This window comes from Dyella silvatica (assembly GCF_026283955.1).
Taxonomy (GTDB): Bacteria; Pseudomonadota; Gammaproteobacteria; order Xanthomonadales; family Rhodanobacteraceae; genus Dyella_C; species Dyella_C silvatica.
Map to the genome: position 1 here is coordinate 1 of NZ_JAPDPE010000032.1, position 42,228 is coordinate 42,228.

35 protein-coding genes and 1 pseudogene are annotated in these 42,228 nt (G+C 60.3%); 25 read left to right on the plus strand and 11 right to left on the minus strand.

Features of this window, described 5'->3' with window-relative positions; translation table 11 throughout:
- The first annotated feature begins 455 nt into the window (after positions 1 to 455).
- The 5 genes from OUZ52_RS08495 (at position 456) to glpK (ending at position 6,519) form a co-directional block, all read left to right on the plus strand.
- Positions 456 to 1,022, plus strand: a complete 567-nt coding sequence (locus OUZ52_RS08495) for a TIGR00645 family protein (protein WP_266157958.1) — start codon at positions 456 to 458, stop codon at positions 1,020 to 1,022.
- A 296-nt stretch (positions 1,023 to 1,318) separates the two neighbouring features.
- Complete coding sequence (locus OUZ52_RS08500; protein ID WP_266157959.1) at positions 1,319 to 2,095, plus strand: DeoR/GlpR family DNA-binding transcription regulator; 777 nt, start codon at positions 1,319 to 1,321, stop codon at positions 2,093 to 2,095.
- 214 nt (positions 2,096 to 2,309) lie between these two features.
- Entirely contained in the window at positions 2,310 to 3,827 is a 1,518-nt protein-coding gene (gene glpD / locus OUZ52_RS08505) for a glycerol-3-phosphate dehydrogenase (RefSeq protein ID WP_266157960.1), read from the plus strand.
- Positions 3,828 to 4,091: 264 nt separating this feature from the next.
- Positions 4,092 to 4,934 carry an MIP/aquaporin family protein gene (locus OUZ52_RS08510; protein ID WP_266157961.1) on the plus strand — a complete coding sequence of 281 codons (843 nt, stop codon included), beginning with the start codon at positions 4,092 to 4,094 and terminating at the stop codon, positions 4,932 to 4,934.
- Between the two features lie 85 nt (positions 4,935 to 5,019).
- Complete coding sequence (gene glpK / locus OUZ52_RS08515) at positions 5,020 to 6,519, plus strand: glycerol kinase GlpK (RefSeq protein ID WP_266157962.1); 1,500 nt, start codon at positions 5,020 to 5,022, stop codon at positions 6,517 to 6,519.
- Positions 6,520 to 6,631: 112 nt separating this feature from the next.
- Here the strand turns inward: glpK and OUZ52_RS08520 are convergent, their stop codons facing one another.
- On the minus strand, positions 6,632 to 7,567 hold the full coding sequence (locus tag OUZ52_RS08520; protein WP_266157963.1) for a carbohydrate kinase family protein: 936 nt from the start codon (positions 7,565 to 7,567) through the stop codon (positions 6,632 to 6,634).
- 274 nt (positions 7,568 to 7,841) lie between these two features.
- Here OUZ52_RS08520 and OUZ52_RS08525 point away from each other — a divergent pair, with 274 nt between their 5' ends.
- The 13 genes from OUZ52_RS08525 (at position 7,842) to OUZ52_RS08585 (ending at position 22,407) form a co-directional block, all read left to right on the plus strand.
- The gene (locus OUZ52_RS08525; protein ID WP_114844237.1) at positions 7,842 to 8,894 is read left to right on the plus strand and encodes a rod shape-determining protein; all 1,053 of its coding nucleotides are present in this window, start codon (positions 7,842 to 7,844) and stop codon (positions 8,892 to 8,894) included.
- 149 nt (positions 8,895 to 9,043) lie between these two features.
- Positions 9,044 to 10,027 (plus strand): rod shape-determining protein MreC, encoded by a 984-nt coding sequence (gene mreC / locus OUZ52_RS08530; protein ID WP_266157964.1) that lies wholly within the window; start codon positions 9,044 to 9,046, stop codon positions 10,025 to 10,027.
- A complete protein-coding gene (gene mreD, locus OUZ52_RS08535) occupies positions 10,024 to 10,527 on the plus strand; it encodes a rod shape-determining protein MreD (RefSeq protein ID WP_266157965.1) in 504 nt (167 codons plus the stop codon). The genes mreC and mreD overlap by 4 nt, the downstream gene beginning before the upstream one ends.
- A gap of 23 nt (positions 10,528 to 10,550) precedes the next feature.
- Positions 10,551 to 12,551 carry a penicillin-binding protein 2 gene (gene mrdA, locus OUZ52_RS08540; protein WP_266157966.1) on the plus strand — a complete coding sequence of 667 codons (2,001 nt, stop codon included), beginning with the start codon at positions 10,551 to 10,553 and terminating at the stop codon, positions 12,549 to 12,551.
- Positions 12,548 to 13,663, plus strand: a complete 1,116-nt coding sequence (gene rodA, locus OUZ52_RS08545; protein WP_266157967.1) for a rod shape-determining protein RodA — start codon at positions 12,548 to 12,550, stop codon at positions 13,661 to 13,663. The genes mrdA and rodA overlap by 4 nt, the downstream gene beginning before the upstream one ends.
- Before the next feature lie 169 nt (positions 13,664 to 13,832).
- Complete coding sequence (mltB, locus tag OUZ52_RS08550; RefSeq protein ID WP_266157968.1) at positions 13,833 to 14,843, plus strand: lytic murein transglycosylase B; 1,011 nt, start codon at positions 13,833 to 13,835, stop codon at positions 14,841 to 14,843.
- Positions 14,840 to 15,865, plus strand: coding sequence for a septal ring lytic transglycosylase RlpA family protein (locus tag OUZ52_RS08555; protein WP_266157969.1), 1,026 nt, complete (start codon positions 14,840 to 14,842; stop codon positions 15,863 to 15,865). The genes mltB and OUZ52_RS08555 overlap by 4 nt, the downstream gene beginning before the upstream one ends.
- Before the next feature lie 117 nt (positions 15,866 to 15,982).
- Positions 15,983 to 17,212 carry a D-alanyl-D-alanine carboxypeptidase family protein gene (locus OUZ52_RS08560; RefSeq protein WP_266157970.1) on the plus strand — a complete coding sequence of 410 codons (1,230 nt, stop codon included), beginning with the start codon at positions 15,983 to 15,985 and terminating at the stop codon, positions 17,210 to 17,212.
- Between the two features lie 10 nt (positions 17,213 to 17,222).
- A complete protein-coding gene (locus tag OUZ52_RS08565; RefSeq protein WP_425493821.1) occupies positions 17,223 to 17,519 on the plus strand; it encodes a DUF493 family protein in 297 nt (98 codons plus the stop codon).
- A gap of 121 nt (positions 17,520 to 17,640) precedes the next feature.
- Positions 17,641 to 18,357, plus strand: a complete 717-nt coding sequence (gene lipB, locus OUZ52_RS08570; protein ID WP_266157971.1) for a lipoyl(octanoyl) transferase LipB — start codon at positions 17,641 to 17,643, stop codon at positions 18,355 to 18,357.
- A gap of 8 nt (positions 18,358 to 18,365) precedes the next feature.
- A complete protein-coding gene (gene lipA / locus OUZ52_RS08575; protein WP_266157972.1) occupies positions 18,366 to 19,376 on the plus strand; it encodes a lipoyl synthase in 1,011 nt (336 codons plus the stop codon).
- Between the two features lie 8 nt (positions 19,377 to 19,384).
- Entirely contained in the window at positions 19,385 to 21,643 is a 2,259-nt protein-coding gene (locus OUZ52_RS08580; protein ID WP_266157973.1) for a carboxy terminal-processing peptidase, read from the plus strand.
- 155 nt (positions 21,644 to 21,798) lie between these two features.
- Entirely contained in the window at positions 21,799 to 22,407 is a 609-nt protein-coding gene (locus OUZ52_RS08585; protein ID WP_266157974.1) for a DUF4126 domain-containing protein, read from the plus strand.
- Positions 22,408 to 22,475: 68 nt separating this feature from the next.
- On the opposite strand, the gene OUZ52_RS08590 is transcribed toward OUZ52_RS08585, so the two are convergent.
- The 5 genes from OUZ52_RS08590 to OUZ52_RS08610 all read right to left on the minus strand — a co-directional run bounded on the left by OUZ52_RS08590 (position 22,476) and on the right by OUZ52_RS08610 (position 29,718).
- A complete protein-coding gene (locus tag OUZ52_RS08590; RefSeq protein ID WP_266157975.1) occupies positions 22,476 to 24,254 on the minus strand; it encodes a M1 family metallopeptidase in 1,779 nt (592 codons plus the stop codon).
- A gap of 117 nt (positions 24,255 to 24,371) precedes the next feature.
- Positions 24,372 to 25,751, minus strand: a complete 1,380-nt coding sequence (locus tag OUZ52_RS08595; RefSeq protein WP_266157976.1) for a leucyl aminopeptidase family protein — start codon at positions 25,749 to 25,751, stop codon at positions 24,372 to 24,374.
- A 207-nt stretch (positions 25,752 to 25,958) separates the two neighbouring features.
- Complete coding sequence (locus OUZ52_RS08600; protein WP_266157991.1) at positions 25,959 to 26,651, minus strand: HAD family hydrolase; 693 nt, start codon at positions 26,649 to 26,651, stop codon at positions 25,959 to 25,961.
- A 31-nt stretch (positions 26,652 to 26,682) separates the two neighbouring features.
- Positions 26,683 to 28,137, minus strand: coding sequence for a LysM peptidoglycan-binding domain-containing protein (locus tag OUZ52_RS08605; RefSeq protein WP_266157977.1), 1,455 nt, complete (start codon positions 28,135 to 28,137; stop codon positions 26,683 to 26,685).
- 195 nt (positions 28,138 to 28,332) lie between these two features.
- A complete protein-coding gene (locus OUZ52_RS08610) occupies positions 28,333 to 29,718 on the minus strand; it encodes a DegQ family serine endoprotease (RefSeq protein ID WP_266157978.1) in 1,386 nt (461 codons plus the stop codon).
- 354 nt (positions 29,719 to 30,072) lie between these two features.
- Between OUZ52_RS08610 and OUZ52_RS08615 the strand changes: the two genes are divergently transcribed.
- The 3 genes from OUZ52_RS08615 to OUZ52_RS08625 all read left to right on the plus strand — a co-directional run bounded on the left by OUZ52_RS08615 (position 30,073) and on the right by OUZ52_RS08625 (position 33,960).
- Positions 30,073 to 32,250, plus strand: a complete 2,178-nt coding sequence (locus tag OUZ52_RS08615; RefSeq protein ID WP_266157979.1) for an adenosylcobalamin-dependent ribonucleoside-diphosphate reductase — start codon at positions 30,073 to 30,075, stop codon at positions 32,248 to 32,250.
- 112 nt (positions 32,251 to 32,362) lie between these two features.
- Positions 32,363 to 33,103, plus strand: coding sequence for a hypothetical protein (locus tag OUZ52_RS08620; RefSeq protein ID WP_266157980.1), 741 nt, complete (start codon positions 32,363 to 32,365; stop codon positions 33,101 to 33,103).
- Positions 33,104 to 33,192: 89 nt separating this feature from the next.
- The gene (locus OUZ52_RS08625; RefSeq protein WP_266157981.1) at positions 33,193 to 33,960 is read left to right on the plus strand and encodes a TSCPD domain-containing protein; all 768 of its coding nucleotides are present in this window, start codon (positions 33,193 to 33,195) and stop codon (positions 33,958 to 33,960) included.
- 335 nt (positions 33,961 to 34,295) lie between these two features.
- Here the strand turns inward: OUZ52_RS08625 and OUZ52_RS08630 are convergent, their stop codons facing one another.
- The gene (locus tag OUZ52_RS08630) at positions 34,296 to 34,736 is read right to left on the minus strand and encodes a hypothetical protein (protein ID WP_266157982.1); all 441 of its coding nucleotides are present in this window, start codon (positions 34,734 to 34,736) and stop codon (positions 34,296 to 34,298) included.
- Between the two features lie 219 nt (positions 34,737 to 34,955).
- On the opposite strand from OUZ52_RS08630, the gene OUZ52_RS08635 reads away from it, so the two are divergent.
- The 3 genes from OUZ52_RS08635 (at position 34,956) to OUZ52_RS08645 (ending at position 36,246) form a co-directional block, all read left to right on the plus strand.
- Positions 34,956 to 35,255 (plus strand): hypothetical protein, encoded by a 300-nt coding sequence (locus OUZ52_RS08635; protein WP_266157983.1) that lies wholly within the window; start codon positions 34,956 to 34,958, stop codon positions 35,253 to 35,255.
- A 120-nt stretch (positions 35,256 to 35,375) separates the two neighbouring features.
- Positions 35,376 to 35,864 (plus strand): hypothetical protein, encoded by a 489-nt coding sequence (locus tag OUZ52_RS08640; RefSeq protein WP_266157984.1) that lies wholly within the window; start codon positions 35,376 to 35,378, stop codon positions 35,862 to 35,864.
- Position 35,865: 1 nt separating this feature from the next.
- Positions 35,866 to 36,246, plus strand: a complete 381-nt coding sequence (locus OUZ52_RS08645) for a hypothetical protein (RefSeq protein ID WP_266157985.1) — start codon at positions 35,866 to 35,868, stop codon at positions 36,244 to 36,246.
- 203 nt (positions 36,247 to 36,449) lie between these two features.
- On the opposite strand, the gene OUZ52_RS08650 is transcribed toward OUZ52_RS08645, so the two are convergent.
- The 4 genes from OUZ52_RS08650 to OUZ52_RS08665 all read right to left on the minus strand — a co-directional run bounded on the left by OUZ52_RS08650 (position 36,450) and on the right by OUZ52_RS08665 (position 41,383).
- Positions 36,450 to 38,327: a glycoside hydrolase 5 family protein gene (locus OUZ52_RS08650; RefSeq protein ID WP_266157986.1), complete on the minus strand. Its 1,878-nt coding sequence runs from the start codon at positions 38,325 to 38,327 to the stop codon at positions 36,450 to 36,452.
- A 298-nt stretch (positions 38,328 to 38,625) separates the two neighbouring features.
- Positions 38,626 to 39,273 carry a dihydrofolate reductase family protein gene (locus tag OUZ52_RS08655; protein ID WP_266157987.1) on the minus strand — a complete coding sequence of 216 codons (648 nt, stop codon included), beginning with the start codon at positions 39,271 to 39,273 and terminating at the stop codon, positions 38,626 to 38,628.
- Between the two features lie 120 nt (positions 39,274 to 39,393).
- On the minus strand, positions 39,394 to 40,818 hold the full coding sequence (locus tag OUZ52_RS08660) for a nitrilase-related carbon-nitrogen hydrolase (protein ID WP_266157988.1): 1,425 nt from the start codon (positions 40,816 to 40,818) through the stop codon (positions 39,394 to 39,396).
- A complete protein-coding gene (locus OUZ52_RS08665; RefSeq protein WP_266157989.1) occupies positions 40,802 to 41,383 on the minus strand; it encodes a TetR/AcrR family transcriptional regulator in 582 nt (193 codons plus the stop codon). The genes OUZ52_RS08660 and OUZ52_RS08665 overlap by 17 nt, the downstream gene beginning before the upstream one ends.
- A 239-nt stretch (positions 41,384 to 41,622) precedes the next feature.
- On the opposite strand from OUZ52_RS08665, the pseudogene OUZ52_RS08670 reads away from it, so the two are divergent.
- Positions 41,623 to 42,228, plus strand: a pseudogene (locus OUZ52_RS08670) (serine hydrolase domain-containing protein); the annotation flags it as partial.

The window sequence follows — 42,228 nt, forward strand, 5'->3', positions numbered from 1 at the left end:
GCAAGAGTAGGTCACCGCCAGGGGCTTTATCCCCAACCCCCGTAGCGAATGCTACGGGGGTTGTTCTTTTTACGGGCTCCTACAACTCGTACAACAACTCCCGCCAACGCTCACCTCCGTGGCCTTGCCGCTCGCATGCCCACACGCCGCGGCTTCCGATGATTCGCTGACCGACCGACCATCGTACCTGGCTCATCACACGGCTCAATGAGATGCCCATGTTGCTCATCGACGATTGGCGTCCGTAACACTTCTATTGGTGTTTTCTCGCAAGGGCTTTGCTCAGGCTCGGTCAACTCAGCCGCGCTCCATCCGGAGGGATATCGGCGATCGATATCAGTTCATAGACCATGGATTTAGGCGCCTTCTTGATCGCCTTGGCTTTGATTGATATCGGGTGACGTAATATCTTACGTTCACTGATAAAATTGGCCTCCATTCCAAAACATCTCGATATGACGACTCCAGTGAAGAGCCGCCTAAGTCCGCTTTCTTATCTGATCTTTTCTTCGCGTTGGCTGCAGCTTCCGCTCTATCTGGGATTAATCGTCGCGCAGGGTATTTACGTAGTGCAGTTTGTGCGCGAGTTGTGGCATTTGTTGATCACTACGCTGTTCCATAACGGTATCGACGCCACTGCCGGTGGCGAAAGTGCTGAAACCACCATCATGCTTACGGTACTTGGGCTGATCGATGTGGTGATGATTTCCAATCTGCTGGTGATGGTGATCGTCGGTGGTTACGAGACCTTTGTTTCACGCTTGAAACTGGATGGACATCCAGATCAGCCGGAGTGGTTGTCCCACGTCAATGCGACGGTGCTTAAAGTGAAACTGGCCATGGCCATCATCGGCATCTCGTCGATTCATTTGCTGGCCACGTTTATAAAAGCCGATGGCATGGGCAATCAAACCATCATGTGGCAGATCCTGCTGCACCTGACCTTTGTGGTCTCGGCTGTCGCACTGGCTTATATCGACAGGCTGACCCAGCCGCTGAGCAAGCACGCGGCTGCGCATTGAATGGACGCAAGACTCGACACCAACTGTTTCAACTAAGCCCGATGGATATCGATAAGCCCCAATCGAGCGATAGAGATCGGGGCTTATTTGTCATGAGTCTTCTTTAAGTCCAAGAATGGCCCTTAGATACAAAACCATGCCATTAGCCGGCATCTGGCTGAATATAAAGATCAGCGCGGACTGCCGTGCCTCGCAGCTCTTAGATAGTGGGCGGCCTAACGTCTGAGGCGCTCTTGCATGACAAGAGGGGGGGGGAACCGGCATCATCGCCTCCGTGTTTGCAGGATGGAACAATGATGACGGACACGATGCTCAATCGCCGGCAGGAGGAAATCGTCGCCTTGGTGCGACGAGAGGGCTTTTTGACGGTTGAGATTCTGGCGGAGCGCTTCGACGTTACACCGCAAACCATTCGGCGCGATTTAGGAGTGCTTTGCGACGCTGGTTTGTTGCGCCGTTATCACGGCGGAGTGAGCCTGCCATCCAGCGTGGAGAACCTGGCCTATACCGCGCGACAAGGGCTGCAGCAGGCCGAAAAGCAGCGGATCGCTCATTTGCTTGCCCGGCATGTTCCCGATCAGGCCTCGCTTTTTATCAATCTCGGCACGACCAACGAAGACGTCGCGCGTGCCTTGATGCAGCACACCGGCTTGCGGGTGATTACCAACAACCTCAATGTCGCCATCATGATGAGCGACAACCCGACCTTCGAAGTGATTGTCGCCGGCGGCGTCGTACGTGGCCGTGATCACGGCGTAACGGGTGAGGCCACGATCGAGCTGATCCGTCAGTTCAAGGTGGACTTCGGCATCATCGGCATCTCCGGCATCGACATGGATGGCACCTTGCTGGATTTCGACTACCGGGAGGTTCGTGTTACCCAGGCGATCATCGAGCATTCGAGGCAAGTCTATTTGGCCGCCGATCACAGCAAGCTAGGGCGTAATGCACTCGTCCGGCTTGGGCCGATTTCGCGCGTGAACGCCTGGTTTACTGATCGAGAGCCCCCGGTGGATCTGCAAGAAGCGCTGTCCCAGGCGGGTACCAGCGTTCACGTGGCCCCCGCACCTTAGCCGGAAGATTCGCTGCAGTGCAGCGTTGATGTTCGAAAATGTTCGTATATGATCAAAATCCTGAGGGAAATGGCACAGCAAGGAACTCAATTTTCTTATTCGCGCGCTTTCGCAAGGTGAACCAAATCAAGCCTAGGTAGCCTTTGCCGTCATGAATGGAGCGGCGCCGCCTGCTTTACCGGTTGTTTCCCCCGTCTGCGTGCTGGAGTTGATGATGACGGAGCAGGTCGATTTACTGGTGGTTGGTGGCGGCATCAATGGCGTAGGTATTGCGCGCGATGCGGTGGGCCGTGGTCTTTCGGTGTTGCTGTGCGAACAGCACGATCTGGCTGCACATACCTCAAGCGCTAGCACCAAGTTGATTCATGGCGGCCTGCGCTACCTGGAGCAATTCGAATTTGCCCTGGTGGGCAAGGCACTGGCCGAGCGCGAAGTGTTGTTGCGCGCTGCGCCACATATCATCTGGCCGCTGCGTTTCGTCTTGCCGCACCAGCCGCATTTGCGTCCAGCCTGGATGATTCGCATTGGGCTGTTTCTGTATGACCATCTCGGACGTGGCCGTCGTACATTGCCGGGATCGCGGCGGATCAAGTTCCGCCAGCATGCCGTCGGCAAACCACTGCGCGATGAATTCAGCACAGGCTTCGTTTATTCCGACGCCTGGGTGCAAGATGCGCGACTAGTCGTGCTCAATGCGATGGACGCCGCCGCGCGAGGTGCGCAAATCCTGCCACGCACGCGCTGCCAGAGCGCGCTACGAACGGCAGAAGGCTGGCAAGTCGAGTTGCAAGGCGCCGACGGTGAGTCCAGAACCGTGACGGCACGTGCGCTGGTGAACGCCACTGGGCCATGGGCAGTACGCTTTCTCGATGAAGTGGCTGGCATCGGCCATGATCACGCGCTGCGTCTGGTCAAGGGCAGCCACATCGTCGTCCCACGGATGTTCGAGCATCCATACGCTTACATTTTTCAGCAACCCGATCGGCGCATCGTGTTCGCCATTCCCTACGAACGCGACTTCACCCTGGTCGGCACCACCGACGTCGAATATCTCGATGACCCGGCTGCACCGCATATCGAGCAGGCAGAAACTACCTATCTGTGCGACGCAGCCAACCGTTATTTCAAGCGCAGCATTACGCCTGCGGACGTGGTGTGGAGCTATAGCGGCGTACGTCCCTTGCTGGGCGACGAGCACGGCAACGCTTCCGAGGTGACGCGCGATTACCTGCTAGAGCTCGATCAGAAGGGGGCGCCGCTGCTTAATATATTCGGTGGCAAGCTGACGACCTTTCGCAAGCTGGCCGAAGAGGCCGTGGATCGACTAGCGCCGCTGCTCGATTCGACCGCGCCGGCATGGACAGCCAAAGGCCAGCCGCTGCCTGGCGGCGAGCAAAGCGATACGGCGCACCTGCTGACCGAATTCGAAGCCAGCCATCCCTGGCTGCCGACCGAGCTAGCCTGGCGATTGATTCACAGCTACGGCACGCGCAGCCAGCTATTACTTGGCAATGCCACTCGGCTGGAAGACCTGGGCGAGCACTTTGGCGCCGGTTTGTACCGCGTCGAAGTGGATTATCTGCGTCATCACGAATGGGCGGTGGTGGCGGAAGATGTTCTGTGGCGACGTAGCAAGTTGGGCTTGCGATTGCCTGCTGAAGGTGTTGCGCGATTGGCCGCCTATATGGCCGAATCGAAGGCTGACGAACGTCGCCGTAACGCTACATTTTGAAGGCTTTTGAAAGTAAACCTGAGTGGGGATTATGAGCTCAGGTCTGTGCGGTAGGTTCACTTGGCCCTGGGCCGTCAGGGTGAACGCTGAGGTATCAATGCCAAAGCATCGGCCATAACAATGACAGCGAGGCATGGCCATGCAGTCGTGCCATGAGGTTCCATCAAGGGAGGTAGCGGGCATGTCGGTGTGCACAGATCCACGATGTGAAGCGTTAGCGGCATGGCCGCTGGGAATGGTGCCGTTGCACCGGGAGAAGGTCGCATGAGCCGTCAATTTCTCGGTGAACTGATTTCCGAAGCGATCGCCATCTTCATCATCATCGCGTTCGGCGACTCGGTCGCCTGCATGTATGTGTTGTATGACCCCAGCCCATACCAAAACGCCTACTGGGGCGTGTGCATCGCCTGGGGCTTGAGTGTGACCATCGCGATCTATGTCACCGGTTCGGTGTCAGGAACCCATGCCAATCCGGCAGTGACCTTGGCCTTGGCCATGTTCCGCGGCTTTTCGTGGAAAAAAGTACTGCCTTATTGGGTAGCGCAGGTGATCGGAGCCTTTCTCGGGGCGGCACTGGTCTATGTGTTGTTCGGGCCGGTCATCGATCATTTCAACGAGACCCATCAATTGACTCGTGTGGGCGGCGGCGCGGCAGGCGTGTTCTTTACCCATCCTGGTTTGGCGATTACGCCGATGCATGCCTTGCTGGATCAGATCATTCTTACCGCGTTCTTGGTATTTGGTATTTTCGCGATCACCGAGCAATACAACGAAGCGGCGCCCACGGCTAATTCCGGCGCGCTGATGATCGGTTTCCTGGTCGCCTTGATCGGTGCGTCAATGGGTTATCTGGAGGCCTGGGCGATCAACCCGGCACGTGATTTCGGGCCGCGTCTGTTCGCCTATTTCGCCGGTTGGGGCGCCTCTGCGTTGCCGTCGCCTGGCAACTACTGGTGGATCCCCATCGTCGGCCCACTGATCGGCGGTGTGGTCGGTGCGGCGGCTTATCAATGGCTGATCTATCCGTTTCTGCCAGCGCGGATGCGCGCGTTGGACAAGCTGCGCATGGAAGGTGCTAGCGCGCTTACTTCAGATCCCAATAAATAAACCATCACCGTGTCCGCCATGGCGACCCAGTGACGGCCGCGGCGGTTGAACCTAGTCAGGGCTAACCCTGCGGAAGGAGATTATCTTGGACAAGCAATACATTCTCGCCATTGATCAAGGCACCACCAGTTCGCGTGCCATTTTGTTTGATCGAGCAGGTCGCATTGCCGGTATGGCACAGCGCGAGTTTGGCCAGATATTTCCGCAGCCGGGCTGGGTGGAGCATAACCCGCGGGAGATTCTGACCAGTGTGCTGACCACCGTCACCGAGGTGATGAACAATGCCCAGGTCGACGCCTCGGCGATTGCCGGCATCGGCATTACTAATCAGCGTGAAACCGCGGTGGTCTGGGACAAAAGCACCGGGCAGCCGATCTATAACGCCATCGTGTGGCAGTCACGGCAGACTCGTGAGATCTGCGACCAGCTCAAGGCTGACGGTTACGATCCGATGGTGCGGGAAAAAACCGGCTTACTGATTGACGCCTATTTTTCAGGTACCAAGGTGAAGTGGATACTCGACCATGTCGAAGGCGCGCGTGATCGTGCCAAGCGTGGCGAATTGCTCTTCGGCACCATCGATACCTGGTTAATCTGGAATCTCACAGGCGGCAAGGCTCATATCACCGACTACACCAATGCCTCGCGCACGCTGATGTACGACATCCATGCGCAGCGCTGGGACGATGAGCTGCTGAAGATGCTCGATGTGCCGGCGGCGATGTTGCCGGAAGTGCGCTCCAGTAGTGAGGTCTACGGACACACCTTGCCGCAGTATTTCTTCGGGCTCGAAGTGCCTATTGCCGGCGTGGCCGGCGATCAGCAAGCGGCCTTGTTCGGACAGGCCTGTTTCGAACCTGGGATGGCCAAGAACACCTACGGTACCGGCTGCTTCATGCTGATGAATACCGGCGATAAAGCCGTCCATTCTAAAAATGGATTGCTCACCACGATCGCCTGGGGCCTGGATGGCAAGGTCGAGTACGCGCTGGAAGGCAGCATCTTTGTCGCCGGCTCGGTGATTCAATGGCTGCGCGATGGCTTGCGTATGCTGGGTAAGGCCAGCGATTCGCAATCGTATGCTGAGCGCGCGGGCTCCAACGAAGGGGTTTACATCGTGCCGGCCTTTGTCGGCCTGGGCGCACCCTATTGGCGCAGTGATGTGCGCGGCGCTGTTTTCGGGCTGACGCGCGGCACGAGCAAAGAACATTTTGTGCGTGCGGCCTTGGAGTCCATGGCCTACCAGACGCGTGACGTACTCGCCGCGATGGAGGCCGATGCCGGCTTGCCGCTCAAAGAGCTGCGTGCCGATGGCGGTGCTATCGCCAACGACTTCATGGCGCAGTTCCAGAGCGACATTCTCAACGTGCCGGTGCTGCGTCCGCAGGTGCCGGAAACGACGGCGTTGGGCGCGGCGTATCTGGCGGGGCTGGCCACCGGCTTCTGGTCGAGCCGGGAAGAAATTTCGCGGCAGTGGGCGGTGGATCGCCGCTTTGAACCGGTCATGCCAGAAGCCACTCGCGAGGCCTTGTATGCGGGTTGGCAGCAGGCCGTACAGGCAACGATGGGCTTCAAGATCGCCTGATCAGGCGAGTCACTCCATAGCCGCCGTAGACGGGCATAAAAAAGGGGCTTCGCTGTCGCGTCGCCCCTTTTTCTTTTCAGCCTCCAGAAGCAGGCCGAATGTGCAGCTCGCTTTAGTCCAGCGCGTAACCGAATTGCTCTTTGAACTCGGCAGCGAACTCGGCATGGGTAAACCGCTGGTTCTGCGTGCCCGGATGCTCGACTTTCAGCGCGCCCATCAGCGAGGCCATGCGGCCGACCGTCGCCCAATCCTTGCCCTGCATGATGCCCAGGATCAGGCCGGCGCGATAAGCATCGCCGCAGCCGGTGGGATCGACCACCTGGCGCTCGCGTGCCGCAGGAATTTGCAGTGCTTCGCCGTTGGTGTAGATGGTGGAGCCGCGCGGGCCCTGGGTGACGATATACGCCTTCACGCGCCCGGCGATTTCCTCGGCGGTCCATTCCGTACGCGACTGCAGCAACTGCGACTCGTAGTCGTTGACGATGACGTAGGTCGACTGCTCGATCATCGAGCGGAATTCTTCACCGCTGAACAAGGGCATCGCCTGGCCCGGGTCGAAAATAAAGGGTACGCCGCGGGCAGCGAACTCGCTCACATGCTGCAGCATGGCGTCACGGCTATCCGGGGCGACGATGCCGAAAGTGATCTCCGGGATGTCGCGCACATGGTTTTCATGGGCACTGGACATGGCTCCGGGGTGAAAAGCCGTGATCTGGTTGTTGTCCAGGTCGGTGGTGATGAAGCATTGCGGGGTGAACTGCTCGTCGTACACGCGCACGTAATCCATGCGGATGCCGCAATCTTGCAGATGCTGCCGATAGGGGGCGAAATCCTGGCCCACCGCGGCCACTGGCAACGGATCGGCACCAAGCAGCCGCAGGTTATAAGCGATATTGCCGGCGCAACCACCGAATTCACGGCGCATCCGGGGAACCAGGAAGGACACGTTCAGAATGTGCACCTGATCGGGCAGGATGTGATTCTTGAACTGGTCCTGGAAGACCATGATGGTGTCGTAGGCAAGCGAACCGCAGATGACGGCAGACATGGTTAGTGGATGTTCCCAGGGCAAGTGAACAGGCAGCGCGTGAACGGCTGAGCCAAAGCCGAATCGACGATCTCGGCCAAAGCTGCTGATCTTACCGTTATCTCGGGGCGGTGACGACTGCCGGGGCGAGCTGAAGCTTGATTCATAAAGCAGGAAACTCGCATATCACCGTGTAGTACAAGGCTTTCTTAACGAGAATATTCTTGCGTGCAAGGGCTGGCCTGACTAGACTGATCCGCTTACTTTTTAACCAAGCCGATGCACGGCGGACTCAATGTTCAAGAAGTTTCGTGGGTACTTCTCCAATGACATTTCCATCGATCTTGGCACGGCCAATACGCTGATTTATGTACGTGGGCAGGGCATCGTCTTGAACGAGCCCTCAGTGGTGGCGATCCGTCAGGATCGCGGCCCCGGCGGTCCGCGCGCGGTGGCTGCTGTCGGTACCGATGCCAAGCGCATGTTGGGGCGCACACCGGGCAATATCGCCACGGTGCGTCCAATGAAAGACGGCGTGATCGCCAATTTCTCGATGACCGAAGCCATGCTGCAGCACTTCATCAAGCAAGTGCATCGTTCGCGTTTTCTGCGGCCGAGCCCGCGCGTGCTGGTCTGTGTGCCGTGCGGCTCGACCCAGGTCGAGCGCCGCGCCATCAAAGAGTCGGCCGAAGGCGCCGGCGCGCGTGACGTGTATTTGATCGAAGAGCCGATGGCCGCGGCGATTGGCGCGGGCATTCCGGTTCACGAGGCGCGCGGCTCGATGGTGCTGGATATCGGTGGCGGCACCTCCGAGGTGGCGGTGATCTCCTTGAACGGCATCGTCTACTCGCAGTCGGTGCGCATCGGCGGCGACCGTTTCGACGAGGCCATCATCAATTACGTACGCCGTAATCACGGCACCTTGATTGGTGAATCCACCGCCGAGCGGATCAAGATGGAAGTCGGTTGTGCTTTTCCGCAGACCGATGTGCGCGAAATCGAAATCTCCGGCCGCAATTTGGCCGAAGGCGTGCCGCGCATGTTCACCATCAATTCGAATGAAGTACTGGAAGCGCTGCACGAGCCGCTGTCGGGCATTGTTGCGGCGGTACGCGCAGCCCTCGAACAAACACCGCCGGAGCTGTGCTCCGACGTTGCCGAGCGCGGCATCGTATTGACCGGCGGCGGCGCTTTGCTGCGTGACCTCGATCGCTTGATCTCCGAGGAAACCGGCTTGCACGTGCAGGTAGCGGATGAGCCGCTGACGTGCGTGGCGCGCGGTGGCGGCAAGGCGTTGGAGTTGATCGATCTGCATGGCGGCGATTTCTTCGCTTCTGAGTCAGGCTAGTAAGCCCATCGTTCCGGCTTGCTCTCCGACGCGAGATTCGGCACCCGCCGGATCTCGACTTGAAGAAGGCATTCAATGATGTCGCGCAGGCTTGCCTAGTTGAGGTTTCCATGGGCGCGGCGCGCTCGTTTTGCTGAAAGGCTCGTTTCATGGCGCTTGCGCGCGAGGAAAATTCGCCCCTGTTCGCCGGTTCCGTGGCGGGTACGCTGCGGCTGATCTTCTATCTCGCACTGGCGATGGTGTTGATGGTGCTTGACCATCGCAACGGCTGGCTGTGGCGGCTGCGCTATAACGCCGCCATCGTGGTGGAGCCGGTCTATCGCCTTGCAGGCCTGCCGTCGGCGGGCATGCGTACCCTCAGTGTGGCCTTCGCCGACCGCAAATTGCTGACCGAGCAAAACCAGCGTCTGCGCGAAGATCTGTTGCTAGCCAACGCCAAGCTCAATCGCATGGCCGCGGTGGCGGAGCAGAATCAGCGATTGAAAGAGCTGCTCGATACCCAGCGCAGCCTTGAGTTGAACGTGCAGCTGGCACGGGTGATCGGTATGGACATGGGCCAGGCAAGTCACCGCCTGGTGCTCAATCGCGGCGATCGCGATGGGATCAAGCAGGGCCAGGTGGTCATCGACGCGCATGGCGTGATCGGTCCGATCGTTGAAGTGCTGCCAACAACCTCGGTGGTGATGCTGGTGACCGACCCCAATCATGCCGTGCCCGTGGTGGTCGAACGCACCGGCTTGCGCACGGTAGCCTTCGGTTCGCGTGATGGTGGTCAATTGAGTCTGCCGAATGTCCCGATGGCGGCTGATGTGAAAGCGGGTGACAAGTTGCTGACCTCCGGCCTGGGTGGGCGTTTTCCGCCTGGTTTTCCGGTCGGCGAGGTCCGTTCGGTCGGGCAGTCCGCGTCAGGTATGTTCCTGGAGGCGCGTGCGCGTCCCACTGCAGATATCGATCGCAGCGAAGACGTCTTACTGCTGCATGATCAGGCCGAGCCCGCCGGGCCGCCGCCACCGTCGACACCGGCCGGGCCGCCGGCGGCTCTGGCGCCGGTATCTGGCAGTAGCAGTGCGTCGCCGCCGGTGAGTACGTCGGTAGCCAGTCCAGCCACTCCTGCGGCGGCGGTGCAGCCATGAATCGGCATCGTCTGAGCTTGTTATGGGTCAGCGGCACGCTGGCATTCGGCCTATTGTCGATGCTGGTGCCGTTGCCTGCCGTATTGCAGTCGTTCAAACCGTATTGGCCGGCCTTGATCTTGCTGTATTGGACGATCGAATCCGGCGACCGCATTACCCTGGGTGTGGCCTTCGCCGTGGGGCTGTGCGCGGATCTGCTCGACGGCCAATTGTTGGGCGAGCAGGCTTTGCGCCTATGCGCGCTGGTATTCATCGTGTTGCGTTTCCGCTCGCGCTTGCGATTTTTCCCGATGTGGCAGCAAGCCGCGGCGGTGCTGGTGCTGCTGCTGAATGACCGCGTGCTGCAATTGGTCGTGCGCACGTTTGCCGGCGAGTCGCTGCCGTCTGCAAGCTGGTGGATTTCGCCCTTTGTCGGTGCCTTGCTGTGGCCGTTTGTGTTCTTGCTGCTCGACGATTTGCGCATGCATTCAGTAGCCCACTCCCGTAGCCCCACCCGATAGCCCCCGGCGAATCATCCACGACCATGCTTAATCGACGCTCGATCAAGGACTCACGGAGCGAAACTGCGCTGTTCCGGCGCCGTGCGCTGGTCGGGTTCGTGCTGATCTTGCTCGGGCTGACGGCCTTGGTGACGCGATTTGTGTATTTGCAGGTGCTGCACCACGACGAGTTCGTGGTGCGTTCGGAGAACAATCGCGTCAAGCCGCGGGCGATTCCGCCCGCGCGCGGCTTGATCTACGACCGTAGCGGCGTGTTATTGGCCGACAACGTGCCGGCGTTTCGCTTGGAAGTGGTTCCCGAGCAAGTGCCCGACATGTCCGCGTTGCTGGCGGAAATCGGCGCCGTGGTGCCGATCGGCAGCGACGATATCGATGCTTTCAAAAAGCAGCTCAAGCAGAGCCGCCGTTTCGAAAGCGTGCCGCTGAAATTGCGTCTCACCGAAGACGAAATCGATCGTTTTGCGGTGAATCGCTGGCGTTTTCCGGGTGTCGACGTGGTGCCCTACCTGACCCGGCGCTATCCCTATGGCGCGCATTTCGCCCATGTCGTGGGCTATGTCGGCCGGATCGATGCTGACGATTTGGAGCGGCTCGATCCGGTGCGTTACAAGGGCACTAGTCATGTCGGCCGCAGCGGTCTGGAGCGCTCTTACGAGGATGTGCTGCACGGCACGCCGGGTTACGAGCTGGTAGAGGTTAACGCCGATGGGCAAACCCAGCGTGTGCTCGAGAGGCATCCGCCGGTACCCGGCAAAAACCTGTACTTGAGCATCGATATACGCGTGCAAAAGGCCGCCGAAGAGGCTTTCGACAACCGTCCGGGTGCGGCGGTGGCGATCGATCCGCGTAACGGTCAGGTGCTGGCGATGGTTAGCGTGCCCAGCTTTGATCCGAACTTGTTCGTCAACGGCATCACCCACGCCGATTACAGCGCGTTGACCACGGCCGAAGACAAGCCGCTGTACAACCGCGCCCTGCGCGGGGTGTATCCGCCTGGCTCCACCGTCAAGCCGTTGCTGGCGCTTGGCGGCCTCGAATATGGTGTGCGGCGGCCGGAGGACACCGTATTGTCCACCGGCGAGTTCTGCATACCCGGACAAACCCGTTGTTATCGCGATGACCGGCGTGGCGGTGACGGCACCGTGAATATGGTGCGTGCGATCCAGTTGTCGACCAACACTTATTTCTATCGATTGGCGCTGGATCTTGGCATCGACCGGCTCAGCAGCTTTATGAGCAAGTTTTCATTTGGCCGTCCAACCGGTGTCGATCTAGTCGGCGAAGTATCCGGCGTACTGCCCTCGCGTGAATGGAAGGCCGGGCGCTATAAACAGCCCTGGTTCCCCGGTGAAACGGTAATTTCCGGCATTGGACAAGGCTACTGGGCAGTAACGCCGATGCAGCTGTCCCACGCGATTGCGACCTTTGCCGGCCACGGCACGCCTTATGCCCCGCGCGTGGTCATGGCGACGCAAAGCGGTGTAGACAGCCCGCCCGAGCCCTTGGCCAATCCGCCCACGGGACCCTCGTTGATTCAAAAGCCGGGTGATTGGGCGGCGGTCAACCAAGGCATGCTGGCGGTGATGACCGGGCCCGGTACCGGCAAGAACGTGGGCATCGGGTTTCCCTATGCGATCGCCGGCAAGAGCGGTACCGCCGAGCGCTACTCGCGCACCACCAACGCCTATGACGAGCGCCGCAACAACGCCTATCTGGCCAGTCGTCATCGAGCCTGGTTCGTGGCCTATACCCCGGCGGAAGATCCCAAGATTGCGGTTGCCGCCTTGTTGGAGTCTGGTGCCTGGGGTGCTCAGGACGCTGGCCCGATCGTGCGCAAGATTCTCGATGCGTGGGTGGTTCAACAAGGTGGCACCTTGCCGGTGAGTCCACCGCCTACGGCCACTCCGGCGAGCCCGGTTGCTGATCCGTCGGAAGTAATCGGGCCGACGATCGAGCCGCCGATGGATAACTCCGACAGCGACGACATCCCAGCGATACCGTCTTCGAGCGGGGCGAACCCATGATCGACACGTATTACATACGCATGCAGCGCTTTTTCAAGCGCGTGATGATCCGGCCGCGGATCGACCTGCCGCTGGCGGGCGGATTGTTCGTGCTGGCCATGGTTGGTTTGCTCACGCTTTACAGTGCGGGCGACAGCCACATGTCCCTGGTTGCTGGCCAGGCGGGGCGCTTTGCGCTTGGCGCCATGTTGATGCTGGTGATTTCGCGCATTCCGCCGCCGGTGTTACGCACCTGGACGCCTTGGCTTTATGCCGGTAGCACCGCGTTGCTGGTGGTCGTGGCGCTGCTTGGCGAGGGGCGCGGAGCGTATCGCTGGCTCGACCTGGGTGTGATGCGCTTCCAGCCCTCCGAGCTGCTTAAGCTGACCATGCCGATGATGGTGGCCTGGTATCTGCACCCGCGTCAGCTGCCACCGAGTTGGAAAGACGTCGTCGTAGTCGGCGTGTTGATTGCTATCCCAGCCGGCTTGATCGCCGAACAGCCGGATCTCGGTACTGCGTTGCTGGTTGCCGCGGCGGGCGCCTTTGCGTTGTTTTTATCGGGCATGTGCTGGTGGAAAATCGGTGCCTTGCTGGGTGCCGTTGGCGGCATGATTCCCGTCGCCTGGCACTTTTTGCACGAATACCAGCGCAACCGTGTGCGCACCTTGCTCGACCCCGAATCCGACCCGCTTGGCAATGGCTGGCACATCATTCAGTCGCAGATCGCGGTCGGCTCGGGCGGCACCTTTGGCAAGGGCTGGCAGCACGGCACGCAGTCGCGGCTGGACTTCCTGCCGGAGCACACCACCGACTTCATTTTTGCGGTGTTTTCCGAAGAGTTCGGACTGATGGGCGTTATCGGCATCATGCTGCTTTACGCTTTCATCATCGGTCGCTGTCTGTGGATCGCGATGGAGGCGCGCGACACTTACTCGCGGCTACTGGCTGGGGCGATCGGCATGAGCTTTTTCGTCTACGTTTTCGTCAACGGCGGCATGGTTGCCGGCATGCTCCCGGTCGTTGGCGTGCCGATGCCGCTGATCAGCTATGGCGGCACCTCGGCGGTCTCGCTGCTGACGGGTTTTGGTGTGTTGATGTCGATTCACGCCAATCGCAAAATCCATGAATGAGTCAGGCATGAATCACGCACGCGCGAATCGTTCAAACGCGGGCGAAGCATGCTCGAATACCTGCGCCGTCGTTCGCCAGCCTGCTGGCCTGAATCGCGCAGATTCGCGTGCTAGGCTGCCGATGACTCTCAGTTATTCCTAAGTGAAACCCCTGGAAGTGAAGCACTCCATGACCTTGATGTCCGCGCTGCGCCGTTCGCCCTTGCTCCTCACGCTAGGTCTTTTGCTCAGCGTCGCGTGGTCGCCCGTACGAGCCCAGGTCCATCCGGGGCAGGCGCAGCTGGTCAATGAGGTCGCACAAGAAACCGGCAAAGATCCCGCCGTGCTGAACGCGCTGCTCAATCGCGCCAAAAAGCAGCAAAGCATTCTGGATGCGATCAGCCGGCCTGCCGAAGGCAAGGCCTGGAAGGATTACCGCCCGATCTTTTTCAATGACAAGCGCATCGAAGACGGCGTGGCCTTTTATCGCGCCCATCGCGCGTTGATCGAGCGTATTGGGCAGCAGTACGGCGTGGCGCCGGAATACCTGGTAGCGATCATCGGTGTTGAAACCTCGTATGGCCGCATGCCGGGCAAATACAAAGTGCTCGACGCGCTGGTCACGCTGGGCCTGTACTACCCGCCACGGGCGTCGTATTTCCGCGACCAGCTGAAGGTGCTGTTGAGCTTGCCGGACAACCATCTGGCTGGGCCGCTCAATAGCTTGACCGGCTCTTACGCCGGTGCGCAGGGCTGGGGCCAGTTCATGCCGTCGAGCATCCGCGATTTTGGCGTGGACGAAGACGGTGACGGCCATATCGATATGTTGAACTCGCTGCCGGACATTCTCGCCAGCGTGGCCAATTACTTCAGCAAGAACGGCTGGGTCACGGGTGGCCCGGTGGTGGCGCGCGCGCAGCCCGATCATCTGGCCAAGCTGATTACGGTCAAGGATTCTCAGCCGCAATGGTCGGTGGAACAGCTCAAGGCCTGGGGCTATACACCCTTGCAGCCGCTGGACCCGAACCTGCCCAGCAGCTTGCAATCGCTGGAAGGGGAGAGCGGCACGGAATACTGGATCACCTTCCAGAATTTTTACGTCATCACGCGCTACAACCGTAGTCCGCTATATGCGTTGGCCGTGCATCAACTGGCCGAGGCGATCGCCAGCGACGTGCGCCGGGCGGACGCCACGCCATGAGGTGGCGCCTGGTGCTGCCGATATTGGCGGCATTGCTGCTGCTTGCCGGCTGCAGCGGCAGCAAGCCGCGCCCCAGCAAGGGCGGCAGCACGGTGCGAGGCAGTTACTCCGGCAGCTCGCGTCGTGGCGGCGTCTATGACGACGTCAGCAAATCTCAGGGCAGCCGTTATCGCGATAACAGTGACAGCGTGCCGGGTGGCCCGCCGCCGGATCTGAGCAAATTGGTCGAGCCGACACCCAAGGCGGAGCCACGGGCGCTATATGGCAACAAGTCGCCGTATTCCGTACTGGGCCAGAGCTACCGGGTACTGCCCAGCGCAAACGGCTATGTGGAGCGCGGTATCGCGTCGTTCTACGGCAATAAGTTTCATGGCTACAAAACCTCCAGCCTGGAGGACTACGACATGTACCAGTTCTCCGCCGCCCACAAGACGCTGCCATTGCCCAGCTATGCGCGGGTGACCAACCTGGAGAACGGCAAAAGCGTCATCGTGCGCATCAACGATCGCGGCCCGTTTCACGAAAACCGCCTGATCGATCTGTCCTATGCGGCCGCCGTCAAGATCGGCGTCTGGCCCAAGGGCACTGGCCTGGTCGAGGTCCGCGCGATTACTCCAGGCGAGCCGGTACAAGACTTGCCGCCTGCGACATCGCCGCCACAGCCCGCGTTGCCGTTACCGCCCGCATCGCCGCCGCCTCTGCCGCCATCACCACCTTCATCCGTGCCGACAGCGCCCTCGCCAGCGGTGATTGCGGCCAATACAACCAACCCAGGTATAACCGCGCCCCCGGGCATTTATCTGCAGGTGGGCGCCTTCACCGATAACGCCAACGCGGAACGGGTGGCGCAACAGCTGCGCGACGCCAAGTTTGCTCCGGTACAGGTGGTCGATGCTCAGATCAACGGCCGTAATGTGCGCCGGGTGCGGGTTGGGCCGCTTAGCGACGTCGATCGTGCCGACCAGGTAACCACGCAGATCGAAGGTATGGGACTGCCGCGGCCGCAGGTCGCGGTAGACTAACGCACTGCATCACTGGCGATATTCGCTGCAAGTCCCTGGATAACTTGCCCGGATTTCGCCTAATTCATGGCGGCGCATCGGGTGCCGACCATACAAAAGATTGGATTGAACCGAACGATGAGCCTACTTCGCCGCACCCTCTCCTCATTTGCCGTCGCCGCCCTGGTCGCCGGCGTCGCCTTTGCCCAGCAGACCCCGCCCAAACCCGTGGCCGTGCCACGCCCGGTGATGCCCGAAGCGCCGGTACCGCCGCCGCCGGATGTCGATGGCAAAAGCTGGGTGCTGATGGATTACGCCACCGGCCAGATTCTCGCGTCGAAAGATCCTGACGTGCGGCTCGAGCCGGCCTCGATCACCAAGGTGATGACCGACTACGTGGTCTCCGCCGAGATCGGCAACGGCAAGATCCACATGACCGATCCGGTCACCATCAGCGAAAACGCTTGGCGCGGCGGCGGTGCCGGCACCGATGGCTCCACCAGCTTCCTCAAGCTCAATAGCCAGGTGCCGCTGAAAGACCTGTTGTTCGGCCTGATTGTCCAGTCCGGCAACGATGCCGCCATTGCGCTGGCCGAACACACCGCAGGCTCCGAGTCGGCGTTTGCCAACCTGATGAACGCCTATGCCAAGCAGTTGGGCATGGTCAATTCGAACTTCCAGAACGCCTCCGGCTACCCGATCGCCAATCACTACACCACGGCGCGGGATATCGCGATTCTGTCGCGCGCGCTGATTCATGATTTCCCCGAGGACTACGCGATTTCCGCGGTCAAGGACTTCGAGTGGAACGGCATCAAGCAGCACAATCGCAACCTGTTGCTATGGCGCGACCAGAGCGTCGATGGCATCAAGACCGGCCATACCGCGGCGGCAGGCTATTGCCTGGCAGCGTCGGCCAAGCAGGGCGACTCGCGCATGATCGCCATCGTGATGGGCTCTTCCGGCGAGAAAGCTCGTGCCGATGCCGCGCTGGCACTGATGAACTACGGCTTCCGTTTCTACGAGACGCACAAGCTGTATGAGGCGAGCAAGCCGTTGGCTACGCCGCGTCTGTGGAAGGGCAAGGACAACCAGTTGCCGATCGGCGTTGCCGACGACGTGCTAGTCACGGTCAAGCGCGGCGAATACGACAAGCTCAAGGCCACCATGGATATCCCGGCCACGCTGATCGCCCCGTTCACCAAGGGTCAGCAGGTGGGTACGCTGCGCATCACCCTGGACGGCCAGCCGGTGCAGAACGTGCCGCTGATCGCCCAGGTCGAAGCGCCGCAGGGCGGTTTCTTCTCGCGTCTGTGGGACAGCATCATGCTGTGGTTCCATAGCGACAAGAAGCCTGAAACGAAGTGACGGAGGTTGGATGATGCGTGATCTTGATTCGATCGATGCGGCGAAAAAGGAAGGCCAGGGCTTTCAGTTTCCCGGTGAATTCGAAATTACCGCCATGGGTAACGCCAGCGCCGAGCTGACGGTGCTGGTGCCGAAAATCCTCACCGGCATCGGTGTGCGGGTGCTGCACGAAACCGTAAAGCACCGCCATTCGAAAGAAGGAAACTTCGTCTCGGTGACGGTGAGCTTCCACTGCGAAACCCGTGAAGAATACGACGCCGCGCATGTCGCGCTGCGGGCGGATCCGGACATTCGCTACACGATGTGAGACAGCGCATGCGGACAAGCGGGTCGGTCATCGTCATCGCCAAAGGTGCGGCGTCGGGTACTTGCGACGCCCACTTGCGACCCCAATTGTGCAAGATCATGCCAACGCCGATGCCCGCCTCGTGACCGCCGATTTCCCGCTTCCGACCGCCCATGCAGCTGCGCGGCCGTTGAAAATCCGCCGCCTGGGGCGTCAGCCCTATGAGGTGACGTGGAAGGCGATGAGCGATTTCACCAATCGCCGCGATGCGGATACCGCCGACGAACTCTGGCTGCTCGAACACGACCCCGTGTTCACCCTGGGCCAGGCAGGCAAGATGGAGCACGTCTTGATGCCGGGCGATATTCCGGTGGTGCCGGTGGATCGCGGCGGCCAGGTGACGTACCACGGCCCTGGCCAGATCGTGGCCTATCCGCTGATCGACTTGCGCCGGGCCGGCCTGGGCGTACGTGAGCTGGTCAACCGGATCGAGCAGGTCCTGATCGATACCCTGGAGCACTGGAATATCGGTGCCGAGCGGCTACAAGGCGCGCCCGGGGTCTATGTCGGTGGCGCCAAGGTGGGGGCGTTAGGGCTGCGGGTGCGGCGTGGTTGCAGCTTTCACGGCCTGGCCTTTAACGTGAACATGGACCTGGAGCCTTATCACCGCATCAATCCCTGCGGTTACAAGGGTTTGGCGGTCACCCAAGTGCTAGACTTGGGCGGTCCGTCGCGGCTGGCGGACGTCGAAGACGTACTCGCGGCCGAGTTTTGCCGCCAGTTCGGTTTCGATGCCGAGCTGGCCGCGCCTGTGATTCCCGAATTCCCTTCTGAACTCCCCGCTCACGCAGCGGTCTAGGCTGGTCCATGAGCGATACCTCTGCATCCCCGTCCAAGGTCATTCCGATCAGCGTCGTCGCTGGTACGCCCGCGGTTGAGAAACAGCTGGGCAACGACAAAATTGCGCTGAACCGGGCCGGCTTCGACACCGCCGTGCCGACCCTGCGCAAGCCGAGCTGGATCCGCGTGCGGTTGCCGCAAGGCAATGCCGTACAGCAGTTGAAGGCGCGCTTGCGCGAAAACGCGCTGGTGACGGTATGCGAAGAGGCGTCATGCCCGAACATCCACGAGTGCTTTAGCAAGGGCACCGCCACCTTCATGATTCTTGGCGAGGTATGTACCCGTCGCTGCTCGTTCTGCGATGTGGCGCATGGCCGCCCGGCACCGCCGGATGCGCTGGAACCGGCGCGCCTGGCCGAGACCATCCGCGACATGCGCCTGCGCTATGTGGTGATTACCTCGGTGGACCGCGACGACTTGCGCGACGGCGGTGCCGAGCATTTCGCTTCGTGCATTCGTGCCGTGCGTCACGCCAGCCCGACGATCAAGATCGAAATCCTCACCCCCGACTTCCGCGGCAAGGGCCGCATGGATCGCGCGCTGGAAGTCCTCAAGGATTTCCCACCGGATGTGTTTAACCACAATCTGGAAACCGTGCCGCATCTTTATCGCGAAGTGCGCCCGGGTGCCGACTACCAGTGGTCGCTGGATCTGCTGAAGCGTTTCAAGGCGCAGCATCCCGAGGTGCCGACCAAGTCCGGCATCATGCTCGGTCTCGGCGAAACCATGGATCAGGTGCTGGAGACCATGCGCGATTTACGTGCCCATGACGTCGACATGATTACCATCGGCCAGTACCTGCAGCCCACGCCACACCATCACCCGGTCGTGCGCTATTGGACACCTGAAGAATTCGACGCGCTGCGCGAGGCAGGCGAGGCCATGGGCTTTAACCATGTCGCTTCCGGTCCGTTGGTTCGTTCCTCCTATCATGCCGACCTGCAAGCCCATGCAGCCGGCGTCACTGAGCAAGCCTGAGAGGCCTCATGAAACTTCGTCCCACGCTAGCCCTGCTGCTTGCCTTCACCATCGCCGGTGCCGCTCACGCGCAAACCCCGGCAGATGCCGTGAGCGGTGATGAAGCGCCGCGCAAAGCCTCTGCGCTGCCGTTAAAGCCCTCCACCAATCAGTTAGAGGCGGCCCAGTTGTCGGCGCGCTTCCTCACTCGTTTTCACTACGACTCGCAGCCGCTGGACGACGCGATGTCGGCCAAGATCTACAAGGCCTATTTCGATGGTCTGGATGCCGAGAAGGTGTTTTTCACCCAGGTCGACATGGCCAAGTTCGAGCCGCTGAAAACGCAGTTCGACAATGCGATCTGGAGTAAAGATTTATCCGGCCCGTTCTCGGTGTTCAATCTGTATGTCCAGCGGGCGGTCGAGCGCATGACTTTTGCGCGTGGCCTGCTCAAGCAGGGCTTCGATTTTTCGACCGACGATAGCTACGTCTACGATCGCAAGAAGGCCAGCTGGCCCAAAGACGCCGCCGAGCTCGATGATCTGTGGCGCAAGCGCACCAAGAACGACTGGTTGCGCTTGAAGCTCGCCGGCAAAGGTGACGATGATATCCGCAAGACGCTGGACAAGCGCTACGCCGGTTATATTGAGCGGGTAAGGCAGCTGGACAGCGAAGACGCCTTCCAGACCTTCATGAATGCATACGCCGAATCCACCGACCCGCATACCGACTACCTCGGCCCACGCGCCGCCGAGAACTTTGATATCTCGATGAAGCTCTCGCTGGAAGGCATCGGCGCCGTGCTGCAGCAGCGCGACGAATACATCGTCGTGCGTGAAGTGGTTCCGGCCGGCCCGGCCGCCAAGTCCGGCAAGATCCACGTTGGCGACCGCATTGTGGCAATCGGCCAGGGCGCCGACGGTGCCTTGGTCGATGTGATCGGTTGGCGCGTCGATGACGTGGTCAAGAAGATCCGCGGCAAGAAAGACACCACGGTGCGCCTGGAGATCTTGCCAGCCGACGCCGGCGTCGATGGCAAGCACGAAACGATTTCCATGGTGCGCCAGAAGGTCAATATCGAAGAACAGGCGGCCAAGAAGCGCATCGTCGAAATCAAGGATGGCAACGTCAGCCGCAAGATCGGCGTGATCGAACTACCGGCTTTTTATTCCGATTTCGGTGCGCGTCGCGAAGGCGACAAAAACTTCAGAAGCGCCACCCGCGATGTCGCCAAGCTGCTGGAAGAGTTGAAGGCTGCCGGTGTCGAAGGCGTAGTGATGGATCTGCGCAACGACGGCGGCGGCTCGCTGGTCGAAGCCAACTCGCTCACCGGTTTGTTTATCGACAAGGGGCCGGTGGTGCAGGTGCGTGACGCCCGCGGCCAGGTCGATGTGCAAGGCGATGACACCCCTGGTATGACCTGGAGCGGCCCGTTGGCGGTGCTGATCAATCGCGGTTCGGCCTCGGCGTCGGAGATTTTCGCGGCAGCGATTCAAGACTGGGGTCGTGGTCTGATCATCGGCCAGCCGTCGTTTGGCAAAGGCACCGTGCAGAATCTGGTCGATCTGGATCGCTTCACCCGCGGCAATAGCGAGAAGCCGCAGTTCGGCGAGCTGAAGATGACTATTGCCGAGTTCTTCCGCATCAACGGCGGTTCGACCCAGCTCAAGGGCGTGACTCCCGATATCCAGTTCCCGTTGAACGGCGACGAGAAGGATTTCGGCGAATCCACCTACGACAACGCCTTGCCGTGGACGCAGATCGCGCCAGCCACGTACAAGCCGGTAGCCGACCTCAAGGCTTATCTGCCGCAATTGCAGAGCAGCCACGAGGCCCGCACCGCCAAATCGCCGGCTTGGAAGCTGATGCTCGACGAATTGGCGCAGTACCGCAAAATGCGCGACAAGACCTCGATCTCGCTGAACTTTGCCCAGCGCGAAACCGAGCGCAAGCAGATGGACGCCTTGCAGGCTGATTTCCGTGCCCGTCATAAAACCATCGACGGCGGCACGGCGGTCGCCGATGAAAATCAGGACAGCCTCGACGACGGCCTCAACCCGAACGAGCGCAGCCTGAAGGCGGAGATCCAGCAAGAGAAGGACGCCAAGAAAGCCAAGGACCCACAAGTGCAAGAAGCGGCACATGTGATGTTCGATGCCGTTGGCCTGATCAAGGCCGATCCGAAGCTGGCGGCCGAAGTGTTGCCCTACGGCGGCAAGTTCTCGTCCACCGCGACGGTAGCCGCAACGCCTGCTGCGCCGGCACCGGCCAGCCCTACCGCGCATTAAGTTCAGGCTTCTCACGCAATCAAGAAACGGCGCTACGGCGCCGTTTTTTTGTGCGGGTCTCTCAGGTCATGCGGCGGGCCGGGCGCGATGGACTTGTCACGGCATCGCGCGTACATAAGAGGCCGTGCAACCCCCTCTTTCACCCGAGAGACACCATGGATATGTTGCCGAACGTCGCGCTTGCTGGCGGGCTGGCCTGGGCCAGCGGTATCCGCCTATACGCCACGATATTCATCGCCGGCATGCTGGGCCGGCTGGGTTTCGTGCATTTGCCGGCCGGCCTGGAGATGCTTACCCATAACTGGGTGCTCGGCGTTTCCGGGGTGTTGATGCTGGGCGAGTTTCTGGCCGACAAAATCCCCGGTTTCGACAGCGTGTGGGATGCCATTCACACCTTTATCCGCATCCCTGCCGGCACCTTGCTGGCCTGGGGGGTGTTTAAAGAATCCGCGCCGAGCGAGCAGTTCGCCGCCGCTTTAATGGGCGGGGCACTGGTCTCGGGTACGCATCTGGCCAAGATGGGCGGTCGCGCGCTTATCAACACCTCGCCGGAGCCTTTCAGCAATTGGACGGCCAGCGCAAGCGAAGATATTTCCCTGCTCGGCGCGACGTACTTGATGTGGCGCCACCCCGTAGCACTGCTGGTGTTGCTGGGGTTGTTCGTGGTGTTGCTGATCTGGCTGTTGCCGAAGATCGTGCGCGGCTTACGCGCGTTGTGGCGACGATTGCGTAGCGTCAGGACGGCACTGTCGGGCCCCGTCTGAGCTTGGCAGGGCAGGTTGAGCACATGCTAGCTGGCACGTGCTCAACCTCGCCAAGTTAGCGCAGCGGATTACTTCGAGGTCGCCGCTTTAGCCGCCTTGGCCGCCCTCTGCTCCTTCATCCACTGCTGAAGCTCCGGTACATGCGGCAGCTCGCGCAGCAGTTTCGAGCGCGGGTCGACAATGACCAGCGTGCCGGCCGGGACATCGAGATGACCCTCGTCGTGCTCCATCGGCAGCGTGCGCACGCTTTCGCCCACCTGTACCTCCACCGGCAACGGGAACGGCTTGTCGTGCGGCACCACCCAGCGCAGGTTCAACGTGTCGCCTTCGCGTTGCACATCAAGCTTGGGCAGCGTGGCCTCATACAGGTAAACGTTGAAGAACCAGCTCAGGTCACGGCCGGTCACCTGGTTGACGATATCGATGTAGTCGCGCGTGTTGGCATAGCGCGGCGTGAAATTGCCCGGCTGCGGATCGGGGCGGCCGTAGACCAGCCGGCGAATGCTTTCAAAGAACGCATGATCGCCGATCAGCTGCCGCAACGAGTGCAGCATCAACGAGCCCTTGTAATAAATATCGTTGCCAGGGCCGCTCTTGGCGTCATAGACCTGATGCTCGAACTGGCTATGGCCGGCGACCACCGGATACGCGTTTTTCAGCTGGATACGCTCTTCGTGCAGCATGGTGAAGTACGGCATGTCGCCATAGAGGTACTGGCCATACAGCGGCTGCATATAGGTGCCGAAACCCTCGTGTATCCACATGTCGTCCCAGTCGGCATTGGTGACCTGATTGCCGAACCACTCATGCGAAAACTCGTGTTGCAACAGCCAGTCGAAGCCAAACGGGCCCTTGGCGTAGCCATTGCCATAGGCATTGATGGTCTGGTGCTCCATGCCTAGGTGCGGTGTTTCCACCACGCCCATTTTTTCGTCGCCAAATGGATACGGACCGATCTGCTGCTCGAAGAAATCCAGCATGTGCGGAAACTCGGCGAACAACGCCTTGGCCTGCTGCTCGTTGTGCTCATCGCCATGCAGATGCCAGAACTGCATCGGAATCGTATTGCCGTAGTGGCTGCTGTACTTCGCCTCTAACAGCTCGAAGGGGCCGACGTTGATCGAGATGGCGTAGGTGGTGGGGTGCTTGGCACGCCAGTGATAGGTGCGGCGATCGCCTTCGTCTTTGATCTCGACCAGCACACCGTTGCCCGGAGCCACTAACGGTTTGGGCACCGTCACATAGAGATCGACCAGGTCCGGTTTACCCTGCGGATGATCGATGCAGGGCCAGAACAAGTCGCAGCCTTCGCCTTCGACCGCGCTGGCAACCCAGGGCTGGCCGTCCGGCGTCTTGCTCCAGACAAAGCCGCCATCCCAGGGGGCATGTTGGGCGACATGGGGCTTGCCGCCGTATCGCACTTCCACCTCTACTTTGCCGCCGACCGCCAGCGTCGCCGGCAGCTGGATTCGCAGCCGGCCGTCTGGATTGCTCCAGGCGCTGTTCGCCAGCGGCTTGCCATCCAGCACGATCGCACTGATCGGCAGGTTGTGATCCAGATCCAGCAGCAACAGGTCAGTGGCCGCGCGAGCGGTAAAGGTCAGGGTGGCGCTGGCGTCGATACGCTGCTGCGCCGGATTCACCGCGATATGCAGCGCCGCGTGATCGAAATGCACACGGGCCTGCTCGGCCGGCATCACACCACCCGAGCGTTCCGTCTGTGCGCTCAACGGCGGCTGGCTGGGTACGGGCGCTGCTTTGTTGATGGGTTTGTCGGCGGCCCAGGCGGCGCTGGAGCCGAGCAGGGTGGCAAGTGCAAGGGTAAGCAGGCGAGGGCGCAGAGTCATGGGCGGAGGCTGATGGGCGAAGCTTCGCAGAATGGCAGCGAATGCCCGGCAGGGGTATCGCCGAAAGTCATGCTTTGCATCTCCCTCCCCGATAGCGGGGAGGGGTAAGCGCGTCGCTCAGCGCGTATAGCGCTTCTGCAAGAAGGCAAAGAACGCACGCACACCCATGGCCTCGCCGCCACGCGGCCGGCCCGGCCGATCGGCATCGTTCCAGGCGTAGGTGTCCAGATGCAGCCATGGCGTGGTGTCGGGTACGAAGCGCTCCATATACAGCGCGGCAGTGATCGCGCCGGCGTGGCGCGAGGGGCCGCCATTGGCGAAATCGGCCAGATACGATTCGAGCATCTTGCGATACGGCCGCCACAACGGTAGCCGCCATAGCGGGTCATTCACGCTGCGGCCGGCCGCCAGCACGGTATCGGCGATGTCGTCGCGGTTGCCGAACAGGGCCGGTAGATCGGGGCCAAGCGCCACGCGCGCGGCACCGGTGAGGGTGGCGAAATCCAAGATCAGGTCGGGCTGCTGTTCGGCGCCATAGGCCAGGGCATCGCATAAGACCAGGCGGCCTTCGGCGTCGGTGTTGTCGATCTCCACGGTGAAGCCGGCGCGGGTGGTGATGATTTCGCCTGGGCGCATCGCGTTGCCTGACACGGCGTTTTCCACCGCCGGGATCAGCAAGGTCAGCCGCACCGGCAGTTTGGCCTGCATGATCAGGCCGGCCAGCGCGATGGCGTGCGCCGCACCGCCCATGTCCTTTTTCATCCAGCGCATGCCGTCGGCGGATTTCAGGTCCAGACCGCCGGTGTCGAAGCACACGCCTTTGCCGACCACCACCAGCTTCGGATCGCTGGATTTGCCCCAGCTCAATTCGACCAGCCGTGGCGCGCGATGGCTGGCCCGACCTACCGCGTGGATGGTGGGGAAATTCGCCTTGAGCAGTTCGTCCCCCACCCACTCATGCACCTTGGCTTTGTGGGTTTTGCCGAGTTGCTTGACGGCCTCGGCCAGCTGCTTGGGGCCCATGTCTTCGGTCGGTGTATTGACCAGATCGCGCACCTGCGCGGTGGCGGCAACCAAGGGCGCTAGCACTTTCAGGTCGGCGGCGTTCACCGCCAACTTGGCGGGCGCACGCTTGGCCTTGCGGTAGCGAGTAAATTCATAGGCGCCAAGCGCCCAACCCAGGGCCGCCTGCTGGGCATCGGCCAGCACGCTTTCGTCCGCCAGGTGATAGACCGCATCGGGAAGCTGGCGTGGCAAGGCCGCGAGCGCACCGAGCGAATCATTCGCTTCCACGCCAACCAGTACGCGCACCAATTTACCGCTGGCATCGGCGAGCAGGGCAAAGCTGCCGGGTGCGGCCTCAAAACCGCTTTCGGCCAACCAGCGACGCTGTACAGCCGTGAGGCGGCGGCGAGTGGCGGTGTAGTTTGCCGTGTCGGTGGTTTCGATGGCGATGCTTTGGCGTTCGCCGGATTTGCGTTCGATCAGGGAAGACATACAAGGTCCAAACGGGGGCGTAAGTAGGTGATGAGCGTAGCGGCAATGCGGGCAGGATGGCGGATTGAATCTTCGGGACGCAAATGACGGGGCGTTGGCGGACCGTGATGGGCTGTCACTACGGGCAGTGGCTTCACCGATGTTGGGTATCGCTGCGCTCAACCCAACCTATCCAGCCTGGGCGCTCGATCTTCCGTGCGTGGGCTTCTACGAGGCGTGATGCGCTTCCAGCCAATCGGCCAGGGCGGTCATGTCATGCAGTTCGAGATCGGGTGCGGCGCCGAGCGCGTTCGGCCAACGCTCGCCGGTGCGGTTGATCCAGGCAGCGTGCAGGCCAGCGTCGCGTGCGCCGACTACATCCAGTTCGGGGTCATCGCCGACATGCAGGATATGCCTCGGCGCGATGCCGAGCTGTTCGGCGGCGAGATGAAAGATTCGGCGATCGGGCTTGAGGGTGCCGCTGTCGCGGGCACAGACATGGTGCGCGAAATGCTCGCGGATACCGATGCGGTCGAGATCGGCGTTGCCATTGGTCAGGCTGGCAATAGGCCAGCGCGCGGTAATGCGTGCCAGGGCGGGCAGGCTGTCGGGATAAAGATCCACGCTGTTACGTGCGTTGAAATAGATATTCCACAGCGTATCCAGCGGCACCTCGTGGATACCGCAGGCGGCAAACGCTTGCTGCAGCGTGATGTGCCGCTGGGTGGTGAAATCGTGCGCCAGATCTGGGCGCTCCAGGGCGACCTTGGCACGCAACTCGCGCATCGCGGGTATCGGCCAGGCGGCGGCAACGGTGGGGTAATGGGCACGCAGATAAGCGTCGAGTTCGCTATCCGCACGCTCCAGGGCCGGCATCACCGGCCACAGGGTGTCGTCGAGATCGAGGGTTAGGGCAAGAATGCATGCGCGTCAATGCGCACTCAGCGGCACATCAGCGTGCACTGACGCGCAGTACCTGGCCTGGATGCACGGTGTTGTCTTTGATGTGGTTCCAGCTACGCAGCTGGGCCACGTCCACGGAATGCTTCTTGGCAATCGAATACAGGGTTTCGCCATTGCCGACCTTGTAAGTCTTGGCCGTGGCGGCGGCCACCGGCTTGCTCGGCTTACTGGCGGGCTCCGCGGCGGCGACCTTGCTGCTCTGCTTGGCCGCCTTGCCGGTGCTTTCCTTGCTGATGTCTTCTTTGGCCGGCGCCGGCTTGTTGCTGGCCAGTTTGCCGTAGCTGACATAGACGTCGCTGGTGACCTTGGCGAAATCGGCACCGTGGGCCGATGCATTGCTTACCGTGATCGCGTCGCCATGCACACCCTTGAGGCTGGCTGGTGCGCTCGATTCCACGCTGCCGGTGACGCCAGCCAACTGCGGCTCATCCTTCTTGGCATTGCGTGCTTCCAGCGCCTGTTTGGCCTGCTGGGTGAGTGCCGAGGTTGGTGCCACCGCCGAACGGGCTGCCAGCGTCGCGCCAGGAGCGGCGAGCGGGGTTTCGGTGCCACTGCTCGGGCGTGCGCCCACTTCGGCAAGAATCTTGGCGCGGCGCGAGCTGTCCATTGCCACCAATGCCTCGCCGTCGGCGTACGGACCCAGCTCATGCGAGCGCAGCACCGACTTCACCGTATCGCTGGTGACGAAGTCGACGAAGGCCTTGGTATCGGCGGCTTTCGGGCTATTGGCATTAGTTACCAGGTACAGCGGGGTAAACAGCGAATAGGCGCCGCTGCTGATGGTTGCGCTGCTTGGTGCAACGTCATCGATCTTGAGGATTTTTACCTTGCGGTTGTTATGCACGCCGGCCAGGGTGGTCGCGCCCAGCGACTTGGAGTCCAGCGCCACGGCTTCTTCCAGCTTGGCCGTATTCACGTACAAGCGAGGTGCGGCCACCGGCTGGTTGCCACGACCGAACAGTAGGCGGCGCAAGCTGTGTTCCACGCCGTCACCGGGGCTGGCCACGGCGTATACGTTGATCAGCTCGTCCTTGCCGCCGAGGTCTTTCCAGTTGGTGATCTTGCCGTAGTAGATATCGTGCAGCTGGCTCAGCGTCAGGCTGTTGACCGGATTGGACGGGTAGGTGATCACCACCAGCGCATCCCAGGCCACCGGCGTGAACTCTAGGCCGCTTTCGCTGCCGCCGGCGCTGCCGCGTGCGCTGCCGGCGAGGTCGGCGGTGCCGCTGGCGACCGCTTCCAGGCCCGAGGCGGTATTGAACGATTGCAGTTCAATCTTGCCCTTGCCGGACTTCTCCCAGGCCTTGGCCACATCGACAACCACGCCGCGTGCGGTGGTGACATCGCCGCGCCATACCAGGGTGGGCCCGGCCGCCATGGCAACGGTCGTGACGCAGGTGCCGATCAAGGCAAAAGAAAGAAGGCGAGCAAGGCGGAAGGACATGGTGTTGGGAAATCCAGGGCGAAGTGATGGCGATCGCATGCAGCCATCCGAAGCGTGCAAGCAGGTGACGAAGATTCGGTATTTCAACTGCCTACGAGCAAAACATCAAGCACGGCTGCAGATTTGCGTTTAAGTAATGATTGACGGTGAAGAACTGGGCGGCCAGGTCCGGGTCGTTTCGTAAGCCCCCTGCGCTTACTGCAGATCCACGTAGCGAAGCCCACCGTCTCCGGCCACGATCAACACCAGTTGGCGTGGATTGACGCCGGCGAGGCGTTGTAGCACACGCAGGCTAGGGATGCGTAAATTGCCCACCGCGACCACGATGTCATTCGCCTGCAAGCCTGCTTTGGCCGCTCGGCTGCCCGCATTGACGCCGCTTACCGTGACACCGGTAATGCCTTGGCCGCGCTGGTTTTGTGGCAGCTCACTAAAGGTAACGCCGGCCAGGCGCTGATCCAGTTTGCCGCCGTCGAGCGTGGCTAGTTTCTCCGCTGCCAGAGTGGCGCGTACTTCGCGGCTATTACCGCCGCGCATGACGCTTAAGCTGACGGTGCTGCCGACCGGCAACAGGCCCTCGGCGTTGCGTAGATCCTGCGGGCTGCGCAGCGGTTTGCCGTCGACCGCTGTCAGCACGTCGCCCACTTGCACTTCAGCTCTACCGGCGGGCGAGTCGGGCTGTACTTGCGTCACCACCACGCCGTTGCTGCTTTTCAGGCCAAGTGCCTGCGCAATGCTCGGCGTAATGTCCTGCGTTTCCAGCCCCAGGTTGCCGCGGCTGACCTTGCCATGCGCAACCAGCTGCTGCATCACCTCAAGGGTGAGGTTGCTGGGGATGGCAAAGCCGATGCCGACGTTGCCGCCCGACGGCGAGAAGATCATGGTATTGATGCCCACCAGTTCGCCGCGCAAATTCACCAGCGCGCCGCCGGAGTTGCCGGGGTTGATCGAGGCATCCGTCTGAATAAAGTTTTGAAAGCCCGAGCCACCCAGGCCCGAACGGCTCAATGCCGAGACAATGCCCGACGTCACCGTTTGCCCCAGGCCGAAGGGGTCACCCACCGCCACCACGAAATCACCGACGCGCAGCTTGGCCGAATCGGCCAGCGGCAGCGCCTGCAAGTTGCTCGCTTGAATTTGTACGACGGCAACATCGGTATCGGGGTCGGTGCCGATCAACTTGCCCTTGACGTCGCGGCCGTCCTGCAAGGTCACCGTGATGTCATCGGCACCGCCCACCACATGGTTATTCGTCAGCACATAACCCTTGGCCGCATCGACGATCACGCCCGAGCCGAGACTTTGCGAGATGCGTTCGCGTGGCTGCCCGCGCAGTCCAAAAAACTGGCGCATCATCGCGTCGTCGAAAAACGGATCGCGTACCCGCACACGCGTCTTGGTTGAAATATTCACCACCGCCGGCGTCACTTTTTCCAGCATCGGTGCCAGCGAAGGCAGCGGTTGACCATCCAGTGCAGGTGGCAAGGCGGCGTGCGCAACGATCGGCAAAGCCGTGCCAGACAAGCTGATTAACGCGGCGGCAAACCACGTAACAAGCCGATGGACGGGACGGACGTGCATAAGGGCTCCTTGACTGGATGGCAGCGGTAAAAACGAACGCGGGTTTGACTCATAACCTGCGTGACGGTTCCGTAGACAAAAAGACTTTACATCGGGCGGGTGCGAGGGTAACTTTCAACTCCGTTCGCAACCACAATATCTTGTGTGTTGGTGCCAGGGTAAAACCCAAGTGTTGTTATTGGCGCCACGGTTGTAGGGAGCATTGTCGCAGTCCAGGCAAGGATTCAGGCAGGACGCCTTCGGGCGAACGGTTTGATAGCACTGGCTGCACGGGGGCCCCGTCGCGAATGGCTAAGCCGATCAGAATAAAAACCAACGGGGCCGTGAAGGCCATACCGAGAGGTCAGGAAGCCGATGAGCATCGTGCGAGCACAAGCCGTGGGATCAAACAGTAATGGATCAGATGTAAGTCGCGATGCCGCTGCGGCGATTCCGTTGCAGCCAGCGTCCTATGACATCTGGGATAAAAAGTATCGTCTGAAAGCGAAGTCGGGCGAGCCGGTCGACGGCAGCGTCGATGAAACCTATCAGCGTGTCGCACGCGCGCTGTCCGAAGTCGAAGCCACGCCCGAACTGCGCGAACACTGGTTCGAGCGTTTTCTGTGGGCGCTGCGCCGCGGTGCGATTCCCGCTGGCCGCATCACCTCCAACGCCGGCGCGCTGGCGCACAAGCCCGCCACCTCGACCATCAATTGCACCGTGTCCGGCACCATCCGCGACTCGATGGACGACATCCTCGAGAAAGTGCACGAGGCCGGCCTCACGCTGAAGGCCGGTTGCGGTATCGGCTACGAGTTCAGCACGCTGCGTCCGCGCGGTGCCTACGTCTCCGGCGCGGGTGCTTACACCAGCGGCCCACTGTCGTTCATGGATATCTACGACAAGATGTGTTTCACCGTGTCGTCCGCTGGCGGTCGCCGCGGCGCGCAGATGGGCACCTTCGACGTCAGTCATCCCGATGTGAAAGAGTTCATCCGCGCCAAGCGCGAGGATGGCCGCCTGCGCCAGTTCAATCTGTCCCTGCTGATCACCGATGGCTTTATGCAGGCGGTGGAGCACGATCAGGATTGGCCGTTGGTGTTCCCGATCCATGTGAAAGAACAAGACGAGAACGACCTCACCGACGCAAGCAAAGTGGTGTGGCGCGAATGGCCCACCCACGAAAACTACGTCGGCCGCGACGACGGCCTGGTCGCCTGCAAGATCTACGGTCAGATCCGTGCGCGCCATCTGTGGGACATGATCATGGTCTCCACCTATGACTACGCCGAGCCGGGCTTCATCCTGATCGACAAGGTCAACGAGATGAATAACAACTGGTGGTGCGAGCACATTCGCGCCACCAACCCCTGCGGCGAGCAGCCGCTGCCGCCGTACGGCTCCTGCCTGCTGGGCTCGGTCAACCTCACCACCTTCGTGCGCGATCCGTTCGGCCCCAAGGCGCGTTTCGATTGGGACGAATACCGCGAGGTAGTGAAAATCTTCACCCGCATGCTCGACAACGTGGTCGAGATCAATGGCCTGCCGTTGCCGCAGCAGCGTGAAGAAATTCTCTCCAAGCGGCGCCACGGCATGGGCTTCCTCGGCCTGGGCACCACCCTGACCATGCTTAAGCACCGCTACGGCAGCGCCGAGTCGGTGGCCTTTACCGAAGATGTGTCACGTGAAATGGCCGTTGCCGGTTGGGAGGTCGCGCTTGACCTGGCCAAGGAAAAGGGCCCGGCACCGATCTTGCTGCGCGACTTCACCGTTACCGGCGACATGCTGCGCAAGCGCCCCGAAATGGTCAGTGACGGCTACAGCGTCGGCGACACCATTCCCGGCCGCCTGCTGCACGCCAAGTACAGCCGTTACATGCAGCGTATCGCCAGCATCGCGCCCAACCTGGTCGCCCAGCTCGCCGAGACCGGCGCACGCTTTACCCATCACAGCTCGATCGCCCCGACCGGCACCATTTCGCTGTCGCTGGCCAACAACGCCAGCAATGGCATCGAGCCCAGCTTTGCCCATCACTACTCGCGCAATGTGATTCGTGAAGGCCGCAAGACCAAAGAGAAGGTCGAGGTGTTCAGCTACGAGTTGCTCGCCTACCGCGCGCTGATCAATGCCGACGCCATGCCGTTCAGCACCGATACGCTGACCAAACTGCCGGACTACTTCGTCGCCGCCGACGACATCAGCCCGAAAGAGCATGTCGATATCCAGGCCGCGGCACAGTTGTGGGTCGATTCGTCCATCTCCAAAACGGCGAATGTACCCACCGACTACCCCTACGAAGATTTCAAAGACATCTACTTTTATGCCTATAAACAAGGCTTGAAAGGCTGCACGACGTTCCGTTTCAACCCCGCCGCATTTCAGGGCGTGTTGGTGAAAGAGTCCGACCTGGAAAGTACCCTCTACCGGTTCGAGCTAGAAGACGGTAGCGTTATCGAACTGAAAGGCAACGAAGAAGTGGAATACGATGGCGAGATGCACACCGCCGCCAATTTGTTCGATGCTTTGAAGGAAGGCTATTACGGTAAGTTCTAAATGTGCGGCGCATGCGTAGAATGGCTAACATTGAAGAGCTAGCAGTAAACGCGTAAGCCTTGCGTAGAAGGTTCACGACAAATACCAAATCCATGTCGGAGGGGAACACAGTATGTCCATTGATCTCGACTTTGAAGTACAAGAAAGCGTCATCACCATGCCACCGGAAGCGCCGCAGGTTGTTGAAGCCGTGAGCGAGCCCGCACCGGTTGCCGCACCCAAGAAAGCCGCCAAGCGCAAGCCGGCAGCGAAAAAGCCCGTAGCGAAGAAAGCCGAGGCGCCCAAGGTCGAAGCCGCTCCCGCTGCAGCGCCGAAGAAGGCTGCCGCCAAAAAGGCTGCTCCCAAGAAAGCCGCCAAGAAAGCTGCACCGGCCAAGAAAGCCGCTGCCGCCAAGAAAACCGCGAAGAAGGCTGCCGTGAAGAAGGCCGTCAAGAAAGTGGCCAAGAAAGCCGGCGCCGCTAAAAAGGCCGTGAAGAAAGCGGTCAAGAAGGTTGCCAAGAAGGTCGCAACCAAGAAAGTTGCTGCCAAGAAGGCGGTCAAGAAGGTCAGCGTAAAGAAGGCCGGCGCCGCCAAGAAAGCGGTGAAGAAGGCCGTCAAGAAAGTTGCCGGTAAGGCAAAGGTCGCCAAGAAAGCGGTGAAGAAAGCCGTTGCCAAGGTTGCCAAGAAGGCCGGCGCAAAGAAGGTCAGCAGCAAAAAGACGGCCCACAAGGCCGCACCAAAAAAGGCGGCAGTTAAAAAGTCCGCCAGCAAGAAAGTCGCCGCTAAGGCGATCAAGAGGTCCACTGCCAGCAAGAAGCTGAGCGTCAAGGCAACCCGTAAACCGGTTGCCAAGAAGGCCAGCCGTAAAAAGTAAGTCGTTACCGATCCGGCCCGGCCTTGTGCCGGGCCGGATTTTTCATCCGCGCCGCGCGCCGCCAAAGCTCACCAGAAGAAGCACACACCATGGCGATCAAGATCGAAACCAAGATCAAGGGCTACCAAGTCGTCAAGCCCGAAGACAAGGCCGCGCCGGCCGCCGCCCCCGCCCAGCCGCCAGAGGCACCCAAGGCGGAAGTGATCCAGATGCACGAGAGCCTGGAGCGTCCCGAGACGCTGGTTGGCTCCACCTACAAGATCAAGTCGCCGCTGTTCGAGCACGCGTTGTACGTCACCGTCAACGACATCGTGCTCAACGCCGGTACCCCGCACGAACAGCGCCGTCCCTTCGAGATCTTCATCAACTCGAAAAACATGGACCACTTCCAGTGGATCGTGGCGCTTACCCGCATTCTCTCTGCCGTATTCCGCAAGGGCGGTGACGTTACCTTCATCGTCGAAGAGCTCAAGGCCGTATTCGACCCTCGCGGCGGCTACTTCAAGGCCGGCGGCATCTACATGCCCAGCATCGTGGCCGAGATCGGCGGGGTGATCGAGCAGCACATGAAGATGATCGGCCTCATCCACGACCCCGAGATGAGCGACTCCACCCGTGCCCTCATCGCCGAAAAGCGCGCCGCCTACGAGGCCGGCGCCGCCGCAAAAAAAAACTCTGAAATAAGCGCTGCCCCGGCGATAGCGGCGGTTCCAGCCGCTGCACCCGCTGCCGATAGCGCTGATTCCAACGGCTTCCCGCCCGGCGCCAGCCTTTGCCACAAGTGCAATACCAAGGCGCTGGTGCTGATGGACGGCTGCCAGACCTGCTTGAACTGCGGGTACAGTAAGTGCGGCTAAGGGTACCGGTGGTGCAGAGGTCAAAAGGCCTTGGACCAGTCACGCGGCTCTGCGGCTGACTCACGCTGCGGCGGATGGCAGGAGTTGCTGCCGCGGTCTCTATGCCGGCATTGCTGAGCTCCATCCGCAACGCCGAATGTTATAGAGCTACCCGGCTTGCTCTCTATCGCTGCATCGTGAGCTTTTCGGCATCAGCCAGCGGGCTTATCTGACGTCCGAACTGAGAATGTGACAGTGACATCCGGGTTGACGATGGTCTCCCCGGTGGACGTGAGTTGGTATTCGCCTGGACTTGCCGCGTAGATTGATCTTGTATCGGGCGATATTTCTCCAGATTACGGCGCTGGCGGCGGCATAAAGGGCCCCAGCACGCTGGTGCCGCAATAAGGGCAAGGTTGACCCGGCTTGCATATCGCAGAAGATGATAGCCCGCGAATGGGCAGCCGGCATTGCACGCAGAGGAATTCGTTGACCAGGCTTCTGTCGCCGGCGGGCACATACCTAACGCCCAGCTCGTCAAACTCAATGACCCACCATTGAGCATCGTGGTCGTACTGGGCGGTTCCGTGTCCCTCGAGATCTTCCTCATCGTCTGACCAGTCCACGGCGATCAGCGGTAAACCCTCACGCAGTATCAGGCCCGCATTGGCAAGGTCGCGAAGAGAGCCCCAAGTGTCCAATACAACGGCAAGTCGTTGAGGGTTTCTGGGGCCATCAACCAGCCCGTTAAAGTCGGCATAGATGCGTGTTGCTGGCATGGGGGTATTGTCATTCATGGCGTGGTGCCTTTGACCTTGGAAGATAGCAAACGATCTCCAGGTTATGAGGCAGATTGTTGGTGTTATTTAAACGGATGTCGTATTTGGCTTTAATGGCCGCCATTCCTTGGCGAATAAAAAAGCTTCGTTTTGATATCGCCTTTCATCATCTTGCCGCCGATCGACAGGGGAGTAGTATCGCCGGCCGGGGGGAGTATCCACGGGAGGGGGAAACCTATGCTGCGTCATATTGCGTTATCTGCATGCCTGGTCGCCGTTGGGGTATTGGGTTCGGCCGGGGCTGCCCGCGCCAACGTACAGCCTTGCTCGTACTGCGAACAATTAGTCGCAAATTGTGTTGCCTCGGGTCAGAGCCAGGCCCATTGCCAGGCCGACTATCTCGGCTGCTTCCGTCTTTGCACCAACGACCCGCCCCAAGCGCAGGCGACCGCTACGTTGCCGGTGGCTCCGGTGGCAACGATTAACCCGGCGATTCCGCGCGATCAGCGTTTGATTGCCGGATTAGAAGGTCCCTAGTGAGAGGGGCCTAAAACTAAGGCCATGCAAAAGAAGTGGATTGGCTTAAGTGCTATTTGGGCTTAATGATCTGCGCTTTTATCTTGGTTATGGCCGTGTAGATAAACAAGGGCGGCAGCCATGCCGCCCTTTGTCATACTCAATATAACAATCGCATTAGGTCGATTGCAGCTGGGGAATGGCATGGAAAACATGTGGCCGATACTTACTCTTTGCCTGCTGCTGTTGGTGTCTCCATGGCTTTCGTCGCTCCAGCACAGCAAGGATATCGACAAGCTGCTGGCGGCCTCGTTTCTCACTCAGGCCATTACCGTCAACGGCATTTCGCTGCCTGCTCGCCAGCTGTCGGTGCTGCATCGCGCGATGGGCAATATCATGCGCGGGCAGTTTTGGCCTGCCGTCACGTTCGATGCGAACTGGCTTTGCCGATCACCAGATGGCCAGTTCTGGTGCGCCATTGCCCAGGGAGAAACACAACACCAGCGATTGCTCATTACCTGGAGCTGGCGCTCATTGACCGAAGAGCGCGCGCGGGAGTCATTACGGCATGATGCCAAGGCGTATCGCGAAGTCTTTGGGCAAGACGATGATTCATCAAACAGGGAATGACATGAGCACGAATAATCCGTATCAGGCGCCAACGGCCGATGTGTCCACACCGATAACCGGCGGTGTCGGCATAGAGCAGATCGCCCGTGGGCAGAAGCTGGTGATCTACGCGGTGCTTACCTACCTTCTTGCCGCGGCGGCCAAGGCAAACCTGGCTTGGGTCGGTTGGCTCGTCCTGCTATGTGCGCTGGTGATGGGCTTGATCGGCATCTTTCGTCTTGCCGCGGGCATGGGTTACTCCACTGCGACAAAGATCATCCTGCTCATTCTCATGTTCGTCCCGCTGCTGGGCTTGATCGTGTTATTGGTGTTGAACGCCAAGGCCACCCGCAGGCTGCGTGTGGCTGGGTACCGGGTGGGCTTGCTTGGGGCGTCTCGCTGAAGCGCTAACGCTATTCAGATATTCATGGCAGACGAACTCAGGCGGGTTGCCACGATTTCGCTGCGAGGTCGATCGAAAGCGTGGCTCTCCCATCGGTCTCTGAGCCCTTTGTTTCTCTCCCAGGCGAGAGCGTTGAAAGGCCCCTCAATCGAGGGGCCTTTCATTAACTTCATTATCTCTGCTCGAAGCCGATCATGCAGCGGCTACGGGCGCTGCCACGCGGATACCGTGTCAACATCAAGATAGGAGGGCGCTGTGGCCCCAGGCTGTGCATTGAAGGAAATGATCACGTATGCCGTATTAGGTTGCAGCGTGACATTCCAAGAGCATTGGTCCTGCGCGACAGCCGCACCGCTACAGCTTGAGCTTATTTGCTGCAGATAGTTTACGAAGCCCCAGCTGGTTGGGTTGAATGTTGGACCAGCATCGCTCTTGATGCTATTTCGGTTCTGGTCGTACTCCGTTATAGCCATTCCAACATTGCGCATGCTGGAGCGGATATACGAGTTCATAAATAGTTGGCGGCCACCTTTGACTGGAAATTGGTTCGATACCATCCAGACGGCACCAGACGTCTGACTCGTCGAGACGCGGGCATAGTTGTAATTCGTCGAGGCATTGCCGACACCATATCCGGATTGTGATGAGAGCGTGGCAGGCACGGTGCCTCCAATAGACCACCCGGCAGGTGCTCCATTGCTCACGATTTCCATGTCAGGGTTGTAGAGAATCCCCAGTGCGGCAGAGACCCCGCCCATGACATCTCTTGGGGAGTTAGGGTTGGCGCCGAACGCTGGAGTCCGCTGCGCTGGTGCAATGGCATCCCAGATCAACCAGTTAAGGTAGTAAGACACGCCTGCTTGCTGAGCATCATTGATCGCATTGAGAGTGGCGCGCTGCTGTTGAAGCGTATCTGCTGATCCATTGGGGCTAGTGTCGCCCGTCTGGTAGCCGAACTCTCCCATGACGATGGCGGCGTCAGGGAAGATGCTTTTTACTGTGGCAGCCGCTTGCGAGGGCGTATTCGAGACGTAATTGGGGTACGTCTGCGGCGTGATGTAACTATGAAAATCGACATAGTCGAGATGACGCGTGCCTAGTTTTGGACCCGCCGCGTTATTGAGCGCAAATGCCAAGTCCGCCGCGTCAGGCGCCGCATTTAAAACAGATACTCCGCGCTTTCCATCTGGAACATTCGACCAGTCATACAAGAAGGATATGTACCACTGTGCGTTCGTGGTTTGCTGGAAGTACTCATTTTCCAAGTCGTAATAGATAACAGAATTCGCGTATGGCGAGGACTCAATGGCGCCTACGATTTTGTTCATCCACGTGGCGGTGTCATTGAGAAAGGCTGAAAATCCCTGATTGGTGTTTCCGTAAGCCCAGGCCCACCAAGGCAGACCAGAGGTTGGATCGTTGTCGCTGTAATAATTATTTCCAAAGGTAACGATGACACTTATATTTCTGTCGGCACACAGTTTGAGAAAAGACGGAAGGTTTCCGGAAATCTCAGTGAGCTGACTGTTGAACTGGCCGCCATTGCCACTGGATACGGTGAAGCCGCTGACTTGGGGCCAGAAGAATATGCGAATCACGCCGCCGCCCAAGCTGGAGATATGGTCGAGATCCGCTTGAACCGTGGGGCTCAAGCTCGGCCAGTTCGCGTTGTAAAGCGTGTCATCGCCATGGCCTGCGGGCCAATAATCAAAGCCAAAGGTGTTCGCCGGAGACGCCTGAGTGGTGACGCTTGACCAGGCCAGGATATTGGAGTGCGCCGTCCCCTCATAAAGCCGGAAGACATAGGTTTGGCCTGAAACAATCCAGGGCGCCGAGACGCTGCCGGAGGCTCCTTGCGCCATAAGCGTTTCCTGGCCGCCGGGATTCGATACGTAGACTTGGGCATCCGCAGTGCCTGATGTGGTCCACGATATGGTCGAGCTACCCAAAGCGCCTTTTTCGATAACTAGGTGTGAGGGGCTGGAAGATATCGATCCGCTGGCGGTCGCAAGTGCATCGAGGCTAACGCCAAAAAAAAGTATGGCCTGCAGAAAAAAAGTCATCCATCTATAACGCTTCATTCTCGTCTCCTTAGTGAGAGCCATAGCTGCAAATGGATAAGGCCATTTGGACTATTGAGTCACTCCAATGATCGCGTCTCAATGTTACGTTCTTCAATCATGTTCTTGGTTTTTCGAATTGCTAGGTCATTGATCGTCGCTGGTGCCGATACACGCGAGCCTCTGTCTTCTGATGCACCTAGGCCGAGGGATAGCTCAGGCATAGGCAACTGATGGCAAGCCCATCAATTTATGTTCTTCGATACCGCATGGGTCTCGCTATCTTCACGGCGCATCGCGGCGAAGTCATGCTTGTAGATCACCCACGCTTGCTCAAATAAACATGCATCGCACGCTCGCCGGCAACATGCCTGCTGCATTCATAGCCCAGCGCACGCATATCGATGCCGTGAAAAAGATGCTCGCCAGAGCCGAGCAGGATGGGGCGGACGGCGAGATGCAGTTCATCGATCAACGCCGCTTGCAGATACTGGCGGATCGTGGCCACGCCACCACCGATGCGGATATCGCCACCGTTGGCGGCCGCGGTGGCTTGCTCCAGGGCGGCGTGAATGCCCTCGGTAACAAAATGGAACTCGGTGCCTCCTGCCATCTTCAGCGATGCACGCGGATGCTTGGTCAATACGAAGACGGGCGTGTGGTATGGCGGCTCGTCGCCCCACCAGCCCTTCCAGCTGTCATCAGGCCATGGGCCGCGCACTGGGCCAAACATATTGCGTCCGAGAATCCATGCGCCGATGCCGGCAAAAGCTTGCTCGGCAATACGGTTGTCGACGCCTGTTTCGCCGTCGTCGTGGCCCTGCATGGTTCGCCACATGCGGGTATGGAAAAACCACTCCATCAGTTCCATGCCGCCGACACCGAGTGGGTTATCCAGGCTCTGATTCGGCCCGGCGCTGAAGCCGTCGGTGGACATGGCGAAGCTTAGTACGCGGACTTTCGACATGACTTTCCTCGCGATGGGTCAGTGACAATGAACCGTTGGACGATGACGCAATGATGGAGATCCGGGAGGCAGACTATGGCAACGCCGGCTGAGATTAAAGACGAAAGGCGGCGATGTGCTTCATGCTGCGGCGCGACGCCACCGAAAAGCCAGTGCCAGCGATGCCGCCAAGGCCCCTAGGTCGAACCATACAAGCCAGTCGCCCCAGCGCGTATACAGCGTGTGCGTATCGCGCAACGGCAAGTCACCCACCAGCTCGGCGTCTCGCTGTTCGCTGGATGCCTCGGCCACCACCCGGCCGCGGTCATCGCTTAGCGTAAGGCGACCATTGCGCGCCGCGCGTGCCATGGCGAAGCCGCTTTCCACGCTGCGCATGATGGCCATGCGGCTGTGCAGCCAGCCGTCGACGATGAAATCGGACGCCGGCACTAGCAGCAGCTGGGTATTGCGCGTGGCGTAGGCATGGCCGGTGTCGTGGAAATCCAGATCCTTGCAGATCGCCAGCCCGATGCGTGGCGTGCCTTGCAGCAAGGTATAGCTGTCGCCAGGGGTGTATTCCTCAAGGCCGATAAGCAGGTGATGCTTGCTGTATGTGGCGGGCGAGGTGGCGCCCGGCTGCAACACGGTCAGCATATTGCGCGGGGTGCTGGGGTCGCCTTTGAAGTTGATGCCGGCAGCTACGGTCAGGCCGCGCTGTTTCGCCAGCTCTGCGAAGGCCGGCACGGTAGCGTCTGTGGTGGTGAGCGAGGTTTCCGGTATCAGCACGGTTTGCGCGCCGGCATTCGCCAAACGCGTCATGGCCTCCGCGTAACGCGCCTCCAGCGCCTGCCCCCTGGGTTCTTGCAGCGAAGGCATGATCGGCTTTTGCAGTGACGCCAGGCCGATGCGCATCGTTGTCGTGGCGGGTGCCTGTAAGCGCCAACTACCGTAGGCGACGGTGAACGCGATGCATATCGCCGCGATGGCAGCGGCCGACACGCGGCCCTGTTTGCTTGCCAGCGGTGCCGTCTGCACGGCTATCGCGGCGGGCACCAGCAACAGCAGAAAACTGATCGCCCAAATGCCGCCGATAGCCGCGACCTGGATAACCGGCAGCGCATCGATCTGGGTGTAGGCGATGCTGCCGAAGGTGCCATGCGGTGAAAGCAGGTTGTTGATGTACTCGCAGGCAACCCATAACGCCGGTGGCGCGAACGCCGCTGCCAGGGTGTGGCCACGCCACAGCAATCGCCGGTACAACAACACGCATAGCACGAGTATCAGGCTGGGCAAGCCGGTGGCATAGGCAATCACCGGCAGCGGCAGGCCGATATACGTGTGCATATAGGTCCACTGATTGAGCCCGCCGATGGCATAGGCCACAAAGGCGGCCAGCGCGGCCGATGGCGCGCTGACTCGCGGAGCCAGCCATAACACCGGCAGTGGTGCGAGCCAGGAAAGCCACCACAGCGGATGCAGGCCGCTGCCGAACCACCAGCCCAGAGCAGCCAATGCGGTCGCCGCCAGCCAGGCGGGTCGTACAAAACCATCAGGCCTTGAGGCCATGAATCAATCTCCCCAGTGATTGTTGATAAAAGGCACGAAACTGCGCCTCGTCATAGCTGAAACGACCCGCGCGATAGAGCACGATCAAGCCGTGCTGTTGCGCCCATATCGCCATGGCAACGTCATAGGGGTCGTCTTGTTTCAGCACGCCCTTGGCCATGCCGGCCTTGATCGCCTCGACCACGACGTTCAAGGTCGGCGAGTGGCCGGCGCGAAAATCCTCGGGATACAGCCGCGCATCGTCGCGGCGCACCGAAAAGGCGTGATCGAACAGATGCGGATGTCTTAGCGCATAGTCCAGGTAAGGGTCGGCCAAAGCCATCAAGCGCTTGAGTACATCCTTGCTTCGCGCACTCTCCTCCCACTCGTGCGCGACCGCGCTGAAACTGTCGTCAGAAAGCCTTTTCAGCAAGGCATCGCGATTGGGAAAGTGGCGGTAGATCGCCATGGGCGTAATGCCCACGGCATCGGCAACGCGGCGCATGGTTACGGCATCGGCACCTTCGCGATCGAACAGCTTGTGCGCGGCGCGGAGGATTTTTTCGGCAGTCGTTAAACGTGTCATGTATACAGTGTATACATGACGAGCGTGGCGATGCAACGCGTGACTTCCGGGCTATCGGGAATCGCCCATGATCGTTTGGCAAGCTGGTCATGGTGCGCTCTTGCATCAACAAGTGTTGAGCGCTTGCTGCAAGCGTTCATTCCCACAGATCAGGTTCGTCCCCGATCGCCTCTTGCAGGGCGCTCAGTTGGTGCATGCTTGCCGGGACACTTCGATGGCCTGAGCAGGGGTAACGGCATATGGCAAAGCGCAAGATATTGTGGGTCGGTGGGGCGGTTTTGCTTGCGGCGGCAGTCGCTGTCGCGGTGTTTCGGCCGGATCGCGCCCCAGCGGTGGGTGCCGGCATGGCGGCACATAATTTGTGCTCGGTTATTTTTGTCGGTGGCCAGGATGCGCAAGCCACTTATCGGGAACTGGTGGCGCCGATGCTCGGCAGTCCGTGGCAGCGGTTTTTGCGCTACAGCGTGGACCGTGCGAATCATCGGGTAGAAGCCTCATTTGCCGGGTTGGTGCATGCCCGCGCCGATTTCACGCCGGGTTACGGTTGTCGCCTGGTCTATCCGGAGAACCTGCCGTCGCCATCGCCGTTATCGGTTGCGCCGATGCCTGCGTCGGATGGATTTGCGCCAGCCGAAGCGGTGGTCAGCACCGATCCCTTGATCACGGCGGCGCTGGATCGCCTGTTTACCGAGCAGCCCGGGCAGTTGGTCAAAGACGTCAAAGCCGTGGTGGTGGTCAAGCATGGCCATGTGATCGCCGAGCGATACGCCGCGGGCTTTGGCGTCGATACACCGCTATTGAGTTACTCCGTTGCCAAATCTTTCACCAACGCATTGCTCGGCATC

What these genes read in the sequence shown, in the direction of transcription:
- mreD (WP_266157965.1), top strand. Translation starts at nt 10,024, where the DNA reads ATGAATCGGCATCGTCTGAGCTTGTTATGGGTCAGCGGCACGCTGGCA.
- OUZ52_RS08635 (WP_266157983.1), top strand. Translation starts at nt 34,956, where the DNA reads ATGCTGCGTCATATTGCGTTATCTGCATGCCTGGTCGCCGTTGGGGTA.
- OUZ52_RS08655 (WP_266157987.1), bottom strand. Translation starts at nt 39,273, where the DNA reads ATGTCGAAAGTCCGCGTACTAAGCTTCGCCATGTCCACCGACGGCTTC.
- lipA (WP_266157972.1), top strand. Translation starts at nt 18,366, where the DNA reads ATGAGCGATACCTCTGCATCCCCGTCCAAGGTCATTCCGATCAGCGTC.
- OUZ52_RS08595 (WP_266157976.1), bottom strand. Translation starts at nt 25,751, where the DNA reads ATGTCTTCCCTGATCGAACGCAAATCCGGCGAACGCCAAAGCATCGCC.
- OUZ52_RS08610 (WP_266157978.1), bottom strand. Translation starts at nt 29,718, where the DNA reads ATGCACGTCCGTCCCGTCCATCGGCTTGTTACGTGGTTTGCCGCCGCG.
- mltB (WP_266157968.1), top strand. Translation starts at nt 13,833, where the DNA reads ATGACCTTGATGTCCGCGCTGCGCCGTTCGCCCTTGCTCCTCACGCTA.
- OUZ52_RS08565 (WP_425493821.1), top strand. Translation starts at nt 17,223, where the DNA reads ATGATGCGTGATCTTGATTCGATCGATGCGGCGAAAAAGGAAGGCCAG.
- rodA (WP_266157967.1), top strand. Translation starts at nt 12,548, where the DNA reads ATGATCGACACGTATTACATACGCATGCAGCGCTTTTTCAAGCGCGTG.
- OUZ52_RS08585 (WP_266157974.1), top strand. Translation starts at nt 21,799, where the DNA reads ATGGATATGTTGCCGAACGTCGCGCTTGCTGGCGGGCTGGCCTGGGCC.
- OUZ52_RS08620 (WP_266157980.1), top strand. Translation starts at nt 32,363, where the DNA reads ATGTCCATTGATCTCGACTTTGAAGTACAAGAAAGCGTCATCACCATG.
- OUZ52_RS08640 (WP_266157984.1), top strand. Translation starts at nt 35,376, where the DNA reads ATGCCGCCCTTTGTCATACTCAATATAACAATCGCATTAGGTCGATTG.
- OUZ52_RS08495 (WP_266157958.1), top strand. Translation starts at nt 456, where the DNA reads ATGACGACTCCAGTGAAGAGCCGCCTAAGTCCGCTTTCTTATCTGATC.
- OUZ52_RS08665 (WP_266157989.1), bottom strand. Translation starts at nt 41,383, where the DNA reads ATGACACGTTTAACGACTGCCGAAAAAATCCTCCGCGCCGCGCACAAG.
- OUZ52_RS08580 (WP_266157973.1), top strand. Translation starts at nt 19,385, where the DNA reads ATGAAACTTCGTCCCACGCTAGCCCTGCTGCTTGCCTTCACCATCGCC.
- OUZ52_RS08500 (WP_266157959.1), top strand. Translation starts at nt 1,319, where the DNA reads ATGACGGACACGATGCTCAATCGCCGGCAGGAGGAAATCGTCGCCTTG.
- OUZ52_RS08650 (WP_266157986.1), bottom strand. Translation starts at nt 38,327, where the DNA reads ATGAAGCGTTATAGATGGATGACTTTTTTTCTGCAGGCCATACTTTTT.
- mreC (WP_266157964.1), top strand. Translation starts at nt 9,044, where the DNA reads ATGGCGCTTGCGCGCGAGGAAAATTCGCCCCTGTTCGCCGGTTCCGTG.
- OUZ52_RS08510 (WP_266157961.1), top strand. Translation starts at nt 4,092, where the DNA reads ATGAGCCGTCAATTTCTCGGTGAACTGATTTCCGAAGCGATCGCCATC.
- OUZ52_RS08560 (WP_266157970.1), top strand. Translation starts at nt 15,983, where the DNA reads ATGAGCCTACTTCGCCGCACCCTCTCCTCATTTGCCGTCGCCGCCCTG.
- OUZ52_RS08520 (WP_266157963.1), bottom strand. Translation starts at nt 7,567, where the DNA reads ATGTCTGCCGTCATCTGCGGTTCGCTTGCCTACGACACCATCATGGTC.
- OUZ52_RS08590 (WP_266157975.1), bottom strand. Translation starts at nt 24,254, where the DNA reads ATGACTCTGCGCCCTCGCCTGCTTACCCTTGCACTTGCCACCCTGCTC.
- OUZ52_RS08615 (WP_266157979.1), top strand. Translation starts at nt 30,073, where the DNA reads ATGAGCATCGTGCGAGCACAAGCCGTGGGATCAAACAGTAATGGATCA.
- OUZ52_RS08660 (WP_266157988.1), bottom strand. Translation starts at nt 40,818, where the DNA reads ATGGCCTCAAGGCCTGATGGTTTTGTACGACCCGCCTGGCTGGCGGCG.
- OUZ52_RS08525 (WP_114844237.1), top strand. Translation starts at nt 7,842, where the DNA reads ATGTTCAAGAAGTTTCGTGGGTACTTCTCCAATGACATTTCCATCGAT.
- OUZ52_RS08630 (WP_266157982.1), bottom strand. Translation starts at nt 34,736, where the DNA reads ATGAATGACAATACCCCCATGCCAGCAACACGCATCTATGCCGACTTT.
- OUZ52_RS08605 (WP_266157977.1), bottom strand. Translation starts at nt 28,137, where the DNA reads ATGTCCTTCCGCCTTGCTCGCCTTCTTTCTTTTGCCTTGATCGGCACC.
- glpD (WP_266157960.1), top strand. Translation starts at nt 2,310, where the DNA reads ATGACGGAGCAGGTCGATTTACTGGTGGTTGGTGGCGGCATCAATGGC.
- OUZ52_RS08555 (WP_266157969.1), top strand. Translation starts at nt 14,840, where the DNA reads ATGAGGTGGCGCCTGGTGCTGCCGATATTGGCGGCATTGCTGCTGCTT.
- OUZ52_RS08645 (WP_266157985.1), top strand. Translation starts at nt 35,866, where the DNA reads ATGAGCACGAATAATCCGTATCAGGCGCCAACGGCCGATGTGTCCACA.
- mrdA (WP_266157966.1), top strand. Translation starts at nt 10,551, where the DNA reads ATGCTTAATCGACGCTCGATCAAGGACTCACGGAGCGAAACTGCGCTG.
- OUZ52_RS08625 (WP_266157981.1), top strand. Translation starts at nt 33,193, where the DNA reads ATGGCGATCAAGATCGAAACCAAGATCAAGGGCTACCAAGTCGTCAAG.